This is a genomic window from Pseudophaeobacter sp. EL27 (assembly GCF_900313025.1).
In the GTDB taxonomy this organism is placed as follows: domain Bacteria; phylum Pseudomonadota; class Alphaproteobacteria; order Rhodobacterales; family Rhodobacteraceae; genus Pseudophaeobacter.
The window spans coordinates 283,698-341,368 of sequence record NZ_OMPQ01000008.1; the positions used below are offsets into that span (position 1 = coordinate 283,698).

Annotated in this window: 51 protein-coding genes, 2 pseudogenes and 2 riboswitches (2 of these 55 cut by a window edge); of the genes and pseudogenes, 29 read left to right on the forward strand and 24 right to left on the reverse strand. The window is 56.7% G+C overall.

All coding sequences use genetic code 11. From position 1 onward, the window contains the following. Together ED661_RS05925 and ED661_RS05930 are read left to right on the forward strand one after the other, a co-directional pair. Window positions 1-179, forward strand: the 3' end of a protein-coding gene (locus ED661_RS05925) for an MBL fold metallo-hydrolase (protein ID WP_122072998.1). It extends 619 nt beyond the left edge of the window; the window shows 179 of its 798 coding nt (coding positions 620-798); the start codon falls outside the window, past its left edge; it ends in the stop codon at window positions 177-179. 112 nt (window positions 180-291) lie between these two features. Then, window positions 292-1,224, forward strand: coding sequence for an AEC family transporter (locus tag ED661_RS05930; protein ID WP_122072999.1), 933 nt, complete (start codon window positions 292-294; stop codon window positions 1,222-1,224). Window positions 1,225-1,241: 17 nt separating this feature from the next. Here ED661_RS05930 and ED661_RS05935 read toward each other — a convergent pair whose 3' ends face one another. Both ED661_RS05935 and ED661_RS05940 read right to left on the reverse strand, forming a co-directional pair. Further along, window positions 1,242-1,976: an aspartate/glutamate racemase family protein gene (locus ED661_RS05935; protein WP_122073000.1), complete on the reverse strand. Its 735-nt coding sequence runs from the start codon at window positions 1,974-1,976 to the stop codon at window positions 1,242-1,244. Between the two features lie 43 nt (window positions 1,977-2,019). Next, window positions 2,020-2,715 (reverse strand): GntR family transcriptional regulator, encoded by a 696-nt coding sequence (locus ED661_RS05940; protein ID WP_122073001.1) that lies wholly within the window; start codon window positions 2,713-2,715, stop codon window positions 2,020-2,022. Between the two features lie 165 nt (window positions 2,716-2,880). On the opposite strand from ED661_RS05940, the gene ED661_RS05945 reads away from it, so the two are divergent. Then, on the forward strand, window positions 2,881-4,572 hold the full coding sequence (locus ED661_RS05945; protein WP_122073002.1) for a thiamine pyrophosphate-binding protein: 1,692 nt from the start codon (window positions 2,881-2,883) through the stop codon (window positions 4,570-4,572). Window positions 4,573-4,924: 352 nt separating this feature from the next. Here ED661_RS05945 and ED661_RS05955 read toward each other — a convergent pair whose 3' ends face one another. After that, window positions 4,925-5,821, reverse strand: a complete 897-nt coding sequence (locus ED661_RS05955) for a LysR substrate-binding domain-containing protein (protein ID WP_122073004.1) — start codon at window positions 5,819-5,821, stop codon at window positions 4,925-4,927. 173 nt (window positions 5,822-5,994) lie between these two features. On the opposite strand from ED661_RS05955, the gene ED661_RS05960 reads away from it, so the two are divergent. The 5 genes from ED661_RS05960 to ED661_RS05980 all read left to right on the forward strand — a co-directional run bounded on the left by ED661_RS05960 (window position 5,995) and on the right by ED661_RS05980 (window position 11,338). After that, complete coding sequence (locus ED661_RS05960; protein WP_122073005.1) at window positions 5,995-7,236, forward strand: FAD-binding oxidoreductase; 1,242 nt, start codon at window positions 5,995-5,997, stop codon at window positions 7,234-7,236. 66 nt (window positions 7,237-7,302) lie between these two features. Further along, window positions 7,303-8,283, forward strand: a complete 981-nt coding sequence (locus tag ED661_RS05965; protein ID WP_122073006.1) for a TRAP transporter substrate-binding protein — start codon at window positions 7,303-7,305, stop codon at window positions 8,281-8,283. Between the two features lie 76 nt (window positions 8,284-8,359). Continuing rightward, complete coding sequence (locus ED661_RS05970) at window positions 8,360-9,073, forward strand: TRAP transporter small permease (protein ID WP_122073353.1); 714 nt, start codon at window positions 8,360-8,362, stop codon at window positions 9,071-9,073. Further along, the gene (locus ED661_RS05975; RefSeq protein WP_122073007.1) at window positions 9,073-10,389 is read left to right on the forward strand and encodes a TRAP transporter large permease; all 1,317 of its coding nucleotides are present in this window, start codon (window positions 9,073-9,075) and stop codon (window positions 10,387-10,389) included. Before ED661_RS05970 ends, ED661_RS05975 begins: the two co-directional genes overlap by 1 nt. A gap of 4 nt (window positions 10,390-10,393) precedes the next feature. Further along, on the forward strand, window positions 10,394-11,338 hold the full coding sequence (locus ED661_RS05980; RefSeq protein ID WP_122073008.1) for a hypothetical protein: 945 nt from the start codon (window positions 10,394-10,396) through the stop codon (window positions 11,336-11,338). Between the two features lie 6 nt (window positions 11,339-11,344). On the opposite strand, the gene ED661_RS05985 is transcribed toward ED661_RS05980, so the two are convergent. Continuing rightward, window positions 11,345-12,115 carry a hypothetical protein gene (locus tag ED661_RS05985; RefSeq protein WP_122073009.1) on the reverse strand — a complete coding sequence of 257 codons (771 nt, stop codon included), beginning with the start codon at window positions 12,113-12,115 and terminating at the stop codon, window positions 11,345-11,347. A 565-nt stretch (window positions 12,116-12,680) separates the two neighbouring features. On the opposite strand from ED661_RS05985, the gene ED661_RS05990 reads away from it, so the two are divergent. Then, the gene (locus ED661_RS05990; RefSeq protein ID WP_254054779.1) at window positions 12,681-15,986 is read left to right on the forward strand and encodes a Hint domain-containing protein; all 3,306 of its coding nucleotides are present in this window, start codon (window positions 12,681-12,683) and stop codon (window positions 15,984-15,986) included. Window positions 15,987-16,574: 588 nt separating this feature from the next. Here ED661_RS05990 and ED661_RS05995 read toward each other — a convergent pair. Continuing rightward, the gene (locus ED661_RS05995) at window positions 16,575-18,920 is read right to left on the reverse strand and encodes a methyl-accepting chemotaxis protein (RefSeq protein ID WP_122073010.1); all 2,346 of its coding nucleotides are present in this window, start codon (window positions 18,918-18,920) and stop codon (window positions 16,575-16,577) included. Window positions 18,921-19,449: 529 nt separating this feature from the next. After that, a riboswitch (cobalamin riboswitch) is annotated at window positions 19,450-19,664 on the forward strand. A gap of 101 nt (window positions 19,665-19,765) precedes the next feature. Between ED661_RS05995 and ED661_RS06000 the strand changes: the two genes are divergently transcribed. The 4 genes from ED661_RS06000 to ED661_RS06015 are packed head-to-tail and all read left to right on the forward strand — an operon-like array spanning window position 19,766 to window position 22,896. Then, window positions 19,766-20,122 (forward strand): DUF1636 domain-containing protein, encoded by a 357-nt coding sequence (locus ED661_RS06000; RefSeq protein WP_122073011.1) that lies wholly within the window; start codon window positions 19,766-19,768, stop codon window positions 20,120-20,122. Next, window positions 20,119-20,937, forward strand: coding sequence for an ABC transporter ATP-binding protein (locus tag ED661_RS06005; protein WP_122073012.1), 819 nt, complete (start codon window positions 20,119-20,121; stop codon window positions 20,935-20,937). The genes ED661_RS06000 and ED661_RS06005 overlap by 4 nt, the downstream gene beginning before the upstream one ends. Then, complete coding sequence (locus ED661_RS06010; RefSeq protein WP_122073013.1) at window positions 20,934-21,881, forward strand: ABC transporter substrate-binding protein; 948 nt, start codon at window positions 20,934-20,936, stop codon at window positions 21,879-21,881. Before ED661_RS06005 ends, ED661_RS06010 begins: the two co-directional genes overlap by 4 nt. A 43-nt stretch (window positions 21,882-21,924) precedes the next feature. Further along, window positions 21,925-22,896 carry an iron ABC transporter permease gene (locus ED661_RS06015; protein WP_254054780.1) on the forward strand — a complete coding sequence of 324 codons (972 nt, stop codon included), beginning with the start codon at window positions 21,925-21,927 and terminating at the stop codon, window positions 22,894-22,896. Between the two features lie 18 nt (window positions 22,897-22,914). Here ED661_RS06015 and rlmF read toward each other — a convergent pair whose 3' ends face one another. From rlmF to ED661_RS06035, 4 genes are all read right to left on the reverse strand, one after another. Continuing rightward, entirely contained in the window at window positions 22,915-23,913 is a 999-nt protein-coding gene (gene rlmF, locus ED661_RS06020; protein ID WP_122073015.1) for a 23S rRNA (adenine(1618)-N(6))-methyltransferase RlmF, read from the reverse strand. A 236-nt stretch (window positions 23,914-24,149) separates the two neighbouring features. After that, entirely contained in the window at window positions 24,150-24,371 is a 222-nt protein-coding gene (locus tag ED661_RS06025; protein WP_162930055.1) for a hypothetical protein, read from the reverse strand. A gap of 183 nt (window positions 24,372-24,554) precedes the next feature. After that, window positions 24,555-25,166, reverse strand: coding sequence for a hypothetical protein (locus tag ED661_RS06030; RefSeq protein ID WP_162930056.1), 612 nt, complete (start codon window positions 25,164-25,166; stop codon window positions 24,555-24,557). Between the two features lie 414 nt (window positions 25,167-25,580). Beyond that, window positions 25,581-26,495 carry a LysR substrate-binding domain-containing protein gene (locus ED661_RS06035; protein ID WP_122073018.1) on the reverse strand — a complete coding sequence of 305 codons (915 nt, stop codon included), beginning with the start codon at window positions 26,493-26,495 and terminating at the stop codon, window positions 25,581-25,583. 101 nt (window positions 26,496-26,596) lie between these two features. Here ED661_RS06035 and ED661_RS06040 point away from each other — a divergent pair, with 101 nt between their 5' ends. The 7 genes from ED661_RS06040 (at window position 26,597) to ED661_RS06070 (ending at window position 36,056) form a co-directional block, all read left to right on the forward strand. After that, window positions 26,597-28,255, forward strand: coding sequence for a GMC family oxidoreductase (locus tag ED661_RS06040; protein ID WP_122073019.1), 1,659 nt, complete (start codon window positions 26,597-26,599; stop codon window positions 28,253-28,255). A gap of 13 nt (window positions 28,256-28,268) precedes the next feature. Then, window positions 28,269-29,477: a mandelate racemase/muconate lactonizing enzyme family protein gene (locus ED661_RS06045; protein ID WP_122073020.1), complete on the forward strand. Its 1,209-nt coding sequence runs from the start codon at window positions 28,269-28,271 to the stop codon at window positions 29,475-29,477. 22 nt (window positions 29,478-29,499) lie between these two features. Further along, window positions 29,500-30,960: an aldehyde dehydrogenase family protein gene (locus ED661_RS06050; protein WP_122073021.1), complete on the forward strand. Its 1,461-nt coding sequence runs from the start codon at window positions 29,500-29,502 to the stop codon at window positions 30,958-30,960. Between the two features lie 33 nt (window positions 30,961-30,993). Then, window positions 30,994-32,601: an arylsulfatase gene (locus tag ED661_RS06055; protein ID WP_122073022.1), complete on the forward strand. Its 1,608-nt coding sequence runs from the start codon at window positions 30,994-30,996 to the stop codon at window positions 32,599-32,601. A 41-nt stretch (window positions 32,602-32,642) separates the two neighbouring features. After that, window positions 32,643-33,563 carry a LysR substrate-binding domain-containing protein gene (locus ED661_RS06060; RefSeq protein ID WP_216822440.1) on the forward strand — a complete coding sequence of 307 codons (921 nt, stop codon included), beginning with the start codon at window positions 32,643-32,645 and terminating at the stop codon, window positions 33,561-33,563. Window positions 33,564-33,633: 70 nt separating this feature from the next. Then, window positions 33,634-34,497 (forward strand): formylglycine-generating enzyme family protein, encoded by an 864-nt coding sequence (locus ED661_RS06065; protein ID WP_122073023.1) that lies wholly within the window; start codon window positions 33,634-33,636, stop codon window positions 34,495-34,497. Next, on the forward strand, window positions 34,497-36,056 hold the full coding sequence (locus ED661_RS06070; protein WP_122073024.1) for a sulfatase: 1,560 nt from the start codon (window positions 34,497-34,499) through the stop codon (window positions 36,054-36,056). The genes ED661_RS06065 and ED661_RS06070 overlap by 1 nt, the downstream gene beginning before the upstream one ends. A gap of 448 nt (window positions 36,057-36,504) precedes the next feature. Here ED661_RS06070 and ED661_RS06080 read toward each other — a convergent pair whose 3' ends face one another. Genes ED661_RS06080 through ED661_RS06100 form a run of 5 tightly spaced genes read right to left on the reverse strand, consistent with a single transcriptional unit; the run spans window position 36,505 to window position 39,927 of the window. Then, window positions 36,505-37,155, reverse strand: a complete 651-nt coding sequence (locus tag ED661_RS06080; RefSeq protein ID WP_122073026.1) for an energy-coupling factor ABC transporter ATP-binding protein — start codon at window positions 37,153-37,155, stop codon at window positions 36,505-36,507. After that, a complete protein-coding gene (cbiQ, locus tag ED661_RS06085; RefSeq protein ID WP_122073027.1) occupies window positions 37,142-37,930 on the reverse strand; it encodes a cobalt ECF transporter T component CbiQ in 789 nt (262 codons plus the stop codon). The genes ED661_RS06080 and cbiQ overlap by 14 nt, the downstream gene beginning before the upstream one ends. Further along, window positions 37,927-38,505 (reverse strand): cobalt ABC transporter permease, encoded by a 579-nt coding sequence (locus tag ED661_RS06090; RefSeq protein WP_122073028.1) that lies wholly within the window; start codon window positions 38,503-38,505, stop codon window positions 37,927-37,929. The genes cbiQ and ED661_RS06090 overlap by 4 nt, the downstream gene beginning before the upstream one ends. After that, a complete protein-coding gene (gene cbiM, locus ED661_RS06095) occupies window positions 38,502-39,119 on the reverse strand; it encodes a cobalt transporter CbiM (protein WP_122073029.1) in 618 nt (205 codons plus the stop codon). Before cbiM ends, ED661_RS06090 begins: the two co-directional genes overlap by 4 nt. A gap of 10 nt (window positions 39,120-39,129) precedes the next feature. Further along, window positions 39,130-39,927: a DUF4198 domain-containing protein gene (locus ED661_RS06100; RefSeq protein WP_122073030.1), complete on the reverse strand. Its 798-nt coding sequence runs from the start codon at window positions 39,925-39,927 to the stop codon at window positions 39,130-39,132. A gap of 142 nt (window positions 39,928-40,069) precedes the next feature. Continuing rightward, window positions 40,070-40,284, reverse strand: a riboswitch (cobalamin riboswitch). Window positions 40,285-40,507: 223 nt separating this feature from the next. Between ED661_RS06100 and ED661_RS21870 the strand changes: the two genes are divergently transcribed. Continuing rightward, the gene (locus ED661_RS21870; RefSeq protein ID WP_162930057.1) at window positions 40,508-40,672 is read left to right on the forward strand and encodes a hypothetical protein; all 165 of its coding nucleotides are present in this window, start codon (window positions 40,508-40,510) and stop codon (window positions 40,670-40,672) included. 44 nt (window positions 40,673-40,716) lie between these two features. Here the strand turns inward: ED661_RS21870 and ED661_RS22180 are convergent. Both ED661_RS22180 and ED661_RS06115 read right to left on the reverse strand, forming a co-directional pair. Beyond that, a pseudogene (locus ED661_RS22180) lies at window positions 40,717-41,421 on the reverse strand (hypothetical protein); the annotation flags it as partial. 82 nt (window positions 41,422-41,503) lie between these two features. Further along, window positions 41,504-42,343, reverse strand: coding sequence for a DMT family transporter (locus ED661_RS06115; RefSeq protein WP_122073033.1), 840 nt, complete (start codon window positions 42,341-42,343; stop codon window positions 41,504-41,506). A 133-nt stretch (window positions 42,344-42,476) separates the two neighbouring features. Here ED661_RS06115 and ED661_RS06120 point away from each other — a divergent pair, with 133 nt between their 5' ends. Beyond that, window positions 42,477-42,905: a group II truncated hemoglobin gene (locus ED661_RS06120; protein ID WP_122073034.1), complete on the forward strand. Its 429-nt coding sequence runs from the start codon at window positions 42,477-42,479 to the stop codon at window positions 42,903-42,905. A gap of 67 nt (window positions 42,906-42,972) precedes the next feature. On the opposite strand, the gene glnT is transcribed toward ED661_RS06120, so the two are convergent. The 6 genes from glnT to ED661_RS06150 form a co-directional block, all read right to left on the reverse strand. Then, window positions 42,973-44,301 (reverse strand): type III glutamate--ammonia ligase, encoded by a 1,329-nt coding sequence (gene glnT, locus ED661_RS06125; protein WP_122073035.1) that lies wholly within the window; start codon window positions 44,299-44,301, stop codon window positions 42,973-42,975. Between the two features lie 81 nt (window positions 44,302-44,382). Next, window positions 44,383-45,720 (reverse strand): FMN-binding glutamate synthase family protein, encoded by a 1,338-nt coding sequence (locus tag ED661_RS06130; RefSeq protein ID WP_122073356.1) that lies wholly within the window; start codon window positions 45,718-45,720, stop codon window positions 44,383-44,385. Between the two features lie 10 nt (window positions 45,721-45,730). Beyond that, window positions 45,731-46,408: a protein GlxC gene (locus ED661_RS06135; protein ID WP_122073036.1), complete on the reverse strand. Its 678-nt coding sequence runs from the start codon at window positions 46,406-46,408 to the stop codon at window positions 45,731-45,733. A gap of 1 nt (window position 46,409) precedes the next feature. After that, window positions 46,410-47,339 carry a glutamine amidotransferase family protein gene (locus tag ED661_RS06140; protein ID WP_122073037.1) on the reverse strand — a complete coding sequence of 310 codons (930 nt, stop codon included), beginning with the start codon at window positions 47,337-47,339 and terminating at the stop codon, window positions 46,410-46,412. Between the two features lie 146 nt (window positions 47,340-47,485). Then, a complete protein-coding gene (locus ED661_RS06145) occupies window positions 47,486-47,701 on the reverse strand; it encodes a hypothetical protein (protein ID WP_122073038.1) in 216 nt (71 codons plus the stop codon). Window positions 47,702-47,713: 12 nt separating this feature from the next. After that, the gene (locus ED661_RS06150; RefSeq protein ID WP_122073039.1) at window positions 47,714-49,087 is read right to left on the reverse strand and encodes an ammonium transporter; all 1,374 of its coding nucleotides are present in this window, start codon (window positions 49,085-49,087) and stop codon (window positions 47,714-47,716) included. A 366-nt stretch (window positions 49,088-49,453) separates the two neighbouring features. Between ED661_RS06150 and ED661_RS06155 the strand changes: the two genes are divergently transcribed. The 4 genes from ED661_RS06155 to ED661_RS06170 all read left to right on the forward strand — a co-directional run bounded on the left by ED661_RS06155 (window position 49,454) and on the right by ED661_RS06170 (window position 53,305). Continuing rightward, window positions 49,454-50,599 (forward strand): aminomethyltransferase family protein, encoded by a 1,146-nt coding sequence (locus ED661_RS06155; RefSeq protein ID WP_122073040.1) that lies wholly within the window; start codon window positions 49,454-49,456, stop codon window positions 50,597-50,599. A gap of 69 nt (window positions 50,600-50,668) precedes the next feature. Beyond that, entirely contained in the window at window positions 50,669-51,265 is a 597-nt protein-coding gene (locus ED661_RS06160) for a dimethylamine monooxygenase subunit DmmA family protein (protein ID WP_122073041.1), read from the forward strand. Further along, the gene (locus tag ED661_RS06165) at window positions 51,262-52,224 is read left to right on the forward strand and encodes a PDR/VanB family oxidoreductase (protein ID WP_122073042.1); all 963 of its coding nucleotides are present in this window, start codon (window positions 51,262-51,264) and stop codon (window positions 52,222-52,224) included. Before ED661_RS06160 ends, ED661_RS06165 begins: the two co-directional genes overlap by 4 nt. Window positions 52,225-52,237: 13 nt before the next feature. Beyond that, window positions 52,238-53,305: a DUF3445 domain-containing protein gene (locus ED661_RS06170; protein WP_122073043.1), complete on the forward strand. Its 1,068-nt coding sequence runs from the start codon at window positions 52,238-52,240 to the stop codon at window positions 53,303-53,305. A gap of 356 nt (window positions 53,306-53,661) precedes the next feature. Here ED661_RS06170 and ED661_RS06175 read toward each other — a convergent pair whose 3' ends face one another. Both ED661_RS06175 and ED661_RS06180 read right to left on the reverse strand, forming a co-directional pair. Then, complete coding sequence (locus ED661_RS06175) at window positions 53,662-54,312, reverse strand: XRE family transcriptional regulator (protein ID WP_122073044.1); 651 nt, start codon at window positions 54,310-54,312, stop codon at window positions 53,662-53,664. A 293-nt stretch (window positions 54,313-54,605) separates the two neighbouring features. Continuing rightward, window positions 54,606-55,062: pseudogene (locus tag ED661_RS06180) on the reverse strand (transposase); the annotation flags it as partial. A 1,417-nt stretch (window positions 55,063-56,479) separates the two neighbouring features. On the opposite strand from ED661_RS06180, the gene ED661_RS06190 reads away from it, so the two are divergent. From ED661_RS06190 to sigJ, 3 genes are all read left to right on the forward strand, one after another. Beyond that, entirely contained in the window at window positions 56,480-56,866 is a 387-nt protein-coding gene (locus ED661_RS06190; protein ID WP_253279955.1) for a hypothetical protein, read from the forward strand. A 65-nt stretch (window positions 56,867-56,931) separates the two neighbouring features. Beyond that, the gene (locus ED661_RS06195; protein WP_083464440.1) at window positions 56,932-57,405 is read left to right on the forward strand and encodes a hypothetical protein; all 474 of its coding nucleotides are present in this window, start codon (window positions 56,932-56,934) and stop codon (window positions 57,403-57,405) included. A 2-nt stretch (window positions 57,406-57,407) separates the two neighbouring features. After that, on the forward strand, window positions 57,408-57,671 hold the beginning of the coding sequence (sigJ, locus tag ED661_RS06200; protein WP_253279956.1) for an RNA polymerase sigma factor SigJ. It continues 606 nt past the right edge of the window; only the first 264 of its 870 coding nucleotides appear in the window; it begins with the start codon at window positions 57,408-57,410; its stop codon lies beyond the right edge, outside the window.

Sequence of the window (57,671 nt, forward strand, 5' to 3'; positions counted from 1 at the left end):
GCCCACACCCCACGCATTTCAACCTTGATCAGGCGCTGGCCTGGATTGATCGGATGCAGCCAAAACGCGCCGTTCTGACCAATATGCATATAGATCTTGACTACGCCACCCTGGAGGCAGAGACCGCCGATCACATTACCCCGGCCTATGATGGGATGGTCATTCACTGCCCATTGTAACCTGACCTCAGAGACAGGGTTCAGACCGAAGAGTGTTTTGTTATAAGCGCCCTATGTGTTGAGGGCGCCAACTGCTTGTAATGCCCTGACCGCCTCCCCACAGGAGAAGCCCATGCTGCAAAGTCTGATTGATGTCATTCTGCCGGTTTTCCTGGTGGTTGCAGCGGGTTACATTGCAACGCAACGGCAGTTTTTCACCCAGGCGCAGATTGATGGGCTGATGAAATTCACCCAGAGTTTTGCCATCCCCTGTCTGCTGTTTCGCGCCATTGCCAATCTGGATCTTTCGGCCAGCTTTGACCCCAAACTGCTGATTAGCTTTTATACCGGAGCCGCGATTTGCTTTTGTATCGGCATTATCGGCGCGCGCGTGTTGTTCAGGCGCGATTGGGAAGACAGTATCGCCATCGGGTTTTGTTGCCTGTTTTCCAACTCTGTCCTGCTGGGGCTGCCTATTACCGAGCGCGCCTTTGGCCCCGACAACCTGACCGGGAACTACGCGATCATCGCCTTTCACTCGCCCTTTTGCTACGGGCTCGGCATTACCGCCATGGAGATCGTGCGCAATCGTGGCAGTGGAGGACTCCAAACAGTGGCGTCGGTGCTGAAGGCGATGTTCAAAAACGTATTGATCCTTGGCATTGCCATCGGTTTTGCCTTCAACCTTTCGGGATTTGTGGTGCCCGGAGCCGTAGACGCAGCACTACAGTTGCTGATCCGCGCCGCACTTCCTACGGCGTTGTTCGCCTTGGGCGGCGTCTTGGTGCAATACCGCCCAGAGGGCGATCTGCGCACCATCCTGTTTGTCTGCTTCACCTCACTGATGATCCACCCCGCCATTGTCTGGACCCTGGGCAGCAGCCTCAACCTCAAGCTGGACCTGTTCCGGTCAGGTGTTCTGAATGCTGCTATGGCCACTGGATTTAACGGCTACATCTTTGCCAATATGTACGGGCGGGCCAAACGGGTAGCGGCCTCTTCGGTATTGATTGCCACCGGGGCGTCGGTGTTCACCGTCTGGTTCTGGCTGCTGGTACTGAGCTGAACATTCTTGCCTGCACCTCACCAACGCGGGTCATCCAGCTCCAGATCATAGCGTCGCGGCATCAGCCCGGCCTGAAACCAGATAACAAAACTCTGAATGGAGAAAACCGGCAGGCCAGTCGCCCGGCGCAGATCGCGTGCATAGGGCACCATATTGGTGCACTCCAGCACAATCGCGCCCAGATCCGGGTTGTTCGCCACAAGTGCCCGCGCACCATCAATCATGTCCAGTCGACAGGCCTCAAAATCGATTGCAGCCACATCCCCCAGAATATCGCGGGTAAAACATCTGAGACCATCTGTTCCGCCAACGGGCGTATCCTCTGGCGCGCCCGCAGCTCGCAGATGCGCAGGTGTCAGTGTCTCTTTGGAAATGGTCAAAACGCCAACCCGTTGGCCCGCTGGCAGCAGCGCCTGCACCATGGGCACCTGCATCAAAGAGGAGGTCGCCACAGGGACGCCCAGCGCCGCCTTTACCTGATCCTGGATCAGCGCCAGAAAGCCACAGTTGGTGGTGATGCCATCACAGCCCATAGCCACCAGATCCCGGCCGGCTTCGATAAAGAGATCCACCAGCTTTGTCGGATCATTGCGCACCACCAGATCCGGCGTAGCCCCACGTACCACCCGGTAATGCACCGGAAAATCCCAGGTCATGGCATTGCCCATATCCCCGTGAATACGGGGGAATTGTGTCTCCAGCATCAGGATTCCCACTGCGGCCCCATAGACCGTCTTGCCACCCTGTTCCATCCCGTCTCCTTCGATGTCCTAACTTGCGCCCCTGCTCTGTGACCTAACTCTCGTCAGGCACATAGAGCTGCGAAAAGGCGATGCGCACCGCCTCGGTAGCCTCTTCCCGGCGTTTTTCTATGTGGTTGCGCAGTGCTTGGGTTGCGGCTTCCACGTCCCGCGCTGCCAGCCCCTGCAACACCTGCCGATGGGCCGAAATATCACCCGGTGCACGGCCCTCCGATTGATCGCGCATCCGCTTCAGATCAATCAAGCGAATGTATCTTATTCGCCCGTTCAGGTTCTTCAGCATCCGTTGCAGCTCGCTATTGCCCGACAATTGCACCAGTCGGTTGTGAAAGCTCTCGTCCAGCGCCAATAGCTCTTCCAACTCGGTGGCGCTTTCGTATTCGGGCTCCATCCGGTCCAGATAATCGGAAAACCCGGTGATATCCGCATCAGAGGCGCGCAGACAAGCGCTCCGCAGGGCCTCACACTCAATCGCCACACGCGCCTCGTAAAGGTCAAGAATATAGCTCGGTGTCAGGGGGCGGCAAAAAAAGCCCCGGTTGATTTGAAAGATCAGGAACCCCTCAGCGACCAGCCGGTTCAGCGCCTCACGCAGCGGCGTGCGACTGGCGCCCAGCACTTCTGACAGGGCGCTCTCATTGATCCGCTGATCGGGTTTGAAGGCAAAATCCGCTGCCATTCTGCGCAGCGCCTCATAGACCCGATCAACATTGCTTTCCCGTTTGGCCATCTCGCCCTGCCCCTATCGTGCCCGGTGCCGATTTGGCGCCAAACTAGAGCAGGCTTGACTTGTCCGCAATAATGAATTCCAAACTGTATACAATTATGAATGCAAATTCACGATTCCACCTGATGGCGGCCATCGAGACTTAAAACCCAAGACCGGGAGAGCAATATGAGCAATTCAATGAACGGTGCCGAGGCCATGGTGCGGATGCTGGAAGCCCATGGCGTGCGCCACATCTTTGGCCTCTGCGGTGATACCACCCTGCCCTTTTATGACGCCATGAATGGGCTGGACCACGGCATTACCCATGTGCTCACCCGAGATGAGCGCAGCGCCACCTATATGGCCGATGCCTATTCGCGTGTCTCAGGTCGCCCCGGCGTGGCCGAGGGCCCCTCAGGTGGCGGCGCCACCTATATCCTGCCTGGTCTCATAGAAGCCTCGGAAAGTTCCTATGCGGTGCTTGGCATCACCACCGATATCTCGGTTGCGTCTTACGGAAAATACCCGCTGACAGAGGTCGACCAGGAGGCCCTGATGCGGCCCTTGACCAAGTGGAACACGGTGATCAAGCAGTCCCAGCACATTCCACGGATGGTGCGCACCGCCTTCAAGGCAATGACCACAGGCCGTTCCGGTGCCGCCCACCTCGGCCTGCCCTATGATGTGCAATATGATGCGGTTGACCCTGCCGACATCTGGGCAGATCCCAAACATCACAGTTACCCGGCCTATCCGCAGTCCCCCGAACCCGGCGCTGCCGAGGCGGCAATTGATGCAATCCTGTCGGCCAAATATCCGCTGATCATCTGCGGTGGCGGCATTGTGATTGCGGGCGCGATGGAAGAACTCTCTCGCCTTGCCACCCGCCTTGATATTGCTGTCGCCACCTCGATTTCAGGTCAGGGATCTCTGGCGGAAACCCATGCAAACTGCCTCGGTGTTGTTGGTTCCAATGGCGGCACTGATGAAACCTGGGAGATGATGCAGGCTGCTGATCTGGTCGTCTTCATGGGCTGTCGCGCCGGCTCAACCACAACCTCGCGCTGGGAGGCCCCGGCACCCGGCACCCGAGTCGTACATTTTGACAATGACCCGATGGTGATTGGCGCCAATTACCGCACCGAGGTCGGCGTGGTGGGCGATCTGCGACTATCACTGGCCGCCGTCAACGCCGAGCTGGACCGTCGCGATCAAGGAGGCGCCACTTTTGGAGGGGCCGCTGCCATTGCCGACATCAAGGCGCGCAAGTTTGAAGCTTTTAGCCATCTTGCTCAAAGCACGCAGGCGCCAATCCGCCCCGAACGTGTGGTCGATACCCTGATGAAGGTGCTGCCACCAGATGCCACTGTGGTCTCCGATCCTGGCACCAGCTGCCCCTATTTCTCCGCCTACTACCAATTACAGCAGCCCGGACGCTATTTCATCACCAACCGGGCCCATGGGGCGCTAGGCTACGCGCTCTCTGCCTCCCTCGGCGCCTGGTTTGCACGGCCTGCATCCAAAACCGTGGCCCTGATGGGGGATGGCTCCTTTGGATTTACCGTGGGCGAGCTGGAAACCGTCTGTCGCGCCCGGGCGCCGATCACATTTGTGGTTTTCTCCAATTCCAATTTTGGCTGGATCAAGGCTAGCCAGTTTGCCGACAAAGACGCTCGCTATTACAACGTCGACTTTAATCGCACCGATCACGCCGCCATCGCCGCAGCCTATGGCGTCAAAAGCTGGCGTGTAGAGAACCCCGAAGACCTAGAGCGCGTGATGCGTGAGGCGGTCAATCACGACGGCCCAACACTGGTCGATGTGGTGTGCCAGGCCCTGGAAGAAAGCAATGCCCCTGTTCGGCGCTGGATGGGGTGAGATGCACCTCGAACAGGCTCTGGGAGAGCCTTTTAGGGCCGAACGGGCGGAGCCCTGGGGGGCATGCCGAACGGGGGAGGCGTCAGCGCTCGGCCAACCCGACAAGGCCCTGAAAGCCTCCTCAAGGCCGGAGCATTCTACCAACCAGACCGAACCAGCATCTGCCCAGATCCAGCAGTCTAGATCTACTCCCTTCAGTTCCGCTCGGGGTGGCCTTGTCAAAAATCCGTTCCCCACCACCCTGGCCACACTCGCCAACCGCGCCGTGCCTCTGGCACGGCGCTTGGCCCAAGGAGAGAGAGGTAATCTATGATTGCCTTGATCTGCGCGGGAACCCCCTTTTCCGTAAATCTCAATCAACGCAATAGGGCTCCAGCTCGCATTTCAAAAGCGTCAGGAACTCCTGCCCGATCGAGGACAGCGGTCGGGTGGCGGAGGTGATTACCGCCATTTCCATCAGGATCTGCGGGCGAAAGGGCCGCGAGACAAAACCACCCTCCTTGTCAAAATCCAACACAAAGGGATCCAGCAACGCAACTCCCATCCCCTCTTTGACAAAACTCAGCAGGTTCTTGAACAACTGAGCATGGACCCGGGTTTTCAACGGCACCTCCGCCTGTACAAAGGCCTCGCGGATGCGTCGGTGGGTCATATGGTCAGGCCCCATGACTAGAAAGGGCGCCCCCTCCAACAGTTCCGGTGTCAGGACCTCATGACGCGTTAAAGGGCTGCCCTCTGGCAGTGCTATGGATGTCTCAACCCGGATCGGGTGAGCCACAAGCCCGTCATGCAACAGCGGCGTTTCACAAATGCCGATTTCAAACAGGCCAGAGATCACCCATTCCTGGATTTTTGACGAATACTGTGACTGGAACGAGATCGACATATCCGGCCGATCCCGGGCAAATTCGGCGATCAACCTGGGCATAAACCCAAAGGACATTGAGTGCTGCGAGGCCACCTGCAGCTGGCCCGCCTTTTTGTTTTGCAGATCAATCACCGCCTGGGTCACATGATCAAAACCACGCACCACCGTGTCGATCTCGCGAAACAGCAGGTTGGCCTCCGGCGTCGCCCGTAGCCGCCCGCGCTCACGCTCAAACAGTTTGAACCGGGTCTGCCGTTCCAACTGATGCAAAAGATTGGATATCGCAGGCTGCGATATCCCCAAGAGCGACGCAGCTCCGGTCACGGTGCCGGTCTCGATCACCGAATGAAAGGCCTGCAACTGTCTAAAACGTAGGTTCATCCCCCCATGTATCACTTTTCCTTATGGATGACATCCAAATTTATATTTGAAATGATGTGCCTGGCTGGGCATGGTCAGGGAAAGACCGGTACTGCAACAGGGCGAGGCATACGCGATATGCACAGCCTCCTGCTTCTTCCCGCGTCTCCAAGAACGTAAACAAAGCGACGCGAATGAAAACAGAACATATTATCATTGTCGGCGCAGGTATTGTGGGCGCTGCCACGGCGCTTTGGCTGAAGCGGGCTGGACAAGAGGTCACGCTGATCGACAAGGGTGAGCCCGGCATGGGCGCCTCCTATGGCAATGGCTGCCTGCTGGCCAGCTGCGCCATGGTGCCTGTGACAACGCCCGGCTTGATCCCCAAGGGACCAAAGTACCTGCTGGATCCAAAATTCCCCCTGTTCATGCGCTGGGGATACACGCCCAAACTGCTGCCCTGGCTGATGAAATACCTCTCCCACGCCAATGACAGCGACACCCGTCGCATTGCCAAATCGTTAACCCATATTGTCGGCGACAGTGTTGAACAGCACCAGGCCCTGACTGCGGGCACTCCTGCGGCAAAATGGATCAAAGAGACCGATTATAACTTTGCCTATAAAGACCGTGCCGCCTTTGACGCGGACGCCTATGTCTGGGCGCTGCGCCGCGAGGCGGGATTTGTCCCTGAAATCATCGAGGGCGCGGCGGTTCAAGAGCACGAACCGATCCTGGGCAAGAACACCTCTCTTCTGGCGGTGAACAAAAATCATGGCTTTATCCTGAACCCTGCCAATTACGTCAAAGATCTGGTCAAGCTGCTGGTCGAGATGGGTGGCACCTTCCTCCAGGCTGAGGTCAAGGATTTCGACCTCAGCGGGGGGCGCATTTCAGCCGTCGAGACCGATCAGGGGCGCATTGACTGTGACAAGGCGGTGATCTCTGCCGGGATCTGGTCCAAGCCCCTGATGCAGAAACTGGGGCTCAAAGTGCCGATGGAGGCCGAACGCGGCTATCACATCCTATTCAAATCCCCCAGCATTACCCCCCGCTATCCGATGATGGTGGCAGCTGGCAAATTTGTTGCCACCCCGATGGATCAGGGGCTGCGCTGTGCAGGTGTGGTAGAGTTTGGCGGCCTGGATGAGACCCCGTCCAAGGCGCCGCTGGCCCTGCTGCGCCGTACTGTGGCTGAGACCTTTCCGCAGATGCAGGCCGTTGAGGAGGAAGAATGGCTCGGCTTTCGCCCTGCCCCTACCGATAGCCTGCCGCTGATTGGCGAGGTCGCAGCCTCAGGTGTCTTTACCGCCTTTGGCCATCACCACATCGGCCTGACTGGCGGCGCAAAAACCGGGCGTATGGTGGCCAGTCTGATTACCGACCAGCCCATGAACCTTGACATGCGCCCCTTTGAGCCGGATCGTTTCGCCTAACGATTGTAGAACAACCCAATCAATAAAAAGCTGAAAACAGCAAAACCAACCACCAGGGAGACAACTATGACTGCTAAATTCTCACTCAAAATGACCCTCACGGCTTCTGCGCTGGCACTTGCGGCCTCAAGCGCCACTGCGGAAAACTGGGATATGCCGATGGCCTATGCCGCGACCAATTTCCACTCTGAGATGGGCGTGGTTTTTGCCGATAAGGTGCGCGACTACACAGGCGGTGACATCGACATCACCGTTCATGCCGGGGGCTCCCTGTTCAAGGGCGGCGAGATCAAACGCGCGGTACAGACAGGCCAAGCCCCCATTGGGGAACGTTTCATGTCCGCCCATGCCAATGAGGCGCCGCTCTTGGGTTGGGATAACCTGCCCTTTGTTGCCACCACCTATGCGGACAACGAAAAACTGTGGCACGCCGCCAAGGATCGGGTGAACGCTCAGCTCTCTGACCTCAATCTGGTGGCGCTTTATACCTGCCCATGGCCAGGCCAGGGCTTCTATTTCAACAAGGAAGTGACCTCTTCTGGCGACACCCAGGGGATCAAATTCCGCAGCTATAACACCGCCACAGCCACCTTTGCCGAAAAGCTCGGCATGATCCCGGTACAGGTGGAAGCAGCCGAGCTGAGCCAGGCGCTGGCCACTGGCGTTGCCGAGGCCTTTATCTCTTCCGGCTCCACCGGTTATGACCGCAAGGTATGGGAACATCTGAGCCACTACTACAAGGTCAACGCTTGGCTGCCGCGCAACTATGTCATGGTCAACAAACAGGTCTGGGAAGGCCTCAGCGCCGAAACCCAAGGCCAGGTTCAACAGGCTGCGGATGAAACCGGGGCCGCCTGTTCTGCCAAATCGGAAGAACTGGCCAACTGGTACTTTGAGCAGCTCTCGGGCAACGGCATGGCCGTGACCGATGCGGGCCCGGAATTCTTGGGCGAGCTGCAGGAAATCGGCGCCACGATGACAGCCGACTGGCTGGCAGCTGCCGGCGACGACGGGCAGGCCATCTTGGACGCCTATAACGCCAACTAAACCCACCACTCACCTGACGGCTCCTGCTCTTAACAGGTAGGAGCCGTCTCTTATTTCAGCACTTCGGGGGATGGGCATGCGTGACTGGCAACCGTTTCTGGGCCTGCCGCTCTGGGCTTGGCTTTTTGTTATTCCAACTGTTTTGGCGCTGGCCTGTCTGGCAGTCCCAGGGCCACTGAGCCGGGCTCTGCGACCACTGCAGGCCATATTGGACCGGATTTACCTGTGGTCTGGTGTACTGGCCGCGATCTGTATGGTGTCGATCCTACTGCTGATCGTGGCCCAGATGCTGGCCCGCTGGAGCAACCTGACCTTTCCCGGCTCTACTGAATATGCCGGCTATGCCATGGCAGCGACGTCCTTTTTTGCCCTGGCCCATGCGCTGACCCGCGGCGCCCATATCCGGGTGTCGGTCTTTCTTAACATGGGGCATCATTTTGGGTTGTGGCTGGATGCATTTGCCATGTGGATCGCCGCTATTACTGCCACCTATTTTGCCCGCTACGCCATCAAAACCAACATCATGTCCGAGATGCTGAATGATCGCACCCAGGGGCAGGATTTCACCCCGGAATGGCTGATCTCCGCCCTGAAGATGTTTGTCACCGCTCCCGCTGACTGGGGCAATCTTTGGGCGCAAACCGGCTCGGACTGGGTCTATACCCCGGTCTGGCTGCCACAATTGCCAATGTCGATTGGCACCGTGCTGCTGGCGCTGGCGCTTTGGGACTATCTGTACCGTCTGCTGACCACCCGCCGGGCCAGCATCACTTCGGAGGCCGTGGAATAATGAGCGAGATTTACGCAACCCTTATCTTTGTCTTTGTGCTCTTTGCCCTCTTGGGCAGTTCGGTCTGGATTGGCCTTGCATTGATGGGCGTCGCTTGGGTCGGGATGGAGCTGTTCACCACGCGCCCTGCGGGCGATGCCATGATCACCACCATCTGGACAGGGGCCTCCAGCTGGACCCTGACGGCACTGCCGCTGTTCATCTGGATGGGTGAGATCCTCTATCGTACCCGGCTGTCGCAGGACATGTTCCGCGGGCTTGCGCCCTGGATGCGCTGGTTGCCCGGCGGGCTGCTGCATACCAATATCGCTGGTTGCACCATCTTTGCTGCCGTCTCTGGCTCCTCCGCAGCGACGCTGACCACGGTGGGAAAGATGTCGATCCCCGAGCTGCGCAAACGCGGCTATCCCGAATACATGATCGTTGGCACCTTGGCTGGCGCTGCCACCCTGGGGCTGATGATCCCGCCCTCGCTGACGCTGATCGTCTATGGGGTGTCGATCAATGAATCCATTACCAAGCTGTTCATGGCCGGTATCTTTCCCGGCCTGGTGCTGGCGAGCCTGTTCATGGCCTATATCATGTGCTGGCATTTCTTTGCCAAGGATCAGCGCCCTGCCCCTGAGCCTGCGATGTCCTTTGGCGAGATGCTCTCCGAGAGCCGGTTTCTGATCCCGGTGCTGATGTTGGTCACCGTGGTGATTGGCTCGATGTATCTCGGCCTTGCCACCGCCACTGAGGCCGCTGCTGTTGGCGTTTTAGGCGCGCTGACGCTAGCGCTCTTCCAAGGTTCGCTCAGCTGGAGCACCTTTACCGAGTCTCTGATGGGGGCGACGCGCACCTCTGCAATGATTGCCCTGATCCTGATGGGGGCGTCTTTCCTGTCATTGGCAATGGGCTTTACCGGATTGCCCCGGGCTCTCGCCGCTTGGATCGATCAGATGAACCTGTCACCGCTGGTGCTGATTGTCGCGCTCACCCTGTTCTACGTGGTGCTGGGCATGTTCCTGGATGGCATCTCATCTGTGGTGCTGACCATGGCCATTGTTGAGCCGATGATCCGTCAGGCTGGCATTGATGTGATCTGGTTTGGGATCTTCATCGTGGTGGTGGTCGAGATGGCGCAGGTCACACCGCCGATCGGCTTCAACCTCTTTGTGCTGCAAAGCATGACCCGCCACGAGATCTCCTATATTGCCAAGACCGCCATTCCCATGGTCGGCTTGATGATGCTGATGGTGGTGATCCTGGTCGCCTGGCCCGAGCTCGCCACCTGGTTGCCCAATAACCTGCGCAGCGGGCCTGTCGGCGGGTAGCAGGATGATCAAGCTGCTGACCATTGTCGCCCGCCACGGGCAGGTGGCAATGATACTGGGGCTACTGGCTGGTTTCCTGCTCAAGGATCTGGCCAGCGCCCTCAAACCCTGGCTGCCAGAAATGGTGGCCGGGCTTTTGTTTCTCACCGCCTTTCGCATCGGAGCCCCACGCGCCTTTGGGGGCCTGAAAGACGGGCTTTCCGGCCTCAAATCGATACTGATCCTCCAGATGCTGCTGCCGCTTCTGGCTGTTGCCCTGTTCTGGGTTATGGGCATCGCTGCCACGCCTCTGGCTGTGGCGCTGGTGCTGATGCTTTCGGCGCCCTCGGTCACCGGCAGCCCCAATATCACATTGCTGCTGGGCCATGCGCCGGAACCCGCCTTTCGCCTGTTGATCCTTGGCACCGCATTGATGCCCCTAACGGTGATCCCGGTGTTTCTGCTCTCACCCGAACTAGGCAGCCTGTGGAACGTGCTCAGCGCCTCGCTGCGTCTAACGGGAACAATTGGTGTGACCGTCGGACTGGCCTTTGCCTGTCGCCACCTGCTGGCCCCCAACCTAGCTGAACGTACCGCCCGGGCGGTGGATGGGCTGACCATCCTGGCGCTGGCGGTGATTGTCATCGGATTGATGGCCGCCCTTGGCCCAGCGCTATACCGCGCGCCTGTTGAGGTCGCCAAATGGCTCGGCATCACCTGTGTGGCCAACCTCGGGCTGCAGTATCTGTGTTTTCGCTGGTTGATGTGGCGCGGTGCCAAAGACATCGCGGTGCCCACATCCATAGTGGCCGGGAACCGCAACTTTGCGCTGTTCCTGATTGCCCTGCCCGCCAGTACCACCGACCCTTTGCTGATCTTTCTGGGCTGCTATCAGGTGCCGATGTATATGACCGCGCTGGTCATGCGCCGCCTTTATGCCCGAGCCCTAACACCGGAAAGCCCGGCCTGATCAGGTTCAACTGGGAAAAATCCGCGCCATCTCTGCATCAAAATGCGCCCAGGTCATGGTCGCGCGATTGCCTGCATAGCCGTGATAATAGCTTTTGCCGCTTGAGGTCGGCAATCCGGCCCAGATCTTGGCCAGATTGTTCATGAAATCGGTGCGGCTCATATCCTTGGCCATCATTGCGCTGAGCCCCGCTTCTTCAAGCAGCTGATGTGCCAACCGGTCCTGCATCTTGGCCGAGAAGAGATCCTCGCGCTTCGCGCCGGCATGACGGGCCAGACGTTTCAACGTCGCAGGAATGAACTGATAGCGCCCGATGGCGTGTTGCTGCCCCGGCGTGCGGGCGATCCAGTCGTAGATCTCTCCCAGGGTCATCGAGGTTGGAGGTTTGCTCGGTTTGATCTTGGCTGCATGTTGTACCGCATCATACTGGGCGCCGCCGGCCTCAGCACTGGCGATCAGGGTCATCAGCTTGGCCACCGCTCCTCTGGCAACGCCGCGTGGCACCGCCCGAAACAGGCTGGTACCGCGGCGATCGGCAAAAAGACTGGCAAGATTGGCCTGCACCGCCTCCATCTCGGCCTCAAGCCCCTCCGGCACAGGCTGGGCTGTCAGTACAGAGCTCGGAGAATGGCGCGCCAATATAGGCTGCGCTGCAGAGCTGCGCTGGCCAAAAAAACTCTCGTTTACAATGGAAAACCGCTCAGCGGTGTTGCCTTGCGCCGCGCTGAGCACAAGGAAAGTGGTGGTTAGGGGCAAAGCGAGGCAGGTTTTGCTCATATTCAGCCTTCTGTCTGAAACCGCAGGTCTGTTGCACCCTATCGCGAGCAAATTGAGAATTCCTTTACCGCCTCGCAGGGATCAGAAATGCGCGTGCTGTTGACCAAGCTCCCTCACCACGTTGCCCTCGTCACAACGCCATGCCAAATCTTTGGCAATGCTTCAGATCACCTTTGCGAGGCAAGGCTGTCGCTTACCGGCAATGATAACTTACTAATTCTTCCGATTTCCTTGGAACCACCGACCTTCACAGGAAACGGGGCGCCCATGGTACCCAAGACGTTTCATGCTGACGCAGTTCTCCAAGCCTCCAGCTCTGCTGTGGGCATCTGCGCATTCTCCGATCGTGGCCAGCGGCCCCGCTCGTTTCAAAAAACACAGGCAGGGCCCCAACAACCGCCGCGCGCCATAAACGCTATATAAACCTCTCTTTTACGTAATCTTATCAACCTTCCTCTACGTTCTCCAATGGGTCAATTTCTGTCGCAGCTGAAAACTTTGCGGGGGCCCAGAATGAAAGAGTTTGCCGACCTGGTCATGGCCGGACGAAGTTGAGGGTAGTAATTTGACGAGCGCCAAAGACCAAGCACAAGCGATAAAAGAGGCTGAAGAAGCAGCGAAGGCAGCCGAAGAGGCGTCAATCGTCGCAACGGAAGCCCAGCTGGCCTGGGAAGAGGCCGAAGCGGTTGCAGAGGCGGCAAAAGAGGCAAAAGAAGCTGCAGAAGACGCCGCTGATGAGGCAAAGGACGCAGCAAAAGACGCTCAAAAAGCTGCTGAAGAGGCGGTCGAAGCCCTAGAAGACGCAGCCGAAAGCGGCGATGCCTCTGCGATTGAGGCCGCAACCGAAGCGGCGGAGACTGCTGTTGATGCGGCAGAGGCTGCCGAAGCGGCTGAAGAGGCCGCAAAGCTGGCAGAAAAGGCTGCAAAGGACGCCGAAAAAGAGGCCAAGGACGCCGAAAAAGACGCCGAAAAAGAGGCAAAGGACGCTGAGAAAGACGCCGAAAAAGCCGAAAAAGAAGCCGAAAAGGCGGCTGAAGAAGCTTATGATGACAAGATGGGCGGATCTACTGGAGATGACACTCTTGATGCTGGAATGGGTGACGACACCGTTGCAGGTGAAGAGGGCAGTGACAGCATCGATGGCGGTGAAGGAAACGACGTTCTTTATGGTGACATGGGCGATGGCTTTGATCAGGGCGTTGATGCCTCGCCCCTGTCGCTTGAGCTCGGCAATATGGAAAGCGTTTCACACGATGGCTGGCTAGGCTCTGCTGGTAACTTTGCTGTCTTCAGCGATATTGCAACCCTGGAAGACGGCAGCAAAGTCTGGGGCAAGCTGGTTCTGGTGGAAAAATCCAACCCAGATATGTGGGTGGAGTTTGGCTACACGAACGGCGCTGAAGTTCTGCTGGAGGGCGATACCGCTGGCGATCAAGCGACTTTCCGGCTGGAGTTTTTTGACCCAATCACAGGTGACCCGGTATTCCTAAACTCTACCGCAACTTTCAATGACATTGACGACAATAGCAACGTCGGCGACGCCGAAGCCGTCATCATCGACGGCAATAGTTTCACCTCATTTGGCGTGGCATCCGACACCTCTCTGACCACCGCTGTTGACGGCAATATGGTGACGGCAACGGGCTCTGAGTTGAACGGTTATACCGACCAGGACGCCTGGTTTTCTGCTGAGTTTGAAGACAAGTCCTCGATTGAGTTCACCCTGCAAACCCGTGATGGCTATTCGGGATTCACCCTGTCTGGTGATGTCATTGATGACCCGGTTGTTACCATCATTGAGCAAGGCGATGACACCATCACGGCAGGCGAAGGGGACGACGTTGTCTATGGGCAGGGCGGCGACGATTCTCTTTCTGGCGAAGAAGGCGATGACAGCCTTGATGGCGGCGAAGGCAATGATGTCATGGACGGCGGAACTGGCGCTGACACCCTGATTGGTGGCGCCGGTGGTGATACGCTGTCTGGTGGCGAAGGCGACGATTACATCGAGGGCGGTGCAGGCGACGACTTTCTCTCTACCGGTATTGGTGATGATACACTGATCGGTGGTGAAGGGGATGATACCCTACACAATTCGGCTGGGGACGACAGCCTGGTTGGCGGGGTTGGCAATGACAGCATTGTTGCAACGGATGGCAACGACACTCTGGAAGGGGGTGACGGTGCCGACACCATGTATGGCGGCAATGATAACGACCAGATCCTTGGCGGGATCGGCGACGATCACATGCATGGTGAGCTTGGGGATGACAGTCTCGATGGTGGCGATGGCGATGATGTCATGTCAGGGGGCGCGGGTTCCGACACGCTGATCGGTGGCGACGGCGGCGATACGATCTCGGGTGGTGACGGCGATGACTACATCGAGGGGGGCCTCGGTAACGACAGTCTTACAACCGGCTTAGGCAATGACACACTGATCGGCGGCGCAGGTGACGACACGCTGCGAAACTCTGCGGGCGACGACAGCCTGGTTGGCGGGATCGGCAACGATAGCATCGTTGCAACTGACGGTAACGATACGCTCGAAGGCGGTGATGGCGCCGACACCATGTTTGGCGGCAATGACAACGACCTCCTCATTGGCGGCGCCGGTGCAGATGTGATGCACGGCGAGTCTGGCGCTGATACGTTCCAAATGTCCGACGGTTTTGGCAATGACACTCTGACCGGTGGGGAGGCCGGGGTCGACCAGGATACCGTCGATCTTACCGGGGTGACCTCTTCAGGTGTTACCGTATCCTACACCGGGGACGAGGCGGGCACCATCTCTGATGGCAGTGACACGATTACCTTCTCCGAGATCGAGTCTCTAAAGCTGACTGGAAATGACGATCGTGTCGATGCCTCGGCAGACAGTGCTGGGGTTGTCATCGACGCAGGCGCAGGCGACGACAGGATCACATTTGGTGCTGGCAACGACTACATTGCGGGGGGCGATGGCTATGATGACTTTGTCCTGACCTCCACCGGAGGCGTTGATACCGTTAGTGATTTCAGCATCTCCGATGACGATGATGATGGCTTCTTCAATGATCAGCTTGATGTCTCCGATCTGATCGGTGGGACCGGACCAAGCGGCGGTGTCCGAGTTCAGGATGTGTCGGTCTCCGATGACGGTTTTGGCAATGCTCTGCTGTCTTTTCCGGGAGGCGAAAGCCTTGTTTTGCAAGGGGTGACTCCGGCCCAGATCTCCAGTCAGGCCCAGCTCCATTCTGCTGGCATCCCCTGTTTCACGCCCGAGGCTCTATTGGCAACCAAGCGTGGTGCAGTGCCTGCAGGGCACATCAAAGTGGGGGATCTGTTGCAGACCGCCGACAATGGGTATCAACCGGTGATCTGGGTTGGAAAACGGACATTATCCCCGGCGGAGCTGGCCGAGCGGCCTCACCTCAAACCCTTTTGTCTGCGCCCGGACGGGCTGCTCTCGCCTGAGCGTCCCCTGCTTTTGTCGCCCCAACATCGCCTGCTGCTCAACCGCAAGACCTTTGAGCGGGACATATCCTTCGGTGAGAGCTTTGTTTCAGCCAAATTGCTGGCCGAAATTGATGGGAACTGCCGGCAGCAGACCGAGAGCTCGCATGGGGTCACCTATGTTCATCTCATGACGGAACACCATGAGGTGGTGTTTGCAGAAGGGATCGCAACAGAGACCTTTTGGCCGGGCCCCGAGGCCATTCGTGGCCTGTCAGCCAATGATATGCGGGAGATGTTTGATCTTTTCCCAGAGCTGGCAGCGACTTACGGGCTTGTCGGGTCCTATGGGCGTAGCCATGTCGAACAGGTCTATGGCGTTTTGGCGCGTCAAAGCCTGAAACGGCGTGATCTATCGGGTTTGCGCGCCGCCTAGTGCAAGCGCTCGCCTGAGCCACGACCTTGATATGTTGAGTCAGGCAGGAAACTGAGCGCCCTTTCATACAAGCAGGTAACTGGCCTCATCCAATCGAGGAGGAGGCTGGGTTTTCCTAAGCTGCCAGACGTTCTCAACCAGGTCCTGTCCACACCGGGACGGGAGGCAGCGTCACCGCTGAAGGTGCTTACGACATTGGCAAAGGCCAAGTTGTTGAAGCTCCACACATCTGGAGCCAGAGCACAGGAGGACGCAGTTCGCTCCTGCGCAAGTGTCCGGCCTACGCTTTGTGGAGACAGGTGGCCGGAAACCACGTTAAGTCACCCTACCGGGATCATGCCGCGCCTCTAAACGAGCCTCACAGCGCCTGGAATAGCAAAATCCCCTGCCCTAGGCTAAGCCCCACTGTGGCACGGGCGGTCATACTCTCATACGGGGTCCCCTAAAGATCAGTTAAGCGCAGCGCGCTGGCCTTGCTCAGCTCTGTGCCTAACCCTGCACGTGAAAAGGTCGCTGAGCTTTGCAGCGCAGCGACCCTTGTCTTCTAAGTGGTCATAGCAAATTACGTCCTGCTGTTCACCTCAATCCTCAGAAGTCTTGCCACTGGTTAGCGCCCGCATCGTTTGTGCCTGTTGCGGCACGGGGCTGCTCTGCGAGCTCAACATCCCAATCGTCCGCACCATGCGCTGAAGGCGCAACAGTTGGTTCCGAATTGGGGGTTGCAGCCCTCTCCGAGCGGCCAGAGAGTTGGAAATTGCCAACCAGCTTGGTGAGTTCAGCGGCGTCGCCTTTCAGCAAATGACCCGCCGCAGTTGCTTCTTCGACCATGGCAGCATTCTGCTGAGTAACCTGGTCCAACTGCACGACGCCTGTATTGATTTCGCCCAGCCCGGTGGATTGTTCAACCGCGCCCCGTGCAATGTCGGTGACCAATGAGGAGATATGTCCGACCCGCTCAACGATATTTTGCAATGCGTCACCAGCGCGACCAACCAGGTCGACGCCATGTTCCACCTGCTTGGTACTATCGCCAATCAGAGCCTTAATCTCCAATGCCGCGTCTGAGGACCGCTGAGCAAGCGCGCGCACTTCTGAAGCAACCACCGCAAACCCACGACCAGCTTCACCGGCACGTGCGGCTTCTACACCCGCATTGAGCGCCAAGAGGTTGGTCTGGAAAGCGATGTCATCGATCACACCAATGATCTGCGAAATATGAGTCGAGGATTGCTCGATCTCGGTCATAGCCGCGACTGCGCTTTTTACCACGGCGCCACTGGTTTCTGCTTCGCCTTTAGCTTCATCAACAATTTTTTCAACGCTGCTCGCACCATCTGCTGCGGATTTCACGCTCACTGTCATCTGTTCCAGGGCCGCAGCTGTTTCCTCCAGAGTGGCAGCCTGACTTTCGGTTCGTGTCGACAAATCATCAGACGACTGGCTGATTTCATCCGCGCCGTTTGCGATACTGCTGGCGGAATCCACCACCTGGGACAGGGTCTCATTCAGAGTCCTGACAGTGGTGTTAAAATCAGCGCGCAGCTTTTCATGTTCGCGGGAAAAAACCTCTTCGATGTTTTGGGAGAAATCCCCCTCAGACAGGCGCAACAGACCAGCGCTGAGCGTTTCCACCACATGTTGCTGCTGTCTTTGCTGTTCGGCACGCTCCTCTTCGGCGCTGCGCGCTTGTTTCAGGTCGCCCTGCATCGAGACCAGTGTTTTACCAATCTGGCCAATTTCATCGCCTCGGCTTGCCTCTGTAACATCAGTATCCAGAGCCCCTGAGGCAATTGCCTCCATGTTCTCACAGATCCGGGCAATCGGCTTGGTAATGGAACGGGCAAAGATCCAACCCAAGAGCGACATCAACAGGGTGATCCCCAGGCCAATCATCACCAGAACATTACGCTTTTGGGTTACTGGCCCCATGATCTCGGCAATATCCTGTTCAGCCACAATCACCCAGTCAGCATAGCTAAGGCCCAGAGGGGCTGCATAGGCGGCCACCTGCTGTCCACGGATGCCAGTATTGTCGGCGCCATAGGTATTTTCGCCTGCCTGAGCGGTGCCGATATGGTCGCTTTGGGGCAAGGATTGCAGGACCTGGTAGCCCTCCTCAAAACGCGAGGTCGTACGCGCCAGACCATCTTGACCAACAAGAAGGATTTCGGTGGTTTCACCAAGCCCATCGGAATTATTGACGATCTCACCCAGCATCGCGACAGGGATTTGCAAAGCAACCACCCCCAAGAGCGCACCGCTGGTATCAAAAACGGGGGTAGCGACAAAGGCAGCCGCCGCCCCAAAGCTGGGTGCATAGGGTTCCATATCAACAAAATAGAGTTTGCCGGCCTGGCCTTTGGCGGCCTGACGAAACAAAACGCCCAGACCAGAGTCCTTGTAAGCGCCAGTGGTCAAGCTTGTGGCGTAGTCCATTTCCTTGAACACCGAATAAACGATATCCCCGGCAGGACTAATCAGAAAGGCATCGTAATATCCCTTGGTGTCGATGAGCGTCCGCAAACCAGGATGATAAATACCATGTTCCGTATGATAGGCCTGATCCCCAGAGGCGCGGTCAAGCAGGTGCTTTTCACCGGTCTTGTTTGGATTGTTGGTTATATAGGCTTTGGTCAGGTCAGTCGCCGCATTGTCCAACTCGCCCCAGGTTTGCTCAAAAGCTGACAAGGCTCTGCCAGTTGCCGGCGAAGCGCCAAGGGTCAACAGGTCGGATTGAATGCCGTTCATCAACTGCTGAACGGCTGCCCTGCGGTCTGCGACCATCGACGACATTTGCTGTTGGACACTTTGAAAAGCCTGGCGTTGAAAGCTCACCAAACTGAACGCAATAAGGGTCGCCCCGATGAGAAAGCTGAAACCTACAATGAAGAGTGGAAGCTTCTTTGAAAGCTGTACTGACCTTAGATTTAGCATTTAGAACTCCGTAGACTAGCTAGGTATCTCTATGAAATGGCAGCTCAATCCTTAAGAAGACGAAAATGGCAATCAGAGGGTGTTTTGCAAATTAACAAAGGCGAGCTTGGGTTGAAAAGAAAGATCAAACTGACATTTCACACTCCATTTAAGACGAGCAAATAGACTTAACTCACCCCAGGCGCGCATCGTGAAGGAACCGTAAAATGGGGTGAAAAAGTGATTCGCCTGTCTTTTGGATCCATATCTGACAACAGACTGTCGCGCGTGCGGTAAGGTTCCCCTGCGCCCGCGCCGTTGTCCGGAAAGGGCTAGCAACAGTCGCGCGTGATGGCCTCAACTCTGTACAGACAGCCACACCACTTTGCGCGACCAAACGGATCTGCTGTCGCGCGCGCTGGGGCGCAAATCCTTCGCCCGCCCCCAGCCAGAACGATTTTTTGTTGCTTTCCACCAAATAAGACTGAGGCGCCCAGCTTAAGACCGTTTGCAGGGCGCTTTCATACCCATTGACACAACTAAGATTGCGCTCATACATACCCCAGATGGTTTTTCCCGGGGTCACTCCGGGAAAATGAAAAGGGAATACGGTGTGGTGTAGCCAACAGGCGCCAAATCCGTGACTGCCCCCGCAACTGTGAGCGGAGAGCACTGCTGCAACAAGCCACTGCCCATCAGGGTGGGAAGGCGTAGCAAGGCCTCGACCCGCGAGTCAGGAGACCTGCCATCCAGTAGTTCACCCAACCCGGGACGGGGAGTCCTGAAGGAGGCTTAGATGGCACGTAGAAACCGTGTTTGCAGAACCGACATCCGTTCGCTTTGTGTGCCTTTCAGCGAGGCGAGACATGACCGGCAGCAGTGATCATTCCATTTTGATTTGCACTTCGTGTAAAGGCGGGGGCGAAGCGAACAAACTGCGTGCAGCATTGGCTGAGCGTGTCTCCGAACGCTTCACCCTGCGCGCCGTCGACTGCATGGCGGGCTGCGACCACCCCATAGCTGTTGGGCTGCAGGGACCTGGCAAGACACAGTATCTCTTTGGTGAGATCGAAGCACAGGACGATATTGAGGCGATTGCCTGTTTTGCCGAACAATTCCTGGCGAGTGAAACCGGCTGGAGTAACGCGTCGCAACGCCCCCAAAGACTATACAACAAAACCCTGGCCCGGCTTCCGGCCTACAGGCATGGGGGCAAGGTATGACAAGCGTTTCGCCCCTCCCTGCCCCCTTTCTCTGCGTGCGCGATCTGGAGTATTTTGCGCTCAACGGGGATCCCCTGGTATCTGGAGTATCCTTTGATTTGCAGCAGGGATCGATCCTTGCCATTGCCGGACCAAATGGCGCTGGTAAATCGACCCTGTTGAATCTGCTCTCAGGGAGCGAACCTCTGGCGCTTGGCGAGGTTCAGATTGGCGGCTCTTGCCTGGGCAAGATGAAGGCCCATGAGCGGGCGGGATTGATCGCGCTGGTTAGCCAGCAAAGCGCCCCTGATGGACGGCTGCGGCTTCAGGACTATGTGGCCCTGGGGCAATTGCCAATCGTTGCGCGCCGTTCTGCCAGTGAAAACAGCCAGGTAATTCAGTCCATTCTGGAACTCACCGGACTGTCACGACTGGCCAAAAAACCAATGGCGCAGCTATCAGGCGGGGAGTGCCAACGCGCCCATATCGCCCGCGCCCTTGCGCAGGAGCCTGAGCTTTTATTTCTGGACGAGCCCACCAATCACCTGGATCCGGATGCCAAAGGGCGCATGTTATCCCTAGTGGCCTCGCTGGGCATCACCGTTGTCATGGTGGTTCATGATCTGGTGATGATCCCGGAATTTGCCACCCATGCTGCCTTGATGAAATCGACCCGGCTTGTTGCCTTTGGCCCGACCTCCGAAGTGCTCACCCCGGAAAACGTCCAGTCAACCTTTGGCGTCCGCTATCTGAGCCTCCCCCACGAGGGCCGGATGATCCCTGCTCTCGACATCCGCAAAACCAATTTTCAAAATCTGAAGGAAAACGCGCAATGAAATCTCTCTGGTCAGCTGCACTCCTCCTGAGTGTCGCAAGCGGTGTTTCCGCATCTGAGGTAAAAGTCGACAACTGCGGGACGCCGCTGGTTTTTGAAACCACGCCTGAGCGCTTGGTGGTGCATGATATCAACATGTCCGAAATGGCCTTCGCGCTTGGCCTGCAAGACAAGATGGTTGGTGTCACCGGCATTACCGGCTGGTACAAAACCAGCCCCGAATTCGATGCCGCCCGTGGAGAAATCCCCGAGCTTGCCCCCAAATATCCGAGCATCGAGAACCTGGTCTCAGCCTCCGCAGATCTGTTCTTCGCCGGCTGGTACTATGGCATGAAGCCCGGTGGAGACGTCACGCCGAATACGCTCGCCCCGTTTGGGATCAAGACCATGGTCCTGACCGAAAGCTGCGTGCATCTGGACAAAGACCGCCCCGAAGCAAGCATGGATTTGTTGTTCAACGATGTGATGCGTCTCGGCCAGGTCATGCAGGTGGAAGACAAGGCAGAGGCCTTGATAGCAGGCTGGCAGCAGCAATTGGCCAGCATTGAAGCCAAGACAGCCGAGCAGCCCAAACCACGGGTCTTCCTGTTGGATGGTCCTGCGGATGCGCCCTTCACTGCCGGCAAGTTTGCAATCCCCGACGCGATGATCACAGCAGCCGGTGGCACCAGCGTCACCCATGACATGGACACCAGCTGGGGGCGCACCTCCTGGGAAGCCGTCGCGGCGGCCAACCCCGAGTTCCTGGTGCTGCTGGACTACCAGAACGGCAATGGCGCCGAAGACACCTTCAAGTTCCTGCAGGAGCATCCGGTCATGGCCCATACAGATGCGGTCAAGAACGAACGTTGGGTAGGGCTGCGGTACGAAGAACTGACGCCTGGGCCTGCCAATATTGCAGCGATCGAGAAAATGGCCAAGGCAATGCACCCGGGGCTCAACTAGCATGGGCCGATTTGGCCTATCACTACTCTTAGGGGCGGCCACCTTGGTCGCCCTTATCTTGCTGTCGGTTCTTTACGGATCGACAGATGTACCGGTTTCAGAGGTCTTTGCCGCCATCTCATATGGGCTTGGTTTCAGCAGTTTGGACCCGGAACCGATCCATCGGATCATCTTTGATCTGCGGCTGCCACGCGCGCTGTTCGCCGCTCTGATCGGCGCAGGATTGGGGCTTGTTGGCGTGGTGTTGCAAACCACAACCCGAAACGACCTGGCGGATCCGTTTCTGTTTGGTCTTTCATCCGGTGCCGCTGCCGGAGCGGTTCTGGTCATCACCGTAACCGGGGATGTTCTTGGCATTTGGACCCTGCCCCTTGCGGCCTTTAGCGGTGGTCTTGTCGCCTCAGGAATCGTTCTTTTTCTGGTGCGAACACTACAAAGCAGTGCGCCGGAAAAACTGATTCTGGCCGGGCTCGCCGTCTCCTTTCTGTTTGCTGCCATCACGAACTATTTGATCTTTTCCGGTGATAACCGAGCGGCGCATTCGGTGATTTTCTGGATGCTCGGCGGGCTTGGACTGGCCCGATGGGAAACCCTGCCGTTGGTGACCGCTGGACTGGCCCTGATCGCCAGTTATGCGATGTGGCGGAGCCGCTGGCTTGACGCGCTTTTGGCAGGGGATATCACCGCCGCCAGCCTTGGCGTGCCAGTTGGCGCGCTGCGGACCCGCATGTTTTTGATCTCTGCGCTGGCCACGGCCGCGTTTGTGTCAGTTGCTGGCGTCATTGGCTTTGTTGGCCTCATGGTACCACATGTTGCCCGCGGTCTTGCAGGACCCATGCACCGCAATCTCCTACCAATGGCCGCACTCATCGGCGCCGTTCTTCTCACCGCTTCTGATATCGTTTCCCGGTTACTTCTGGCGCCACAGGAGCTCCCTGTGGGGATCGTGACCACCTCCGTTGGTTCAGGGTTTGTTTTCCTTTTGCTGTTGGGAACAAAACAGCGGCGGCGATGACAAACTTAGAACGGACCTCTATGTGCGTGCGTTCTTTGCAAACTTTGAGCGTTGGTTCTTCTTCATGTAGGTCCAGGCGATAAACCGGCTTGTCTTTTGCCCCTGTGCCATTTCGACGATTTTATACTCATCGACCCTGGCCTTCCCCAGAATGCGATCGAGGGGTTGGAGGTTTGCCTTTTTCGACACCAAAGAGGTAAACCACAGGCATTGATCGGCGAACTCCGTGCTCTGTTCAACCATGCGGGCGATAAACTTTATCTCACCACCAGGGCACCAAAGTTCAGCATTTTGGCCACCAAAGTTGAGTTTGGTTGAACGCCCTTTGCCAAGGTTCGCCCACTTGCGTTGTGTCCCCTTGTTCGCCGCTTCGGTAGAGCTATGGAAAGGTGGGTTGCACATGGTCAGATGAAACACATCTTTGGGCTGGATCACGCCGCGAAAGATATTCTCACGTTTGCTTTGTCGCCTCAGGGTAATTGCCAATTTGTTGAAGTCACAAATTTGCCCCGCCGATTTGATCGCACCTGCGTCTATGTCGACACCAGTGAAGTCCCAGCCGTATTCGCTCTGGCCCGTCAGCGGGTACACCAGGCTGGCACCGGTGCCGATATCCAGCACCTTGATATGACGCCCACGCGGGATTTCCTGATTGTTGCTGTCAGCAAGCAGATCCGCGAGGTAGTGGATGTAGTCAACCCGGCCAGGAATTGGGGGGCACAAATACCCGGCGGGAATATCCCAATAATCGATGTTGTAATGGGTCTTTAGCAGTGCCCGATTAAGCATACGGACCGCGCCCACGTCTTGGAAGTCAATCGTCGTCTGGCCGGTTGGGTTACAGATGGTGAAGGCCTCAAGCTCAGGCGTCTGCGCCACCAATCGCGCGAAATCGTAGCCTTCTGCGTGCTGGTTGCGGGGATGCAGTTTCGTCTTGGTGGCCATGGGGACGCCTTCATGTTGTGTTTGTAGACGTCCCTCACCAGACGATTGTCGCTTTTTAGGCCCTTCGGCCATAATAGTAAAATCAGAAGCTCTTCAGCTCCTCAGATCATACAACGGCGCAACGTTGACAGACCCTTGTTTCATCCGATGCGACGTCGCCTCAACGATCTGTTTCGAACCCTGTTAGTATTATGTCCCGGTGGGTGCAGGTGGTGGCGAATGTCAGTAGAGAGCCGCAAAACGTATCCTGCAGCGAAGGTCGGCTTAGAGCCCGAAGCGGACATGAAACTCTAATCTACCAGAAATAATCAATCACGATTTTTAACACAGGCTTTAGTGGGGTCCACCTCAACAACAATTGGTCCATCAATGGTAAATCTATCAGGCTGTTTGCTCCACAAGAACATCACAGAAAGCGGCGAGGCTGTATCGTTGTCCCTGTGGATGCCATAAAATTTGTAGAAAAATTTCGGGTTGGTAAGCTTTAGATGCTTCTCGGCAATTTGACGGGCCTCCAAATCTGAAATCAACACAACTCACCTTCAAACCTTGTTCTGCTCTAGTACATGACGAGGACATACATCGCCGAAAGTCAACGACCGCTAGGTCCGCTGAGCAGCCGCTCAAGCTGATCAACGCCGCCGCGCTCCCGCTAATGTCCGCAGGGAGCCCTAAGTGCGAATGCTGCCATTCAGAAAGCCGGCTGCCTCAAATCATGCAAAAAGGTCGCTTAACAGATCTTCATCGAAGGGACGATTCAGTTTCTTGTCTTCGGGGTGAACGGCGAGCCATTTTGCAAACACCTTCTTTGGGCGATAGTCGCCCTCCATCCTCCAATCATGAGTCTGCGGGTCTTCAACACTGGGGATGAGGTCTCCGCCTGTCACAGCAGAGTAAGAATAATAACAGCCATACAGCTGCTCCGCCTCGATACCATCCGCAACGAATTGGACACAGAAACTTTCATCCATTTCCCGCCCCACATCCTCCATCCATCGAGTAATGGCATAGTATGCCACATGGTCGCCTCTCGCCCCTAATTCGGCATAAGCAGCTGTGAGAAAACGAAACTCTTGTTCTTCACTTAGAGGTTTCCAACTGAGAGATGCCAGAAAACCTCCCAATTTCGCTAGCATCTCAAAATAGTTTAGTTCCGGGTTTGCAAGGTAGGCAAATTCATCCGCGTAAATCCCAATGTTCATCAAGCTATCGATGACTGGCGCGACTTCTGCTGAGTCTACTTTTCTAATATTTGTCTCGGGCGTTGGCCGGAAACGTGCAGCTAACCGTAGCAATCGAAAGTGAGGTTCGTCGAAAACTTTCATTTCTCTTGTACTTATGGCTATTCCGCTAGGTGGAGCTTCTATCTGTTAGCCCTTAAAATAGTGACAAACAGTGAGATGATGCAACTTAAACGAACGGCAGTATAGTTCGCAGTTTGCCAGTTCGCGATCGGCGCACTGAAGGGCAGCTATCACAATTTTCGCTCTATCGTCTTGAGACCGCTTTGGGCATTGAGCTGCCTTACCAAAACAGTGGCTCACGGGATGAACGGCTGGATGCCGTGGCCCCTATCGGGCCTTTCTGCCAACCACCGCAGATGACCGATCCCAGTACCAATAGGACGCAATTTGTGGGATCATGGGCGCAAGGTCGGTAGCGGAGAGAGGCGAAAGGCGGTCAGTCAAAGCAGCTCCTCACCAGGCCTGCTTTGGCGGCCCTTCGGGTTTCAGAGGGGCTCAATTCATTTGCTCGGCATCAACGCGGCTCACTTCCTGATACAGGGATTGCACCCAATTGCAGAACAGCCTGACTTCCTCTCTGGGTTGGGCGCGATCGTTTACAATCAGATAGTGCGACCGCCGCTTGGGCAAGCGGTAGGGAACGGGCGCAATCAAAAGCCCCTGATCCAGATATTGTCTGGCAAAACTCTCCAGCACCATGGTGACACCCTGCCCGGCAGACACCGTCTGCAGGGCGATCAGTGATGAATCCGCCTTCAGCCAATCGGTCGTCACCGTCAGGCCAAGATTATGTAGCTCCGACAGCTTGCCCCAATCGGTCTCGGACCCGATGATCTGAACCACATCGCCAGCGGCCAGGGATTGGATCGTCAGATCCTCGCCAAAGCTCTGGGCATAGTCCGCCCGGCACACGGGCACTGCAGATTCATGACCAAGATGCACAATCTGCGCCTCACCCCAATTGCCCAGCCCGTAGCGGATATCAATATCCAGTGTCTCGTCATCAAAACGATCCGCCCAGACCGATGTTGTCATTTGCACCAGAATATCCGGATGCACCGCCTTGAATTCCGCGAGCCGCGGGCCAATCACCAGCGCCGCGCAGGAAATAGACGCACGCACCCGTAGAATTCGGGTGCGTTTTTTACCAAACAACCCGTTGGTGGCCAGTGCCATGTCTTCAAAGGATTTTCCAATCGTCTGCGCATAGGCCTGACCGATGTCTGTCAGGGTCACACCGCGCGGCAAGCGTTTGAACAACTGCGCGTCCAGATGTTGCTCGAGGTGTCTGATTTGCTGGCTGATTGCGGCAGGGGTCAGGCCCAACTCGCTCGCCGCCGCAGCAAAGCTGTTATGGCGGGCTGCGGATTCAAAGGCCTTGAGCCAGGTCACATGCGGCAGGGTATTCATACAGATACTTAACCTTAATGATGCCTATGGGTGAAAACCCGTTGTTTGATTTACGCCTAATACTGCTTTCATGTTCTGGCAAGGTTAGGAAAGCACCCACCATGCAAACATTCGACTTCATAATCGTCGGCGCCGGCTCAGCTGGCTGTGTATTGGCCGACAAGCTCAGCCAATGTGGGCGCCATCAGGTGCTTTTGCTGGAGGCCGGCGGAAGTGATCGTCGCGCTTGGATCAAGATACCGGTCGGCTATGGCTTCACTTTTTCGGATCCGGCGGTGAATTGGCGCTTTTCGGCAGAGCCCGACCCTGGGCTGCAGAACCGCAGGGGCTATTGGCCGCGCGGCAAGGTCATCGGCGGTTCCAGCTCCATCAATGCCATGGCCTATGTGCGGGGGCTGCCCCATGATTTCGATGATTGGGAAGAGGCTGGCGCGCATGGCTGGGGCTGGGATGCCGTTCAGCAAATCTTTGATGCCCTGGAGAGCAACGACGAAACCGATCCGGAAGGCAACAGACGCCTGCGCGGAGATGGCCCCATTCGGGTCGCCGATCTGCAGGATCGAATGCATCCCTTTTCGCAGAATTTCCTGGCAGCGGCACGGGATATGGGCTGGCCCACTTCCACCGATATGAATGCCCTGCCTGGCGAGGGCAGCAATCAAGTCCCCGGCGAAGGTTTGAGCTATGTCCGTAGCACCGTACGCAACGGGTTTCGCTGGTCGGCAGCCGATGCTTTCCTGCGCCCTGCCCTGTCGCGCCCAAACCTCACCGTTATCCGTCAGGCCCAGGTTGAGAAGATCGTGATGCAAGGCACACGCGCCACAGGCCTGCGCTATTGCAAGGCAGGCAAGGTCCACGAGGTCACAGCCGCACGAGAGGTTATCCTGAGCGCAGGCGCCGTTAGCTCGCCGCACATCCTGCATCTGTCCGGGATTGGTCCGGCAGAAATGCTGAAAACCCACGGAATTGAAGTTACCCATAACCTGCCTGAGGTCGGTCGCGGGCTTCAGGACCATTTGGCGCTGTCGCATTTCTTCTGGTCCAAATCGGAGACCTTGAATGCCACCCTGGGCAATCGCTGGGGCCAGTTCAAGGCGGGGCTGCGCTATGTGCTGACCCGCCGTGGCCCATTGAGCGTCCCGGTCAATCAATGCAGTGGGTTTGCCCGCACCAGAGGTGCCCTGCTCCCGGATGTGCAGATCTATTGCAACCCGGCCTCCTATGCGACATTGCCCAATGGAAAACCGCAGATCGACCGGGACAACGGATTTTTGCTCTGTGTGCAGCCTAGCCGCCCGACCAGCCGGGGCGAGATCACCCTGCGCTCTGCCAATCCCAACGATGCTCCCGTGATCCAGCCGAACTCACTGGCGACCGAAGAAGATCGCCAGACAGCCATCCGCGCCAGCCACCTGTTGCAAGACCTGGCACAGGCCCCATCGATACAGGCTGTCACCCGAGCACGGCGGGATCCCGACATTTTGACCATGGATGACGAAGCACTGCTGGAAAACTTCCGCGCGCGCGCCGGGACCGTTTTCCACCCCACCTGCACCTGTCGCATGGGCAAGGATGCGGGCGATTCAGTATTGGACGCCCGGTTGCGGGTACACGGGCTAACGGGGTTGCGGGTGATTGATGCCTCAGCCTTTCCCAACATCACATCCGGCAACACCAATGCCCCAACCATGATGCTCGCGGCACGTGCCGCCGATCTGGTGCTCGAAGACAATTCAAACCTTGCTCAAGCGGCTGAATAACAGGATAAAACCGATGAAACTCGACAAGATCGAAACCTTTGTCTTTGGCAACCCACCCCCGCGCCACGGCGGCCGCTATTTCATCTTTGTGCGGCTGACCACCGCCTGCGGCATTACCGGAGTGGGCGAGATCTACAACGCCACATTTGGGCCCGATCTGTGCTGCGCCATGGCGGAAGAGATGTTTGCGCGGCAATTTTATGGGGCAGATCCGCACCATATCGAAAAGCTCTGGCGGCAATCCTATGGCGCCGGCTTTACCCTGCGCCCGGATGTGACCGTGATGGGCGTGCTCAGCGGTTTGGAAATGGCCTGTTGGGACATCATCGGCAAGGCGGCGGGCAAACCGGTCTACGAGCTGATGGGCGGCAAGGTGCATGAGCGACTGCGCAGCTATACCTATCTCTACCCGACTGAGGGCGATGTATACCCCGACCCGGACGCGCCCAATGTCTACAACGATCCGGACATGGCTGCTGAGGTTGCTTTGCAGCGGGTGAATGAGGGCTTTACCGCCATCAAATTTGACCCGGCCGGCCCCTATACCATCTATGACGGGCACCAGCCCCGCATGGAGGATCTGGAGCGCAGTGAACAGTTCTGCAAACGCATCCGTGAGGCTGTGGGCACCCGCGCCGACCTGTTGTTCGGCACCCATGGTCAATTCACCGTCTCCGGTGCCAAACGCATGGCGCGACGGCTGGAGCCCTATGAACCCCTGTGGTTCGAAGAACCCACAACGCCGGAAAACCCCGCCGATATGGCCGAGATTGCCCGCTTCACCTCTGTCCCGATTGCCACCGGGGAGCGGCTGTGTACCAAGCATGAATTTGCCCGTGTTCTGGAAACAGGGGCTGCCTCGATCCTGCAACTGGATCTGGGACGTGTTGGCGGGCTACTCGAGGCGAAAAAGATCGCAAGTATGGCGGAAACCCGGCAGGCGCAGATTGCGCCGCATCTCTACTGTGGCCCTGTGGTGGCGGCTGCGAACATTCAGATCGGCACCTGTAGCCCCAATTTTTTGATCCTGGAGAGCATCGGCACCTTTGAAGGGCCCTACATGTCCGGCCTGAAATCCTCGATCACCTGGGAAGAGGGCTATGTCATCCCCTCCACCGAGCCGGGGCTAGGAGTTGAACTTGATGATGCCGCCATTGCCGCAAGCCCTTACACTGGCACAAAACTCCACCTCGAACTGGCCCACGAGCCCGTCGTTCAGTGACATCTAGAGAAAAGACAACAGCATGATCCTTTGTGACAAGTTCTACATTGACGGCGCCTGGGTCGATCCCGTTGACCCCAGCGCCTTCCCCATCATGAACCCGGCGACCAACAGCCAGATCGGCAGCGTCTCGCTCGGTACCGGAGCGGATGTCGACCGCGCCGTTGCCGCCGCCTCCCGCGCCTTTGAGAGCTTTTCAAAAACCTCCAAATCCGAGCGCTTGGCGCTGTTGCGGCGCCTGCGTGATGTCATGGAGGCGCGTAACGAGGAAATGGCCAAGGCGATCAGCCAGGAGATGGGCGCTCCGCTCACCATGGCCCGCGAAGAACAGGCCGCCTGTGGCATCGCCTATGCCGAGGACTTCGCCGATATTCTGGAGGCGATGGAAGACCAAGAGACCCTGCCCAATGGCGACGTTGTGCTGCGCGATCCCATTGGCGTTTGCGGGCTGATCACCCCCTGGAACTGGCCGATCAACCAGATCACCCAAAAGGTGCTGCCGGCCCTGGCCGTTGGCGCAACCTGCGTGTTGAAACCTTCAGAATATACGCCACTTTCTGCGGCCCTCTTTGCTGAGATGGTAGATGAAGCGCGCTATCCTGCTGGTGTGTTTAACCTGGTCTTTGGCAACGGACCCGAGGTCGGTGCCGCGCTGTCTAAACATCCCGATATCACCATGATGTCCTTTACCGGATCAACCCGAGCTGGCGTTCTGGTTTCCAAGGATAGCGCTGACACCGTCAAGCGCGTGGCGCTGGAGCTGGGCGGCAAATCGCCCAACCTGCTGTTTGCCGACTGCGATCTTGAGACGCGTGTCACCGCTTCGGTGCAGGAGTGTTTTCACAATACCGGCCAGTCCTGCAATGCGCCGACCCGCCTGTTGGTGGAACGGAGCTGCTACGCCGAGGCGCTGGAAATCGCAAAACGCGCGGCTGAGGCTCAGCAGATTGGCAATCCAACAGAGGAAGGTGACCACATCGGCCCTCTGTTCGATCAGATGCAATATGACCGTGTCCAGGCCATGATCCAGATCGGCATTGATGAAGGCGCAACGCTCCTGGCTGGCGGATTGGGCAAGCCGGAAGGTTTTGAGCAGGGTTGGTACGCACGGCCAACAGTGTTTGCCGATGTCCACAATGACATGCGCATCGCCCGCGAAGAGATCTTTGGCCCTGTACTGGTGGTAATCCCCTTTGACAGCGAAGAGGAAGCCATCGCCATTGCCAACGACAGCGACTTTGGCCTCTACGCCTATGTGCAGACCGGCAGCAAGGCGCGCGCAGCGCGGGTCTCTGGCGAATTGCGTGCCGGTGCGGTGGCCATCAACGGCTGCGGCACATCGTATGGGTCGCCTTATGGTGGCTATAAACAGTCCGGAAATGGTCGCGAGGGCGGGAAGTTTGGCCTTGAGGAGTATCTGGAAGTAAAAGTGCTGCCCTCTCTGGATCAGCTAGACCGTGATGGCTGCTTTTCGCAGCCCTGAGCCCGCAAACGTGACGACCTGAAAGGTGCAACCATGACCCGCAGACCCAATGTTATCTTAATCCTTGCAGACGACATGGGCTTTGCCGATCTCGGTTGCACCGGATCAGAAATCCAAACCCCAAACATCGACGGGCTGGCAAGGGACGGCGCCTTGCTGACCTCCATGTATAACTGCGCCCGCTGCTGCCCCACGCGGGCCTCCCTGTTGACCGGGCTTTACCCGCATGACGCAGGGGTTGGCCACATGGGTGCAAACCTTGGCACCCCTGCCTATCAGGGCTTTTTGCGCAATGACGGCGCAACCATCGCCGAACACCTGCGCGACGCGGGCTACCGCACCTTGATGTCCGGAAAATGGCATGTCGCCGGGGATTTTGATGCGCGTGACTACGACAGCTGGCGCCCCGGTGAGGTCGAGCACCCAACGCCGCGCCAGCGGGGGTTTGACCGGTTCTATGGCATCATGGACGGCGCCACCCATTTCTTTTCACCGCACTACATGATGGAGGACGACAGCCGCGTCCAGGTGGTGCCCGATGATTTCTATTTCACCGATGCAATCACCGATAAGGCCATCGGCATGATTGAGGATTCCGTGGAGGACGAAAAACCGTTTTTCCTCTATCTCGCCCATACTGCGCCGCATTGGCCCCTGCATGCCCATCCCGAAGATATTGCCCGCTACGACGGTGTGTATAGCAAAGGATGGGACGCTACCCGCACGGCGCGGCACGAAACCATGAACGCAAAAGGTCTGTTCCATACGCAGTGGGATATCTCCGCCCGTGACAAAGACGTTCATCCCTGGCAGGCGGAAACCCATCAGGACTGGGAGGCCAGCAAAATGGCGACCTATGCTGCAATGGTCGACCGGATGGATCAATCCATTGGCACCTTGATAGCAGCACTCAAACGGCTGGATCAGTTCGACGATACGCTGATCCTGTTTTTGTCTGACAATGGCGGCTGCGCCGAATTCATGGCCGAAGACGGCTGGGCGCAGTTTTATCCCGATGTCACCCAGGACGGACGAAAAATCACCATGGGCAATGTCCCCGACCTGCGCCCCGGCAATGCCCAGACCTTCCAAAGTTATGACAAGCCCTGGGCCAATGTCTCAAATGCGCCCTTCCGGCTGTTCAAACACTATGTCCATGAGGGCGGCATCTCGACCCCACTCGTGGCCCATTGGCCCAAAGGGTTTGGCGCCCGTGGCCCCGCGCAGGCGGCCTGTCATGTGGTTGATATTCTGCCCACCATCCTCGAAGCCACCGGCGCCAGCTACCTGAAGGAACTCGGTGGACACGAGATCCAGCCGATGCAGGGGGAAAGCCTGCTTGATCTGTTCCGGGATCACGCCTGGGATCGCGAACAGCCGATCTTCTTTGAACACGAAGGCAATGCAGCGATCCGCCAGGGTCAGTTCAAGCTCGTGCGCCTGCATGACCATGACTGGGAACTCTATGACATAGAGGCGGATCGCACCGAGCTGAACAACATCATCAAAGGTGACGAGGCCCGGGCCCGCGACATGATCCGGCAATATGAGGACTGGGCTGCCAAATCCGGTGTCATGGACTGGAATATCGCATTGCCCAAGCTGCTGAAGGCCTGGGGGATGGAAACCCACGAAGGATAACCCGGTTGGACAAGCAAGCGCCATATCCTACAGTAGGAGTTATGAAACGGCGCCTGATCGATATTGTCTCTCTTGATGCGCTGCGCGTGTTTGACTGTACGGCCCGACTGATGAGCTTTTCGGCTGCGGCGCGGGAATTGTCGGTCACGCAGGCAGCTGTCAGCAGGCGGATCAAACACCTGGAAGACATGCTGGGGTTTACCCTCTACTCCCGCAACGGACGGCAGTTGACCCTGACGCCCAAGGGAGAGCGGTTGTTTCTGCGGGTGCAGGCTTCGTTAGAGTATCTGGGCAGTGAACTGGACGAGTTGACCGCAACTCAAACCCACACGACCCTGTCAATTTCCGCCTCAGCGGCGATTTCACATCTGTGGTTGGGCCAGCGCCTGCAACGCTTCAATGAAAAATTTCCCGAGATCTCGGTTCGGTTGACCACCACCGACAATCTGAGTGAGTTGGCACAATCCGATAGCGAACTGGCAATCGTGTTTTCCAAGGGGACACACCCGGATTGGAAGCTCTCGCCACTGTTGAGCGAGGAGCTGATCCCGGTGGCATCCCCCGATTTTCTACAGAGATCAGGGATCAAGGATCGCCCCGCCAACCTATGTGCCAGTGACCTTTTGAGGCTGGCTCTGTATGACTACGGCCGATCCGGCGTAAACAGTGTGACCCTGCTGGATTGGTTTGAATGGGCCGGTGTTGATCCCGCCGGTTTGTCGCCGCGGATCGTGTTTTCCGACTACATCCTGGCGGTGGATGCTGCCGTCAGAGGCGATGGGGTCATTTTGGGCAGCCGCGCCTTGCTACAGGCCCATTTGAACAGCGGCACGCTGGTAGAGCTTACGGACAATGCGCTGGTCACGGGTTTTGGGTATTACCTGGGCCTGCCGCGTCATGTCACAACCGGACAATCGGCTGAAAATCTCGCCAGCTTTTTAGTGGGTTCTGTTTCATCATAATATTTTGTGCAGGGAAAAGTTGAGATTTTCGTGGATTTGGTTACTGGGTTACCGGTGCTACACATGAGAAATGACAGGATTTTCCAATACAGCCTCGCTTGACTGCGTCTCTTTGAAAGGCGGCCGGTTCCGCATGGGGGCCAAACGCAGCTGCCAGAAAGATGACGGCGAAGAACCCGTACGCAGTATCTCAGTCTCCGGTTTTGGGATGACCCCTGGCACGATCACCAATGCGCAGTATCAGCGGTTCATCGACGAAACCGGCCATGTCTCAACGGCAGAGGGTTTTGGCTGGTCCTTTGTGTTTGATCCAACAGAGGCTGAGCTGGAAAGATCAGGGTCATGGTGGCGCAAAACCGAAGGCGCCTGCTGGCGGGCCCCCACCGGGCCGGGATCAGACGTTACAGGTAAAGAAACCCATCCGGTTGTTCATGTCTCATGGCACGATGCCGTTGCATATGCCGACTGGGCCGGTGGACGTCTGGCAACCGAAGCCGAATGGGAATTCGCCGCCAGAGGCGGGCTTGATCAGAAACGCTACCCCTGGGGCGATGCCTCACCTGTGGACAGCTTTCGATGCAATATCTGGCGCGGCAAATTCCCTCGCGAAAACACGGCCGCCGATGGCTATGCTGGCACCTGCCCGGTGGATGCGTTCAAGCCCAATCGCTTGGGTCTGTACAATATGGTTGGCAATGTCTGGGAATGGACTGCCGACTGGTTCAGCCGTGACTTCCATATCCTGAGCCGATCAGATCGGGAGCCAAAGGGGCCACCCTTTGGCGAAGGCAAGGTCCTGAAAGGTGGCTCGCATCTGTGCCACAAATCCTATTGCGCGCGTTACCGGGTTTCGGCCCGTAGCGCTTCCGCCCCTGACATGACCACCGGACATATCGGTTTCCGGGTGGTGTTTGATAAAAAGGACCCCGTCTGATGAAAGCCATTGTTGTCATGTTCGACACCCTCAGCCGCCATTTTTTGCCGAGCTACGGGAACGACTGGGTGCATGCCCCCAACTTCCAGCGTCTTTCAGACCGCGCCGTGACATTTGATACCTCCTATGTCTGCTCCATGCCCTGCATGCCGGCGCGCCGAGACTGGCACACGGGCCGTCCGAATTTTCTGCATCGCAGCTGGGGTCCGCTGGAGCCCTTCGACGACAGCATGCCCAAAATGCTAAGCGACGCAGGGGTCCACACCCATTTGACCACTGACCACAATCACTATTTTGAAGATGGCGGTCTGAACTACCATACCCATTACACAACTTGGCAATACTGGCGCGGACAGGAAGGTGACCCCTGGATCGGTGACCTGAATGAGCCCCAAATTCCCAAAGGCGCCTTTGGGAAAAACGGCATCTATTCTGAAGAAAAGGTTTTCGAAGACTACCGAAAAGTCTTTCCTGAAGAAAGCGATGCATCCATGGATCGGCTGCGATACCTGACCCGACAGGATTGGGTCAACCGCGGCTTCATGAATGTTGAGGAGAACCAGCCGCAAGCGCTGACCTTCAAAGCAGGACTGGATTTCATCGATAGGAATGCAGATCACGACAACTGGATGCTGCATATCGAAACCTTTGACCCACACGAGCCCTTTTATACGCTGGACCGTTATAAGGAACTCTACCAAGAGCACCACGATGCTTATGACGGGCCCTTCTTTGACTGGCCAATGTACGCGCGGACCAATGATCATCCGGAAGAAAACAAACATCTGCGCGTCGAATATGCTGCGCTTGTGAGCATGTGCGACGAATATCTGGGCAAGGTCATGGATATGATGGATGCCAAGGGTCTGTGGGACGACACCATGCTGATTGTTTGGACGGACCACGGCTTTCTTCTGGGTGAGCACGACTGGTGGGGCAAGATGTCGATGCCTATGTACCAGGAAATTGCCCACACACCGTTCTTCATCTGGGATCCACGTGTTGGCATTTCCGGTGAGAGACGCCAATCCCTTGTACAACCCTCAATTGACCTCGCGCCAACCCTGCTCAATTTCTTTGGCCTTCAGCCCACCAAAGACATGACGGGGCAGGATCTGGCGTGTGTTATCGCCAGCGATACGCCAGTAAGGGAGGCCGCAATTTTTGGGATGCATGGCGCGCATGTGAACATCACCGATGGGCGATATGTTTACATGCGCGCTCCGCAAAATCCCGAGAACAAGCCGCTTTACCAATACACCCTCATGCCAACCCATATGCGGGCGCATTTCGCGGTTGAGGATTTCTACGACCTCCAGGTAGCCGAGCCTTTTGATTTTCAAAAGGGTGCCAAAACCATGAAGATCGAAAACGTCACCTGGGTCGCGCGGGATCGGCAGTTTGATACCATGCTGTGGGATACACAGGAAAACCCAAGCCAAACGGTGGGGTTAGTGAGCTTTGAGGTGGAAGAGTGCCTTAAGAGCCAGATGATTGAGTTGATGAAAAACATCGACGCCCCGAGCGAGCAATTTGTAAGGCTGGGTCTTGACGCATAGAGCGGTTCTCTAATTTGATCGGTGGACATCGAAGGAGGCACGTTGGTTCAGGACCAGGCAACCGCCCTAGGTTCGTCAGCCGATCCACTAAGCGGATGATCGACCTCAAGAGGCTAGGTTTTCCACCACCCCAGCCAGTACTTCCTAACATGATCTAGGTAGGACATTTCTGGCTCAGAGGGGTTCAGAATGCCCCTTCTGCCCCCACCAGCATGTGACTCTATCAGGTTCCCTAACGGGGCTCTGAAGTGGATCTGAGACATCGTGGGCCAAGGATTCAAGCCCTCCAGGAGCTCGTTTTCAACCTGCTCCGAGACCTGTGATGGTGTCTGACCCAGCCTTTCCTTCATCTCTACTAGTCAGTCATGACATATTGCCCCCGATGCTAGGGGAGAGATCGCCTACACTGAGCACAAAAGAGCACCAGCGCAGTCGGCGCCGCCTGCACTCAGGTTCGTTCGAGACGCCGCCCAACCAGCTGGTAACCTCCCGGTGCCAGTTTGGCACGAAACTCAGGGTCATGGCTGACCAGCAAGATCGCCTGATCAAGCCCGGTCAGGATCTCGGTGAGCCGCGCATAATTGTCGGGGTCCAGCGCATTTGTGGGCTCATCTAGGATCAGAACCTCGGGCTCCATGGCCAGAACGGTAGCCAGAGTGACCAGGCGCTTTTCGCCACCCGACAGCTTATGCGTCACCCGGTCCCGCAGATGCACGAGATCCAGACGGGACAGCACCCTGTCGACAATCGCAAGTGCTTCGGCCTTGGATTTTCCCAGGTTCAGCGGGCCAAAGGCCACGTCTTCGGCAACGGTGGGGCAGAACAACTGGTCATCGGCATCTTGAAACACGAAGCCAACCCGCCGGCGCATGTCGTGGAAATCGGCCTCGGCCAGGCAGGGTTTGCCAAAGGCGGTGACGCTGCCGCTGGTCGGCGTCAAAAGCCCCATGATGATCTTCAGCAGGGTCGACTTTCCCGCACCGTTAGGGCCGATGAGCGATAGACGCTCGCCGGGCTGCAACTGCATCGTGGCCCCCTCGAGCACGGGGTCAAGGCCAGGGTAGCCAAAATGAATGTCTTGCAGATCAAGAAGTGGCATAGTGCACCTCGGCCCAGATCAGGGTGGCAAGAGCTGCGCCCAGGGTCAGAGCAAAGAGCAGATCGGCGCGCCGCAACTGAAAGGCTTCCAGCAGGATGATGCGACCGGAAAACCCCCGGCATTTCATCGCCGCCAGGATACGTTCAGAGCGTTCAATCGCCCGCACCAGCATCATGCCGATCAGATAGCCATAGCTGCGGTAGGTGTGCCAGTTGGTGCCAGGGCGAAAGCCGCGCAGCTTCATCGAGGTGCGCAGGCGTTGGTATTCTTCGCGCAATACGTCGATGTAGCGAATGGTGAACATCATCAGATGCACCAGCCGCTCAGGCGTTTTCAGCGCAAACAGGGCATGTCCCATGGTGACGGGCTCCATGGTGCCAACCAGGGTCATCACCGCCAGGATAACCGCATTGGCCGTAAGCGCGATCTCAACCGCGCGCCACAGGCCTTGCCAGCTGGCCTCGAGCCCCCAGAGCGAAAACATCGCATCACCGGGCATGGTAAAGGGCAAAAGCAGCAGCATGAAGATGATGAAACTGTCCATCATTGCCATGCGTTTCAGTGTTTTGCGTGGGGGAAGGCCGGACAGCGCCAATAGCGACAGCGACAGACCTAAGGCAGAGGTCAGAACCCATAGATTGCTGAGCCCGACCACCACCACGGCGTAGAGCGCCGTCATCACGATACGCATACGCGGATCCAGCGTGGAAACCTTGGCACGCATCCCGGCAAAGCCGCTGAGGGAGTCGTTTTCACCTGTCAGCACATAGGTCATGTGTTGTTGTCCATCTTGCGGCGGGCAGCGATGTAAAAGCCGAGACCAAAGAGGCCAAAAATATAACCAATACCCCCCAGAACAGACTGGAAGTTGGATTTGTTCTTAAAGGCAGTCAATTCCTGGCGCAGAGGTCGCAGCTCGTTGCGGATCATGGTGGCCAGCTCGGCGCGGGATTGATCAGACAGGGCTGTGTCGGCTGAAACCGTTGCCGCTTGCCCTGAGGCGCTGGCAGCCGGGGTGGCGATGCTTTGACCCAGCAGTTCCGCCACCTCATTGGCCGCCATCTGCACCTCGGCCACATGGCCGGCACCAAGATCGCCGCGAAAGATATGCGTCACGGGCTCTTTGGGTGTGAACAGGAAAAATCCATCAGCATCGGTCCGGGTTTCGCCCAATTTGGTGCCCGCCTCGTCAAAGACCTCGATCAGCAGGTCGACCGCCATGTCGCCATTGGAAAAACCGACCTCGCCTTCGATATCGGTACCTGAGGGGAAGACCGAAGAAATCACATTATGAGCCAGCGCGGGAAGCGGAGCCAGCAAGGCCAGGCTCAGGACAATGGAGCGGATCATGCCAGGCGTCCTTTTGTGTCGATGAACAGTTCCGGCTTGACCCGTCGGGCCAGGAAAATGGCGGCCGCAGAGAGCAGCCCTTCGATCACCATCACCGGGATATGGGAGAAAAACACCAGTTTGGCTGCCAGGGTGAATTCATCCCCCGACAACATCAGCGATACCGCCACGGCCAAAGTGGTCAGTGCAATCGCCATTGCGCCACCAATGCCACCCCAGATTGCCCCCTGCAGTGGCGAACCACGCGCCACCAAAGGACGGAAAGCCAGACCGACCAATACGGCCGGCAGGGCGATATTGACAGCATTGACGCCCAATACGGTGAGACCGCCAAAGCCAAAGAACACCGCCTGCAAAAGCAACCCGACAAAGAGCGCAGGGAAGGCCGCCCAGCCCAGCACCAGCCCGGCCAACCCGTTCAGGATCAGATGCACTGAACTGGGACCGACCGGCACATGGATCAGCGAGGCGACAAAGAAACTGGCGGAGAGAACACCTGCCGCAGGAATACGCTCCAGCGGCAGGCTGCGCAGCCCCATGGCGATACCGCCGACAGCGGCAACCGCGCCAGCGATCACAACCGGGTTCGACAATGCGCCATCTACGATATGCATGGGGTCAGCCTCACTTCAGATCAGTGGCTTCGATCCAGATCACCGCATCCTGGCTGAGTTCCTTGCCCTCATGCTCGGTTGCAGGTCCGGACCCCAGAGCTGCAAAGCCCCAGTATCCTGCCTTGGGAATGCCAAAGGTAAAGACGCCATTGGCATCCGAGATGGCAACAATCGCGCCGCCTGGCATTTCTCCGGTGGTGGGATCTGTGGTGGCAAAGGTTTCGAGATCAGGCTCTGATGCCATGAATTCAATCTCGATTTCAGCGCCTGCGACAGGCTTGCCATCGGCCAGAACCTGACCCGAGAAGGTGGAGCCAACAATGACGTTATAGGGCTTGTTCAGCGGCAGGATCTCGGTTGGCAGCCCCACTGGCTGGTCCCAATCGGTGGGCAGCGTGTTGCGGTTCAGAACAGATTTGGTGATCTGCTGAATGTAGATGTCTTCGCTTTCCTCATAATAGGGCGCGGGAACAGTGACCACGACATAGTCACCCGAACGCTTGACCGGAATCGAAGCGGTATAGGCCGCGGACTCATTTTCCGCACCCTTGAAGGTGGCTGGCTGCAGGCGATCAGACAGGTCGGTCTTTTCGCCATTGTGGATCATGTAGAACTCTTCCGGCTTGCCCATATCCATGGCGTGGCCATTGGCCATGGGGTGCCAAAAAATCAGACCAACCGGCACATCGCCGGGGCGTTCGATCAGTGAGCTATCGGTGTAGTGCAACAGGAAGTGCGCTGAAGCCGCAACCGGGCTCAGCAATGTTGCAGAGGTGGCCAGCAGAGCGGCCAGGGATTTAAATTTCATGTCGTCCTCATTCGACGATACAGGCATGCCTGCGATCAGGAATGAACAACGGGGAGTAGTGGCACAGGATCGGCAGATAGCCAAACGCGCCAGACGCGCACCCCGGCGTCCGGTGGAAAAGGGTCAAAACTCCGCAAACGGAGTCTCAATCCTTGTGTCCGGCAGGTCTCCTGACTCGCGGGTCATTGGTCAGCTGGCCTTCCCGGGAATGTCCCAGTGGCTTGTTCAGCGTCACTCACCGCTCACAGTTGCGGGGGCAGTCACGGATTTGGTCCCTTTTGGGTACGCCTCACCGTGTTCCCTATTGCTTCCGCTGTGCATTGAAACACGCACGGAACCGATCACTCTGGTTCAATGACAAAACGGGAAATACGAGTCAAGCGCCATGATGGCCTTTTAGTCTGTCATGAGGCATGGGCTTTTATCCCAGCAGTTTCCAGATACCGTTCAACAGATCGGCGGGTTGCGCCGGTTTCATCAGCGGATGCCTTCTGGCTGCAATCCCGTTCCACGCGGGGTGGCTTCGCTTGCGTAGTGGCGCCTTAACAACCAAGTGTGGCCCTTCAAGTACGCGTATTTCATGACGCTGGCGGAGCTTTCCAAGAAGTACGGCGTCCACGCCATCCAGATCGGGAGGTGGAAGTGTGCAGCGATAGAAAATATGGCGACGGCTTTTATGCGCCGAGGTGCTGCACCCAAGCAGGTGAGCGCGGCAGAAGTCGACAAGCTGCTGACGCTGACCTGATCCATTTGGTCCTATGAGCCGAAGGGCGAGAGCGCCGAGTCGACAACGTGAACCTGATCACATCCTGACGCCTGCCAAGCCAAGTCCAGCGTGTCAGTCACGTCTTCGCCCTCATGTTTGTGCAGAGTTTTCACTCTCTCAGGACATTGCTGCGCAATACCCTGCCGGGCAGAGGAGCTGATGTAGCGACTGTAATCGTCGAGGAATGAGACCCTGTCCGCCATCAGTCCGAGGACACTGGACGAAGGCTGAGATAGAACCAGCCCCACCCCAGAATCTTGATGTAGGTAAAGTCGGTCTGCCAGAGTTGATTGATGGCAATGGTTTTGTCTTTGAACTCGCTTGCTGCCTTGACCATAAGGAAGGCCGGGCTAGTGATCAAGTCATGCGCTTTCAGAACCCAATACACCGAAGCTTCTGATACAAAGTCACTTTCTGTATCCATGAACGTCACTGCGAGTTCACGCGGCGACAGCTCTGTTTCCTTCAATGCCAGCTTCACGACTCTGCGCTGCACCTAGTCACGGTTGAGGCTTCAGACATCCTTTGGCTTGGAAGCTTAATCCTCAGGGCCAGCCTCGCCACGCTGCAGATACCGATCATATCCCCTTGACCGGCAGGGCATCAAAGATGCCCGAGAGGGGACGGTAGAATGTGGTGCGAGGAATGCCGAGTTTGGCCAGTGTCAGGCCTGCTGACATACAGCTTTCTTCAACCGACCTGATGATCTCCAGCTTCTCAAAAGCAGGAGATGGCTAAAGCGGCTAGGACAGTCTCGGGGTTAACCGGCACCAAAAAACAGCCTGCCCAAATATCAGCCGGTCCCAGATATCAGAGCGCCAACGCACCAATACCACCAAAGGCCAGCATACAGCCCAGCCATTGTAGCGCCGTCATCCGTTCGCGCAGGATCATCCAAGCCAGCACCACGGTGAGCATCCCAAAAACAGAAGAAGACACAGCCGCGTACTCTGCATGCGGCATCCCGCCAGCCTTCAGAACATTTTGCAACGCCATGCCATCCAACACCCCCATGGTGACCAACAGGGGGAGTGCGCGCCAGCCTGGCCACACCAAGTTTCGGGTCAGCGCCATCAAGCACAACAACCCGATCAGTGCCGTAATTCGGGTGGCCAGATTTGCCTGTGGCGCTCCAAACTCTGCCGCGTATTGACCCAGAGCGAAGGTAGAGGCAAACCCCGCAGCCCCCAGCAAAGACAGGGCAACTGTTGCTTTCCAAGCCCCTGTTACGCCAGTTTCCTGAGGTCGGCCCGCAGCAGCGCCAACGCCCAGAACAATCACGACAACCGCCAGCCACTGCCAGGATGAGACCTCAACCCCGCGCCAGATCGCAAAACCCACCGACAGTACGGGGTAGCTGGCAACAAGTGGTGCCACCAATGCCACGGGCCCACGCCGGAACGCGGCATAAAGCGCCAGATCCGCAATCAAGAAACTCCCCCCTGCTGCAATGGCATAGCCCAGAGCCTGACTAGGCAGGGCCAGTTCTGCTCCGGACAGGCTGATCCCAGCCAGTTGAAACACAGTTCCCACAGCCAGAACCACCATCAAGGAGCCCATAAGCGGCACTGAATCCTTCAGGTAGCGCACCGAAAAATCATGCAAGCCCCAACATAGGGCCGCAATGAGACCCAAGCCCAGCGCGCTCAAGCGGTGTGCTCCTGTGTCAGGGGTATTGCCGTCATTACAACCTCATGAGTGTTGCGAAGAGAACCAACTCCGCACTACTGTTGTTAAATATATATTCCCACCAGGCAACCCAGAAACCCACTAGGATCCATCTATGACTTCGCCCCGAATCTCACCTCTGGATCAAATCGGTGGAGAGGATAAGCTGCGGCAGGTGGTCGAGCGGTTTTATGACCTGATGGAAACCGATCCCGCCGCTGAAACCTTGCATCGTTTGCATTTTCGCGGCCATGGACTGGACCATACGCGGCAGGCTCAGTTTGAATTCCTTTGTGGATTTCTTGGTGGTCGCAGTTACTACAAAGAACGCCTTGGTCAAATGAACCTGCGTGAGATCCATGGCCATATTCCCATTCGTGAGGCTGATGCCGAACTCTGGTTGACTCTCTTTGACAGCGCACTGGCCGATTGCAACATCGGTGGTCCAGCCCTGAACACTTGGCGGGCGGCTTTGCGTCGCGCAGCGTTCTCTTTGGTCAACGATGTATCCGATTGGCGACTGGACAGCCCGACAAGGAAATGATCGCCACATAATGAAAAATGCCCCGACCACAGAGGGCCGGAGCAGTGAGGGGGTGTAAAATCTCGGACTAGATATCCAGAGTGTTCTCGCGTTCCCAGCGACTGAAGTGGCTGACAAATGAATTCCACTCCTGGTGCTTCATCTTCAGATAGGCGTTCGAGAACTCTTCGCCCATCATCGCCTTCAGCTCACTGTCTTGATCATACTGGCGCAAAGCATCCAGCATGTTCAGCGGCAGCTTGGGCGCATCGGTGATCGACTGACCCTCTGCATACATATCAATGTCGTGGCGCTGGCCAGGATCCGCCTTGGAGCGAATGCCCGATAGCCCTGCGGCAATGATCACCGCTTGCAGCAAATAGGGGTTTGTCGCCCCATCTGGCAGCCGCAATTCAAACCGGCCCGGCCCCGGTACACGCACCATGTGGGTCCGATTGTTACCGGTCCAGGTCACCGTATTGGGGGCCCAGGTCGCTCCAGAAATCGTCCGTGGCGCGTTGATCCGCTTGTAGCTGTTCACCGTTGGGTTGGTGATCGCTGCCAGCGCACTGGCGTGCTTCATGATGCCGCCAAGGAAGTGTTTTCCACGCTCACCAAGCCCAACTTCACCGGTCTGGCCTTCGCCGTCCCCGGCAAAGACATTGACCCGCGAATCCGCACCAGGTGCGTCCCAGACCGAGATATGCGCATGGCAGCCATTGCCGGTTAGCCCCTCGATGGGTTTGGGCATAAAGGTGGCGCGGAAACCGTGTTTTTCCGCCACCGATTTGGTCATGAATTTAAAAAAGGAATGTTTGTCGGCGGTCTGCAGGGCATCGTCAAATTCCCAGTTCATCTCAAACTGGCCATTCGCATCCTCATGATCGTTTTGATACGGCCCCCAACCCAGATCGAGCATGTAGTCGCAAATCTCGCGTACGACCTCGTAACGACGCATCACCGCCTGTTGGTCATAACAGGGTTTCACTGCAGTATCGAAAGGGTCACTGATCTCGGTGCCCTCAGGCGTCAGCAAAAAGAACTCAGCCTCGATGCCGGTCTTTACATGCATACCCTCGGCGGCGGCCTCATCAATCAAGCGACGCAACACATTGCGCGGCGCCTGGGCCACATCCTGACCTTCCATCACGCAATTGCCAGCCACCCAGGCCACTTCGGGCTTCCAGGGCAGTTGGATCACCGATGAAGGATCCGGCACCGCCAGCATATCGGGATGCGCCGGGGTCATATCCAACCAGGTGGCAAAACCGGCAAAGCCCGCACCATCTTCCTGCATGCCTGCGATGGCCTGTGCCGGCACCAGCTTGGCTCTTTGTCCACCGAACAGATCGGTGAACGATATCATGAAATACTTGACGCCTTTTTCTTTGGCGAAAGCAGCCAGATCTACCGTCATGGTCTGATTTCCCTTCCCTGTTGTCTTGTTTTCAAAAGAAAAGGCGCAGCCCGTGTTGTGCTGCGCCTGTCATCATTTCACTCAGAAACCACCTTTTCCGGGGTACCATTCGGTGCCCGCCAAAGGCACCTGCGCCATGGCAGCGGCTTCCATTGTCAGCGCACAAAGATCCTCGGGTTCAAGGTTGTGCAGATGGTTGTGACCGCAGGCACGGGCAATGGTCTGGGCCTCTAGCGTCATCACGTTTAGATAGTTGCGCAAGCGTCGCCCGGCCTCGACCGGATCAAGCCGGGCCGCCAACTCCGGATCCTGGGTGGTAATGCCCGCTGGGTCCAGCCCTTCGTGCCAATCATCATAGGCTCCAGTTGTGGTGCCCAGTTTCTGATACTCGGACTCCCATTTGGGATCATTGTCACCAATCGCCACCATGGCCGCAGTACCGATCGAGACTGCGTCGGCTCCCAGTGCCAGGGCCTTGGCCACATCCGCGCCGGTGCGAATACCACCCGAGATCACCAGCTGTACCTTACGGTGCATACCCAGGTCCTGCAGCGCTTTCACCGCCGGGCGAATACAGGCAAGCGTCGGCTGGCCCACATGTTCGATGAACACGTCCTGTGTCGCAGCCGTGCCGCCCTGCATCCCATCCAGAACCACAACATCGGCCCCAGCCTTGATCGCCAGCGTGGTATCAAAATAGGGCCGCGCACCTGCGATTTTTACATAGATCGGCACGCGGCCATTGGTAATCTCGCGCAGTTCCAGAATTTTGATCTCCAGATCATCCGGGCCGGTCCAATCCGGGTGCCGACAAGAGGAGCGCTGATCAATGCCTTTTGGCAGGGTACGCATTTCGGCCACCCGGTCCGAGATCTTCTGCCCCAGAAGCATACCGCCGCCACCGGGTTTGGCGCCCTGCCCCACCACGATCTCAATTGCATCGGCCTTGCGCAGATCATTGGGGTTCATACCATAGCGCGAAGGCAGATATTGATAGACCAACTGTTTGGAGTGGCCGCGCTCTTCCGGGGTCATGCCGCCATCACCCGTGGTCGTCGAGGTGCCTGCCAATGAAGCGCCACGTCCCAGCGCTTCCTTGGCCGGGCCGGACAGAGCGCCAAAGCTCATCCCAGCGATGGTGATCGGGATGTCCAGTTTGATCGGGTTCTTGGCAAAGCGGGTGCCCAATAGCACGCTGGTGTCGCATTTCTCGCGATACCCTTCTAATGGGTAACGCGACACCGAAGCGCCAAGGAACAATAGATCATCAAAATGCGGTACCTTACGTTTGGCACCGCCGCCGCGAATGTCATAAATTCCGGTTGCCGCAGCCCGACGGATCTCGGCATTGATCTCGTTGGTGAATGTCGCCGACTGGATCGGCATCGTGCGAGGAATGTTGTGAGTATCGTCTGTCATGTCCATTCCCTCAGTAGGCGTTGTCGATGTTGAAATTATAAAGCCCACGGGCTGAACCGTAGCGTTTGAACTCTTCTGGTTTGGCGTCACAGCCACCACGGATCAGCAGCTCAGACAGCAATTCCAGATGTTCGGGTCGCATTTCCTTTTCAACGCAATCCGCTCCCAAGGACTTGACCGAGCCGCGTACAAACAGTCGTGCTTCATAGAGGGAATCCCCCAGTGCGTCGCCCGCGTCACCGCAGACCACAAGATTGCCGGACTGCGCCATAAAGGCGGACATATGGCCGATGTTGCCATGCACAATGATGTCGATACCCTTCATGGAGATACCACAACGTGAGGAGGCATTGCCCTTGATCACCAAGGTGCCGCCATGGCCAGTGGCCCCGGCATATTGCGAAGCATCACCTTCGACTACGACCATGCCGCTCATCATGTTTTCTGCAGCGCCAGGGCCGACAGAGCCATGCACATGCACGGTCGCCTGCTGGTTCATTCCGGCGCAATAATAGCCGGTAGAGCCTTTGACGTTGACCTCAATCGGTGCGTCCAACCCCACGGCAATCGCGTGACTGCCCTTTGGGTTTATCACTTCCCAATGGGTCTGATTGGTGTTTTCTGCCTGGCTGTGCAGGGTCGAGTTGAGGGCGCGCAGGCCCTCAGCTTCCAGATCAAATACCTGCATCTCAGGCTGCCTTCTCGTGAGTGGTCGGAGCGCTGTCATGGCTCCAGAAATAGACCGTTGCAGGCTCAGGCTCCCAAACCCGGGCCTCTTCGATCCCCGGCAGATTCACCAGAGCACGGTATTCCGAACCAAAGGCAACGTATTGATCGGTTTCCGCCATCACCGCAGGTTTGCAAGCAATCGGATCACGCACCACGCCAAAGCCATCCTTGGTGCCGACCACAAAGGTGAAGAACCCGTCCAGATCATCCAGGCTGGCCTCAAGCGCCTGGCCCAGGCTGGCGCCTTCGCGCATTTTCCAGGTCAGATAGGCCGCACCGACTTCGGTGTCGTTTTCAGTCTGGATATGCACCCCTTCGCGGCGCAGCTTGCGACGCAACGAGTTGTGGTTCGACAAAGAGCCATTGTGCACCAGGCACTGGTCGGATCCAGTATTAAACGGATGCGCGCCCATGGTGGTTACCGCTGATTCAGTTGCCATCCGGGTGTGGCCAATGCCGTGGGTGCCCGTCATGCTGCTCAGCGCAAAACGTTCCGCAACAGAACGTGGCAGACCGACTTCTTTGTAGATCTCAAGGCTTTCACCCTGACTCATGACCCTCACAGTGGGCCGGAGCTCAGCCAAGGCTGCGCGTGCCGCATCCAATTCAGCTGCGGGAACATCCAGTACAGCATGTGTATCTACCACCGAGATGGCAACCTCGCCCTGCAAGGCTGCAGTCAAATCGCTTGCCAGCGTGGCAAAATCGGCCTCAGGCGTTGCAGATTGAACTGTCAGCTTGACTGTTCCGTCTTCGCCCGAACCGTAGATGGCAATACCGGCACTGTCTGGTCCCCGGTCTGTCATGGTGATCAACATATCCGTCAGCATCGCGCCCAGCTGTGGCGCCAGTGACTGGTCTTTGAGGAATAATCCTACAATCCCGCACATGGATAATGGCCCTCCGTCAGGTTGTTTCGTTGAGTCGAGGCTAGCACCAACGCAAAGCCGTTACAATAATTTTAGGAAAGTATTTTTCCCCATAAGAAAGGCGCGACTACTGAGTAGCCGCGCCCCACTATCGCTGATGTTTTAGCTCAGTATCGTTCGAGCTGAGCGTGAACCTTATCCGGATCTCCGGTACGTTTGGCCTCCTCCAGATGTTTGCCTTCGCGGACAAATTGTATCCGGTGCCAGATGATCCAAAAGGCAATCCCGACCAGCGCCATCAGAAACTCTGAGCCCTGCAAGGGATAGATCGGGCCGACTTCCGCCAGATCCACCGCCCAGCTTTCAATTCCTATCGTTGACATGTCGCTGTCTCCTCACTCTGCTGGGGTTACTTTGGCGGCCAGATGGGCCTTATCTGCTTCGATGATTTCGGCCTTTGCGTCCTCGTAAGCATGGTGTTCCGCGTAATCGAGACCCATCAGTTCAACCTCTTCTGGGATCCGCAGCACACCTGCGCGCGCTTGTAGTTTGGCTACGCACCAGGCCGGGAGGAACCCTAAACCGAAGAACATGATCACCGCACCCAGGGTCTGGCCAAGTGGGTTTACGGCGGCATAGCCCTCAAACGGAGACGATGGTGCGCCCCAAAGGACAAACCCCGAGATGATCAGGCCAACAACACCAGCATATCCATGCACCGCAACAGCCCCGACTGCATCGTCCAGCTTGAATCGGCGTTCGACCCAGTAGTGCAGGTTGTAGACGATCACGACCCCGACAGCTGCGACCAGCATCGCCTGAATCGGGTGATACAGATCGTTGCCCGCAGAGGCGGTAATGACACCAGCCAATCCACCTGAGAAGGTCCAGAAAGCATCGCCTTTGGAGACCACATAGGCCGCCATCAATCCACCAGACAGCGACATCAGGAAGTTAAATGTGATGGCCGAAAGCGAGGTTGGCGCCAGATAGATATTGGTCGCGGTCCATGTTGTGCCGGTAATCTGGCCACCAATGGCTTCGGGAGAAATGATCGGCACGTTACAGGCCGCATAAAAGCCCCAGAAACCAGTGTAGATCAAAAAGATCCCGATGGTCAGCATCCAGGGGTTGTGCGGAGGAATGTCGCGCGGTGTGCCGTCTTTGGCGAATTTGCCAATCCGTGGCCCCAGTACCATGATCACACCCAGCGCATAGCCACCAGCAATCGCGTGGATCACCCCGGATGCATAGGCGTCGTGATAGCCCAAATATTTCACCATCCAGCCTGCATAGTGCCAGCCCCAGGCTGCATCAATGATCCACCAGACCGAACCGATCAGCACCGCATGCACCCAGAGCGCTGAGGAGCGGATACGCTCGATCACCGAACCAGACACGATCGACGCCGCGGTCCAAGAGAACAACAGGAAGGCCGCCCAGAACACTCCGGTGATTCGGTCACTCAGGTTTGGCCCCATGGTTTCAGACCATGGCAGATTCGCGTTACCCATTTCGTGGTTCAAGCCTCCAAAGAATGGAAAATCTGGGAAGGCCCAGTAGATCCACCACCCGAAGAAGTAGAAGGTCACGGTAACCAGAGGGATAACCATGACATTTTTCATCAGCGTATGCATGTGGTTGCGTCGCCGACTGGCGCCAACTTCATACATGCAAAATCCAACGTGAATTAGGAACATAAAGACAATTGTCACCCAGTAGTAAAACTCGGTGAACACTGTCGTAAGTGCATTTAGATTACCGTCCACGGCATCCTCTCCCCACTAGTTTCGTCTATTATTTTATCTCTCTGGTCACGCTTCAAACTTTCCCTTCAGGAAACAGTTTGCACTATGGGGATACGCGCAAAGGGCTTCTGTCAACATTTTTGTGAGCCATTATCCGTGCCGCATTTGCACAATGAAGCGGCGGAAATCTGTCCAAATCCTCCGAAAACGTGGGCGCAAACCTCAACCAAATATGCACTTTATCGCAAATGCTACCCTGCAGAAATTGCCGACTCAGCCTCCAATTTTTCCTGTTAGGAAAAATTACTGCACAAGAGTATTGATTTTACCGTCAATCTCGGCCTCAATATCGACAACAAGCAAAAAGACATCAGGGAGACGTGAGCTATGGCCATTCTGTGGAGAAGGTCCGCCTTGGCGCAGCGCCATGCGGAAATTGGCGGCGAGCTGGAAGACTGGAATGGTATGGGAACCGCTTGGTTCTACGATAACACGCCGGAACGCGCCAAAGCCGACTACGAGGCCATTCGCACCAAGGCAGGATTGATGGATGTCTCCGGCCTAAAAAAGGTTCACTTGGTCGGTGAACATGCGGCGCAGGTGATTGATCGGGTCACCACCCGCAATGTCGACAAGATCATGCCAGGGCGCTCGACCTATGCCTCGATCCTGAATGAGCAGGGAAAATTCATCGATGACTGCATCATTTACCGGTTGTCAGTGAATACTTGGATGGTTGTGCACGGCACGGGTGCTGGCATGGAGCAGCTCTCGGCTGTGGCAGCATCAAAAAACTGCGCTGTAATCTTTGATGATGACCTGCACGACATGTCCCTGCAGGGGCCGGTTGCCGTGGATTTTCTGGCGGATCATGTGCCGGGGATTCGCGATCTGGCCTATTTTGGCATCCTGCAGACCAAACTTTTTGGCAGACCCGTGATGATCTCGCGTACCGGCTATACAGGGGAGCGCGGTTACGAGATCTTCTGTCAGGCCCAAGACGCGGTGCACCTGTGGGACAGCATTCTGGCGGGCGGCAAAGACATGGGCATTCGCCCGGTTCAGTTCTCGACCCTCGATCTGCTGCGCACCGAAAGCTACCTGTTGTTTTACCCCGGCGACAACTCGGAAACCTACCCCTTTGATGATGGTCCCTGCGGCGACACTCTGTGGGAATTGGGGCTAGAGTTCACCGTTTCGCCCGGCAAAACCGGGTTTATCGGGGCGGAAAACCACTATGCCGCGAAAGGTAAGGAACGGTTCAAGATCTATGGCGTCGTGCTAGAAGGCACCACACCTGCAGATGAAGGCGCGGCCCTTTTGCAGAACGGCGAAAAGGTCGGCGTCGTGACCTTTGGCATGTATTCCGAGATCAACAACCACAACGTCGGCATTGCCCGTATGCCCGTTGCCTGCGCCACACCCGGCACCGAGCTGACGGTGCGCAATGGCGATGGCACTGAGATCGCAGCCAAGGCCGCCGAAATGCCGTTTTACGATCAGGATAAATCCATCCGCACCGCAAAAGGCTAACCCAGCTAGCAAAGGCGCGCGGGTTTGCCCATGCGCCTTTGCCCATGCGAGGCCCCACACGAGGACACAATGTCAAAGTTTGAATTCCCCCCCTCGATCCTAAGCCGCCCCATCTGGGGGCAGCTTGAGCCCCGCCCCGGCACGTATCACCTGATGATCGCTGATGCCGAAGGTGCCGAAGCAATCCTGGATGTCGCCACACCTGAATTGATGGCTCAATGCCACATCATCCACATCCCCAAGGGCACCGATTTTGCCGCAAGGCTGAGCAAACTCAATCCAGCGCAACTCTATGAAGGCCCCAGCTATGAAGCGGCACTGCCACGCATTCGGCGTGTCTTGGGTGATGGCCACATGGGGCTGCAGATCTATCTTGCGGGTACCGAGGGGCTGATGGGGCAAGCCATGGCGGAAGCCATGCGGGCCGGAATTCCGCACAGTGCAATCCAGACTGAACATCGCGGCTCCACCGGCCGCCGGATGCAATGTGTGCATTGCAAAGGCATCACGGAGGATGTGGAAACAGACCCCTTTGTCTGCAGCCATTGCGGTTTGAACCTGTTTGTGCGCGATCACTATTCCCGCCGCATCGCCGCCTATCAAGCCGTCTGCGTCGACGCCGAAGACCACGGCAACATTCCTGAACAAAAGGGGATCTACCAATGAGCGGTGCAGAAAAACTCCGCGTCCGGGTCAGCGAGATCACCCCCATCAACGCCCTGGTCACCCGCTTTCGGTTTGAACGCTGTGATGACAAGGAACTACCAACCTTCTCTGGCGGCGCCCACACCGTGGTCGAGATGCAGGATGATGGCGTCACCCGGCTCAATCCCTATTCGCTGATGTCGGACCCGTATGATCAGAGTTCATATACGATCTCGGTCAGGCGTGATGACACAGGGCGAGGAGGATCGCTGTTCATGCACCAACGGGTCAAGGCTGGTGATGAGATGACCATCAGCTATCCGGTCAATCTGTTCTCGCTGGATCTACGCGCCCGCAAACATCTGTTCATTGCAGGCGGTATTGGTATCACGCCTTTCCTGGCGCAAATCCATCAACTCGAGCGCTTCAATTCTCAGTGGGAACTGCACTACGCCTGCCGCGGTAAAAGCCTGGGCTCTTATGCGGATGAGCTGACCTCCCGCCACCCAAACCAGACCCATATCTATTTTGACGACCAATCCCAAACCATTGATCTGCCGCATCTGTTAGAGGGGCAGCCTCTGGGTACCCATGTCTATGTCTGCGGCCCCAAAGGAATGATCGACTGGGTGCGCAACACGGCATCAGCCCAAGGCTGGCCACAGGACAATATCCACTACGAAGAGTTCGTCTCGCCGCAACCGGGGAAACCCTTTGAAGTAAAACTGTCCGTGTCGAACAAGACCATCCAGGTCGGCGAACATGAAAGCCTGCTGGAGGCAATGGAACGCGAAGGCGTTGACGCACCCTACCTGTGCCGTGGCGGCGCCTGCGGCCAATGCGAAACAGCAGTGATTGGCTACGACGGAAAATTCATCCACCGCGACCATTGGCTAGAGCCGCAAGAGCACAAAAGCGGACAGAAAATAATGCCCTGCGTGTCCCGATTTGAGGGCAAGACCCTCGTGCTGGACCGCTGAGAGGAGGCAGAAGATGACCATTCAATTCAACGACGAAAGCTTTCGCGACGACTATAGCTTTCACAATTCTGAGCGTGCACTAAAGCGCTTTCCTTTCCCCTTCCACGAAGACAGTTACATGTACTCGGTCAATATGGAGCAACACCGGGGAGGACCCGCTGATTCAGTCTATGAGATGCGTTTCGACGTTGACGAACACTATGTGTCCGAGATGAAAGACCGCGCGATTGTGCTGGATCAGGATCCGCTGCGCTGCCAGTCCCTGCCCCATATGACGCTTGCCGGCTGGGATCTGCTGGAATTGATTATGGTGTCCAAATCCGAAGACTACCCGGATTTGTTTGAGCTTCACCGCGATGGCGATCACTGGCGCTGGATCAACAGGCCCTTGGGAATCGATGACAGCTTTACCTTTCTGGATGAAACCACCCTGCCCTATGGGCCGATGGAATATATCACCCGGCAGGCGCAGGGCGATTTTGCGGTTCTGGATCAACGCGATGACATGTTGTGGATGGATGCCGGCATGGTCACCACGCAGGCCGACTGGAGCCTGGACTTCGACATTGGCATGAACTTCTTTGAGTGGCACGCGCCAGTTCCCAAAGCCCATGAAATGGGCATCTTTGTTCGCGCCCTCAAATTTCTGCTGAACATTCAGCAAGGTGCACCCGCGCGACGGTTAAATTGGACCATGACAGTCAATCCCCTGCTGGATACCAGCCCGGAAAACTATCACAAATGGGGGATCCAGAAGACCACTCTGACGCCGGAAAACATCGGCCGCAAACAGCACCTCCGCGTCGAGCTGCAGACCTTTTACAGGCTGCCGCGCTCAAATGCGCTGGTGTTCCCGATCCGCTGCTATCTCTGCGCCTTTGAGGATCTTACCGCAGTGCCAAAATGGGGCCGCCGCCTGCACCGGGTGGTGCGGGACCTACCGGTTGAACTGGCCACCTACAAAGGCTTTATCGACAACCGCCCCTTGATGCTGGACTACCTCAGTCAGTTTGACGACGGGCTGCCCACCTCGTCGGGGATCTGGCCAGACCGCGAAAGCGAACCGCCACTGCAGAAATGATGCGACAAAAAAGACCCCGCTTCGCGCTGAGTTTTTTTCTTACATACGGGCAAGTAAGACCCAAGAATTCGCTACAACAACTGTCGATCCAACCATGAGGCAAGCCACACCAACAATTCGCAATAGCACTCTGTTGAACAGGTTTGACCGGCAGTAATATGAGGGCCACCGATTCTTGATCCGTTGATAGTATGGCCGACGCTCCAGCACCCAGTCTTCACGTGCGGCCCATCGCGTTGGGTCTGTCATGACATAAAAGATCAGACCTAAAACAGCAGCCACTCAGCCAAGCACGATTGGGAAAACGATATCCAGCATGGGAAGAGGCCTCAGAAAACTCGTGTCACTCCGAAACCTCAGGTATTCTGCGGATAACTGATCACTGACAGGTAGCGAGCTGGCAATTGTACCAGTTTCTCCGGACCATGCGGTGCATCCGCATCAAAGAACAGGGTGTCACCAGGTTTCAAAGGGTAGACCTCATCTCCATGGCGGTAATCCACTTGCCCCTCGAGCATATAGATCGTCTCAATTCCAGCGTGCTGAAAGGTCGGGAAGACATCGGATTCCTCGCTCAACGTGATCAAGTAGGGTTCGACAATAACCCCCGAAGCATTGGCGCCGATATGGCCCAGAAGATTATACTGATGGTTGGCACGGGTACCTTCGCGTTCCAGCTCCACGCCTTCCCCAGATTTGGTGTGCACCGCCTCACGACGCTCCTCAAAACGACGGAAAAAACTGGTCATAGGCACCGACAGGGCATTCGCAAGTGTTTGCAAGGTGGTCAATGAGGGCGAGGTATTGCCGTTCTCGATCTTGGACAACATGCCGATAGACAGGCCGGTAATTTGCGCCAAATCAGCCACGGTGATTTCCTTTTGCCGCCTAAACGCTCGAACTTCGCGGCCAATCGCCACCTCAAGCACCTTCTCTCGCTCTCCGTTGCGCAGGCTATGAGGATCTTGTTTTAGTAGAGAACGTCCCTCCGGATTTTGCTTGCCCAATTTGCATCCTTTCTGCCCATTACTTGCGCACCTTAGACTGTCTGAAACGCTCTGTGTACACAGATGATGCCAATAGAAAGTATATCAAAGCCAATAACTGGTGGGAAAATCCTTTGCTATGAAACAAAATGAATCTGGGATACCACACAGGTTGAGCAATAGAGGTTTTCTGGAGAATGGATGCCCCATTTTTCCAGGTGGGTTTGTCCCATAACCCTGGTGGCAAGTATGGGCTTTGTGGCTTTGTAGCGCAAATCGCGAGAGGGCCAGACTTCCCCTTACCCCGGACGGACTTATCCTACGGGCTCTGTGACAGGTATGCCGATTGCCGTGTAGCGGTTGAGCAATGAGACCTTTTCCGCCATTGGTCCGAGGACAATGGTCGAATGATGCGGATTTGGATCTCCGCAACCTGCGTTTCTAAGTCCCTTGCCATGAGCGATTGACCGAGAAGTTTCACACAATGCATCTTTGTTTCGACGCGGCTTCGGCGGTGGTACCCGGTCAATTTTCGCCACAGCGCCCGGCCCAGGTACTGTGATGCGCGCACAGCTTCGTTTCTGGCGATGGCACCAGCGCTCGTCGACCCCAGGGCTTGGCGTTTTTGCGCGGTGGAATGATGGCGTCAGCACCACGTACGGCAATCGCCTCGTGACATTTGCGGGTGTTAAAGGCCCCGTCCGCCGTGACTGATCCGAGCTTCTGGTCGGACGGGATTTGATCCAGCTGGTCTGGCAACATGGGCGCATCAAACCAGATTGCCAGCGATCCACGACGCTTCAATGCCGTGTTGTAGGTCGTCCAGTTCGTGGTCTTGTACTCCGCAGGTGTCCAACTGCTCATGGCCTCCAGCTATCATGCTGGATTTACGTCGTAAATCCTCTCAACCCATTTGCTCAACAAAGCCGGAGGGCTGCCTAGGAGGCGCTACGAAAGAGCCACAGAGTGGGCCTAGAGGGACCCCTAGAAGGCTTGGATCCCTGGACCCGAATTACGCTCATCCCACCACAGAGCCCCCTTAGAGAGCTTGATCGAGGCACATACTGGTGGGGGCATTACGAGGGGCATTCTGAACCACACCAGGTCAGAAGTCGCGTCTCTAGATCATGTTAGTAAGTACTGGCTGAGGTGGTAGGATTAAGGAGCCGCGATAAATCAATTAAAATCAATACAATGGATGAATTTTTGGGGTGCGCCGTTGATCAAAAAGTTGATGGATTGCGAAACATTGTCGATCCTCTTCCAATCAAGTCCTGCAACACATTAGATCACCAAGAAACGAGCTACTGCTTCGGGCCAAAAGGCGGTTAGGAACACCGGCAAACTCGATCGATAACAACACGAACAAGGCCCAGTTGACGACCCTGCGAAAATTCGAGAACGGCTGTGAGGCTGATTGCAACGACTGTTCGCAACCCAAAGAGGTCACCACACTGAGTGCCAAGCCATCCATGCCGCAATTGCGAGGTTTGAGAGTCAGTTGCCCGAATGCGGTCCACCCTGGCATTGGATTGCCACTGCTACAGTCAACACCAGCGACAGCTATGCGCAGAGAGGAACCTTTGCAAAGTCCGCCTTTCGGCCTGGGGACACAGACCTCGCCCGCTGCGGTGCCGCGTGAAAAGCGGTTGTTGATGCGAGGTGCAGCGATTTTCTAGGCTTGGACGGCAGGACTGCGGACTTTTCTGCCGTTCGTCTTCTTGCTAGTTTTGGACAAAGACTGACATTTAAAGAGATGCTATGTACAATAAAATTGAACTCGGAGCGGCTATTCAAAAACTCCTCTCGCATAAGATGTCGGAGGAAGACGAGAGCATTCATATCTCTGAAATGTCGGACAAAATCTTAGACCCTGAGTGGATGGACTACATTTTCCAAACTGACGAGTATTGCGACCATGAGGGTAATCTTGACGTCGAACGCGTCTGCGACAAGATACTCTCGTACAAACCAATTATGCTCTAATAAATCGATGCTGCTTTGGGCTCGAAGCCGCCGTTCTCTGCACTAGCTCACCAAATCGGTACTGAGGCAGGAGGTCAAGGTCGGCTGAGCGAACGAAGTGACAGTTCCATGTAAGTACGCCAAGGTTTGTTTTTTGCCCGAGTTCGTCACAAACTCGGCTTGCAGATCGTCATATCCCTGAACACTTACAGTCGGAGATGATATGCGAAAAACCGTTTTGATAGCTGTTGGAGGGCTTTCCCTTGTTACAGCTGCCTACATTTGGACCGCCACAAATCACTGGTACGACAGCATACCCGGTGTATCACTGACCGGTCCTCTCAATTTTCACTTTGCCAAGGACGTCGCGCTTGCCTACCTGGCCAGTGGTGCGGCGCTGGTTTGGGCGGGTGTAAAACATGACAGGTCAGCAGGCCTATGTGGCGCGTTATGGCTTGTGTTTCATGCAGTCTTTCACATCTGGATCTGGATACATCGCGGCAGCCCCATGGACGTCGTCGCCCTAACAAATCTGACCGGCATTCAGCTACCTGCCTTTCTGGCGATGTGGGCGGCCATCAGCGTTCCAACTGAGAGGGTAACAGCATGATACGCGCGTTGTTAAAAATAGGCGCCCAGCGGTTCGCGCAACGCTACAACTATGATACGGGTTTCATGTCGCATATTGTTGACACCTCTACGGCAGCGGGTCTGCGACTATCCACCCTGTCGCTCTACAGTCAGTTTCGCGGCCCAAAACAGGCCCGTGACGTCTGGGCCGGGGCGATGCTTGGATCGACGCAAGAAGGGGACTGTGGACCATGCGTGCAGTTGATCGTTGATATGGCGCTTGAAGCGCATGTCCCGGCAAAGCAGGTTGCCCTGTGCCTTGAAGGGAACGCCCATGGGGCAGGTGACGTAGGCCTTGGGTATAGGTTTGCGCAGGCCGCCATCGCCGATACGCCTGACCTGGCCGATCTGCGGGACGCGATTGAAACACGTTTTGGTGCAACCGCTCTGATTGCAGCTTCATTCGCAGCCTCTAGTGGGCGCATTTATCCGGTATTGAAACGCGGACTGGGGCATGGGCAAACCTGCCAAAGTGTTCAGATTGACAGCACGACAATACAGGTCCGGCAGCAGACATGAACATGGCCACAGACATATTTGAATTCGAGCGCTCAAAACTGATTTCCCTGTGCTATCGTATGATTGGCGAGCGCGCAGGCGCGGAGGACGCCGTGCAGGACACCTGGCTGAAATGGGCGGCAGCAGATACCAGCCAAATTGAAAACCCCTCAGCCTGGCTGCGTCGCGTCGCGACAAATATAGCCATCGACACATTGCGGTCTGCGCATCGCAAGCGCGAGGTCTATGTGGGCCCCTGGCTTCCTGAACCTCTTATTCAAATGGAG

Coding starts and splice junctions, on each gene's coding strand:
- ED661_RS05930 (WP_122072999.1), top strand. CDS start 292: ATGCTGCAAAGTCTGATTGATGTCATTCTGCCGGTTTTCCTGGTGGTT.
- ED661_RS05935 (WP_122073000.1), bottom strand. CDS start 1,976: ATGGAACAGGGTGGCAAGACGGTCTATGGGGCCGCAGTGGGAATCCTG.
- ED661_RS05940 (WP_122073001.1), bottom strand. CDS start 2,715: ATGGCCAAACGGGAAAGCAATGTTGATCGGGTCTATGAGGCGCTGCGC.
- ED661_RS05945 (WP_122073002.1), top strand. CDS start 2,881: ATGAGCAATTCAATGAACGGTGCCGAGGCCATGGTGCGGATGCTGGAA.
- ED661_RS05955 (WP_122073004.1), bottom strand. CDS start 5,821: ATGAACCTACGTTTTAGACAGTTGCAGGCCTTTCATTCGGTGATCGAG.
- ED661_RS05960 (WP_122073005.1), top strand. CDS start 5,995: ATGAAAACAGAACATATTATCATTGTCGGCGCAGGTATTGTGGGCGCT.
- ED661_RS05965 (WP_122073006.1), top strand. CDS start 7,303: ATGACTGCTAAATTCTCACTCAAAATGACCCTCACGGCTTCTGCGCTG.
- ED661_RS05970 (WP_122073353.1), top strand. CDS start 8,360: ATGCGTGACTGGCAACCGTTTCTGGGCCTGCCGCTCTGGGCTTGGCTT.
- ED661_RS05975 (WP_122073007.1), top strand. CDS start 9,073: ATGAGCGAGATTTACGCAACCCTTATCTTTGTCTTTGTGCTCTTTGCC.
- ED661_RS05980 (WP_122073008.1), top strand. CDS start 10,394: ATGATCAAGCTGCTGACCATTGTCGCCCGCCACGGGCAGGTGGCAATG.
- ED661_RS05985 (WP_122073009.1), bottom strand. CDS start 12,115: ATGAGCAAAACCTGCCTCGCTTTGCCCCTAACCACCACTTTCCTTGTG.
- ED661_RS05995 (WP_122073010.1), bottom strand. CDS start 18,920: ATGCTAAATCTAAGGTCAGTACAGCTTTCAAAGAAGCTTCCACTCTTC.
- ED661_RS06000 (WP_122073011.1), top strand. CDS start 19,766: ATGACCGGCAGCAGTGATCATTCCATTTTGATTTGCACTTCGTGTAAA.
- ED661_RS06005 (WP_122073012.1), top strand. CDS start 20,119: ATGACAAGCGTTTCGCCCCTCCCTGCCCCCTTTCTCTGCGTGCGCGAT.
- ED661_RS06010 (WP_122073013.1), top strand. CDS start 20,934: ATGAAATCTCTCTGGTCAGCTGCACTCCTCCTGAGTGTCGCAAGCGGT.
- rlmF (WP_122073015.1), bottom strand. CDS start 23,913: ATGGCCGAAGGGCCTAAAAAGCGACAATCGTCTGGTGAGGGACGTCTA.
- ED661_RS06030 (WP_162930056.1), bottom strand. CDS start 25,166: ATGAAAGTTTTCGACGAACCTCACTTTCGATTGCTACGGTTAGCTGCA.
- ED661_RS06035 (WP_122073018.1), bottom strand. CDS start 26,495: ATGAATACCCTGCCGCATGTGACCTGGCTCAAGGCCTTTGAATCCGCA.
- ED661_RS06040 (WP_122073019.1), top strand. CDS start 26,597: ATGCAAACATTCGACTTCATAATCGTCGGCGCCGGCTCAGCTGGCTGT.
- ED661_RS06045 (WP_122073020.1), top strand. CDS start 28,269: ATGAAACTCGACAAGATCGAAACCTTTGTCTTTGGCAACCCACCCCCG.
- ED661_RS06050 (WP_122073021.1), top strand. CDS start 29,500: ATGATCCTTTGTGACAAGTTCTACATTGACGGCGCCTGGGTCGATCCC.
- ED661_RS06055 (WP_122073022.1), top strand. CDS start 30,994: ATGACCCGCAGACCCAATGTTATCTTAATCCTTGCAGACGACATGGGC.
- ED661_RS06060 (WP_216822440.1), top strand. CDS start 32,643: ATGAAACGGCGCCTGATCGATATTGTCTCTCTTGATGCGCTGCGCGTG.
- ED661_RS06065 (WP_122073023.1), top strand. CDS start 33,634: ATGACAGGATTTTCCAATACAGCCTCGCTTGACTGCGTCTCTTTGAAA.
- ED661_RS06070 (WP_122073024.1), top strand. CDS start 34,497: ATGAAAGCCATTGTTGTCATGTTCGACACCCTCAGCCGCCATTTTTTG.
- ED661_RS06080 (WP_122073026.1), bottom strand. CDS start 37,155: ATGCCACTTCTTGATCTGCAAGACATTCATTTTGGCTACCCTGGCCTT.
- cbiQ (WP_122073027.1), bottom strand. CDS start 37,930: ATGACCTATGTGCTGACAGGTGAAAACGACTCCCTCAGCGGCTTTGCC.
- ED661_RS06090 (WP_122073028.1), bottom strand. CDS start 38,505: ATGATCCGCTCCATTGTCCTGAGCCTGGCCTTGCTGGCTCCGCTTCCC.
- cbiM (WP_122073029.1), bottom strand. CDS start 39,119: ATGCATATCGTAGATGGCGCATTGTCGAACCCGGTTGTGATCGCTGGC.
- ED661_RS06100 (WP_122073030.1), bottom strand. CDS start 39,927: ATGAAATTTAAATCCCTGGCCGCTCTGCTGGCCACCTCTGCAACATTG.
- ED661_RS21870 (WP_162930057.1), top strand. CDS start 40,508: ATGACGCTGGCGGAGCTTTCCAAGAAGTACGGCGTCCACGCCATCCAG.
- ED661_RS06120 (WP_122073034.1), top strand. CDS start 42,477: ATGACTTCGCCCCGAATCTCACCTCTGGATCAAATCGGTGGAGAGGAT.
- glnT (WP_122073035.1), bottom strand. CDS start 44,301: ATGACGGTAGATCTGGCTGCTTTCGCCAAAGAAAAAGGCGTCAAGTAT.
- ED661_RS06130 (WP_122073356.1), bottom strand. CDS start 45,720: ATGACAGACGATACTCACAACATTCCTCGCACGATGCCGATCCAGTCG.
- ED661_RS06135 (WP_122073036.1), bottom strand. CDS start 46,408: ATGCAGGTATTTGATCTGGAAGCTGAGGGCCTGCGCGCCCTCAACTCG.
- ED661_RS06140 (WP_122073037.1), bottom strand. CDS start 47,339: ATGTGCGGGATTGTAGGATTATTCCTCAAAGACCAGTCACTGGCGCCA.
- ED661_RS06145 (WP_122073038.1), bottom strand. CDS start 47,701: ATGTCAACGATAGGAATTGAAAGCTGGGCGGTGGATCTGGCGGAAGTC.
- ED661_RS06155 (WP_122073040.1), top strand. CDS start 49,454: ATGGCCATTCTGTGGAGAAGGTCCGCCTTGGCGCAGCGCCATGCGGAA.
- ED661_RS06160 (WP_122073041.1), top strand. CDS start 50,669: ATGTCAAAGTTTGAATTCCCCCCCTCGATCCTAAGCCGCCCCATCTGG.
- ED661_RS06165 (WP_122073042.1), top strand. CDS start 51,262: ATGAGCGGTGCAGAAAAACTCCGCGTCCGGGTCAGCGAGATCACCCCC.
- ED661_RS06170 (WP_122073043.1), top strand. CDS start 52,238: ATGACCATTCAATTCAACGACGAAAGCTTTCGCGACGACTATAGCTTT.
- ED661_RS06190 (WP_253279955.1), top strand. CDS start 56,480: ATGCGAAAAACCGTTTTGATAGCTGTTGGAGGGCTTTCCCTTGTTACA.
- ED661_RS06195 (WP_083464440.1), top strand. CDS start 56,932: ATGTCGCATATTGTTGACACCTCTACGGCAGCGGGTCTGCGACTATCC.